General features: G+C 72.3%; 53 protein-coding genes (2 of these 53 only partly in view). 24 read left to right on the plus strand and 29 right to left on the minus strand.

Annotated elements, in window-relative coordinates; all coding sequences use genetic code 11:
* Together JOD46_RS00520 and JOD46_RS00525 are read left to right on the plus strand one after the other, a co-directional pair.
* Positions 1-542, plus strand: partial view of an amylo-alpha-1,6-glucosidase gene (locus tag JOD46_RS00520; protein WP_204390813.1) — the end only. Its footprint begins 1609 nt before the window's first position; only the last 542 of its 2151 coding nucleotides appear in the window; its start codon lies beyond the left edge, outside the window; the stop codon is at positions 540-542.
* Positions 539-1627, plus strand: coding sequence for a glycosyltransferase (locus JOD46_RS00525; protein WP_204390815.1), 1089 nt, complete (start codon positions 539-541; stop codon positions 1625-1627). The genes JOD46_RS00520 and JOD46_RS00525 overlap by 4 nt, the downstream gene beginning before the upstream one ends.
* Before the next feature lie 27 nt (positions 1628-1654).
* Here JOD46_RS00525 and JOD46_RS00530 read toward each other — a convergent pair whose 3' ends face one another.
* Positions 1655-2104 (minus strand): hypothetical protein, encoded by a 450-nt coding sequence (locus tag JOD46_RS00530; RefSeq protein WP_204390817.1) that lies wholly within the window; start codon positions 2102-2104, stop codon positions 1655-1657.
* A 108-nt stretch (positions 2105-2212) separates the two neighbouring features.
* Complete coding sequence (locus JOD46_RS00535; RefSeq protein WP_204396073.1) at positions 2213-3472, minus strand: MFS transporter; 1260 nt, start codon at positions 3470-3472, stop codon at positions 2213-2215.
* A 389-nt stretch (positions 3473-3861) separates the two neighbouring features.
* Between JOD46_RS00535 and JOD46_RS00540 the strand changes: the two genes are divergently transcribed.
* From JOD46_RS00540 to JOD46_RS00565, 6 genes are all read left to right on the plus strand, one after another.
* Positions 3862-5025 (plus strand): sugar phosphate isomerase/epimerase family protein, encoded by a 1164-nt coding sequence (locus JOD46_RS00540; RefSeq protein WP_204390820.1) that lies wholly within the window; start codon positions 3862-3864, stop codon positions 5023-5025.
* Between the two features lie 95 nt (positions 5026-5120).
* Complete coding sequence (locus tag JOD46_RS00545; protein WP_204390821.1) at positions 5121-7883, plus strand: PQQ-dependent sugar dehydrogenase; 2763 nt, start codon at positions 5121-5123, stop codon at positions 7881-7883.
* Positions 7884-8094: 211 nt separating this feature from the next.
* Positions 8095-8481 (plus strand): phage holin family protein, encoded by a 387-nt coding sequence (locus JOD46_RS00550; protein WP_204390823.1) that lies wholly within the window; start codon positions 8095-8097, stop codon positions 8479-8481.
* 114 nt (positions 8482-8595) lie between these two features.
* On the plus strand, positions 8596-8934 hold the full coding sequence (locus JOD46_RS00555) for an ArsR/SmtB family transcription factor (protein WP_204390824.1): 339 nt from the start codon (positions 8596-8598) through the stop codon (positions 8932-8934).
* Entirely contained in the window at positions 8931-9395 is a 465-nt protein-coding gene (locus JOD46_RS00560; protein ID WP_204390825.1) for an SRPBCC family protein, read from the plus strand. Before JOD46_RS00555 ends, JOD46_RS00560 begins: the two co-directional genes overlap by 4 nt.
* Positions 9395-9976, plus strand: coding sequence for a dihydrofolate reductase family protein (locus JOD46_RS00565; protein ID WP_204390826.1), 582 nt, complete (start codon positions 9395-9397; stop codon positions 9974-9976). The genes JOD46_RS00560 and JOD46_RS00565 overlap by 1 nt, the downstream gene beginning before the upstream one ends.
* A 75-nt stretch (positions 9977-10051) precedes the next feature.
* Here the strand turns inward: JOD46_RS00565 and JOD46_RS00570 are convergent, their stop codons facing one another.
* Positions 10052-10201, minus strand: a complete 150-nt coding sequence (locus tag JOD46_RS00570) for a hypothetical protein (RefSeq protein WP_204396867.1) — start codon at positions 10199-10201, stop codon at positions 10052-10054.
* 103 nt (positions 10202-10304) lie between these two features.
* Between JOD46_RS00570 and JOD46_RS00575 the strand changes: the two genes are divergently transcribed.
* The gene (locus JOD46_RS00575) at positions 10305-11396 is read left to right on the plus strand and encodes a threonine aldolase family protein (RefSeq protein ID WP_307834853.1); all 1092 of its coding nucleotides are present in this window, start codon (positions 10305-10307) and stop codon (positions 11394-11396) included.
* 77 nt (positions 11397-11473) lie between these two features.
* Here the strand turns inward: JOD46_RS00575 and JOD46_RS00580 are convergent, their stop codons facing one another.
* Entirely contained in the window at positions 11474-14974 is a 3501-nt protein-coding gene (locus tag JOD46_RS00580) for a cell wall-binding repeat-containing protein (RefSeq protein ID WP_204390828.1), read from the minus strand.
* Positions 14975-15245: 271 nt separating this feature from the next.
* Here JOD46_RS00580 and JOD46_RS00585 point away from each other — a divergent pair, with 271 nt between their 5' ends.
* Positions 15246-15836: a nitroreductase family protein gene (locus tag JOD46_RS00585; RefSeq protein ID WP_204390830.1), complete on the plus strand. Its 591-nt coding sequence runs from the start codon at positions 15246-15248 to the stop codon at positions 15834-15836.
* Between the two features lie 77 nt (positions 15837-15913).
* Here the strand turns inward: JOD46_RS00585 and JOD46_RS00590 are convergent, their stop codons facing one another.
* The gene (locus tag JOD46_RS00590) at positions 15914-16966 is read right to left on the minus strand and encodes a zinc-dependent alcohol dehydrogenase family protein (protein ID WP_204390832.1); all 1053 of its coding nucleotides are present in this window, start codon (positions 16964-16966) and stop codon (positions 15914-15916) included.
* Positions 16967-17019: 53 nt separating this feature from the next.
* Here JOD46_RS00590 and JOD46_RS00595 point away from each other — a divergent pair, with 53 nt between their 5' ends.
* Positions 17020-18348 carry an MFS transporter gene (locus tag JOD46_RS00595; RefSeq protein ID WP_307834854.1) on the plus strand — a complete coding sequence of 443 codons (1329 nt, stop codon included), beginning with the start codon at positions 17020-17022 and terminating at the stop codon, positions 18346-18348.
* On the opposite strand, the gene JOD46_RS00600 is transcribed toward JOD46_RS00595, so the two are convergent.
* Positions 18349-20565 carry an ATP-dependent Clp protease ATP-binding subunit gene (locus tag JOD46_RS00600; RefSeq protein ID WP_372431820.1) on the minus strand — a complete coding sequence of 739 codons (2217 nt, stop codon included), beginning with the start codon at positions 20563-20565 and terminating at the stop codon, positions 18349-18351.
* A gap of 383 nt (positions 20566-20948) precedes the next feature.
* Between JOD46_RS00600 and JOD46_RS00605 the strand changes: the two genes are divergently transcribed.
* Positions 20949-21392 carry a nitroreductase family deazaflavin-dependent oxidoreductase gene (locus tag JOD46_RS00605; protein ID WP_204390834.1) on the plus strand — a complete coding sequence of 148 codons (444 nt, stop codon included), beginning with the start codon at positions 20949-20951 and terminating at the stop codon, positions 21390-21392.
* Positions 21393-21637: 245 nt separating this feature from the next.
* Here the strand turns inward: JOD46_RS00605 and JOD46_RS00610 are convergent, their stop codons facing one another.
* From JOD46_RS00610 to JOD46_RS00635, 6 genes are all read right to left on the minus strand, one after another.
* Positions 21638-22846 (minus strand): FAD-dependent oxidoreductase, encoded by a 1209-nt coding sequence (locus tag JOD46_RS00610; RefSeq protein WP_204390835.1) that lies wholly within the window; start codon positions 22844-22846, stop codon positions 21638-21640.
* A complete protein-coding gene (locus tag JOD46_RS00615) occupies positions 22839-23597 on the minus strand; it encodes a methyltransferase domain-containing protein (RefSeq protein WP_204390836.1) in 759 nt (252 codons plus the stop codon). The genes JOD46_RS00610 and JOD46_RS00615 overlap by 8 nt, the downstream gene beginning before the upstream one ends.
* 3 nt (positions 23598-23600) lie before the next feature.
* Positions 23601-24749: a type III polyketide synthase gene (locus tag JOD46_RS00620; RefSeq protein WP_204390837.1), complete on the minus strand. Its 1149-nt coding sequence runs from the start codon at positions 24747-24749 to the stop codon at positions 23601-23603.
* Between the two features lie 83 nt (positions 24750-24832).
* Positions 24833-25906 (minus strand): AI-2E family transporter, encoded by a 1074-nt coding sequence (locus JOD46_RS00625; RefSeq protein ID WP_307834855.1) that lies wholly within the window; start codon positions 25904-25906, stop codon positions 24833-24835.
* A gap of 27 nt (positions 25907-25933) precedes the next feature.
* Positions 25934-26260 (minus strand): SHOCT domain-containing protein, encoded by a 327-nt coding sequence (locus JOD46_RS00630; protein ID WP_239562491.1) that lies wholly within the window; start codon positions 26258-26260, stop codon positions 25934-25936.
* A gap of 50 nt (positions 26261-26310) precedes the next feature.
* Positions 26311-26742 carry a DUF6325 family protein gene (locus JOD46_RS00635; protein ID WP_204390841.1) on the minus strand — a complete coding sequence of 144 codons (432 nt, stop codon included), beginning with the start codon at positions 26740-26742 and terminating at the stop codon, positions 26311-26313.
* 171 nt (positions 26743-26913) lie between these two features.
* On the opposite strand from JOD46_RS00635, the gene JOD46_RS00640 reads away from it, so the two are divergent.
* Entirely contained in the window at positions 26914-27309 is a 396-nt protein-coding gene (locus JOD46_RS00640) for an SHOCT domain-containing protein (protein ID WP_204390843.1), read from the plus strand.
* Between the two features lie 81 nt (positions 27310-27390).
* Here JOD46_RS00640 and JOD46_RS00645 read toward each other — a convergent pair whose 3' ends face one another.
* From JOD46_RS00645 to JOD46_RS18390, 6 genes are all read right to left on the minus strand, one after another.
* Complete coding sequence (locus JOD46_RS00645; RefSeq protein ID WP_204390845.1) at positions 27391-28515, minus strand: DUF998 domain-containing protein; 1125 nt, start codon at positions 28513-28515, stop codon at positions 27391-27393.
* A 123-nt stretch (positions 28516-28638) separates the two neighbouring features.
* The gene (locus tag JOD46_RS00650; RefSeq protein ID WP_204390847.1) at positions 28639-29136 is read right to left on the minus strand and encodes a DUF2017 family protein; all 498 of its coding nucleotides are present in this window, start codon (positions 29134-29136) and stop codon (positions 28639-28641) included.
* Positions 29133-29432, minus strand: a complete 300-nt coding sequence (clpS, locus tag JOD46_RS00655; RefSeq protein ID WP_204390849.1) for an ATP-dependent Clp protease adapter ClpS — start codon at positions 29430-29432, stop codon at positions 29133-29135. The genes JOD46_RS00650 and clpS overlap by 4 nt, the downstream gene beginning before the upstream one ends.
* A gap of 53 nt (positions 29433-29485) precedes the next feature.
* Positions 29486-32140 carry an adenylate/guanylate cyclase domain-containing protein gene (locus tag JOD46_RS00660; protein WP_204390850.1) on the minus strand — a complete coding sequence of 885 codons (2655 nt, stop codon included), beginning with the start codon at positions 32138-32140 and terminating at the stop codon, positions 29486-29488.
* Positions 32141-32148: 8 nt separating this feature from the next.
* A complete protein-coding gene (locus JOD46_RS00665) occupies positions 32149-33291 on the minus strand; it encodes a class I SAM-dependent methyltransferase (protein ID WP_307834856.1) in 1143 nt (380 codons plus the stop codon).
* Positions 33288-33677: a hypothetical protein gene (locus JOD46_RS18390; protein ID WP_239562493.1), complete on the minus strand. Its 390-nt coding sequence runs from the start codon at positions 33675-33677 to the stop codon at positions 33288-33290. The genes JOD46_RS00665 and JOD46_RS18390 overlap by 4 nt, the downstream gene beginning before the upstream one ends.
* Positions 33678-33770: 93 nt before the next feature.
* Here JOD46_RS18390 and JOD46_RS00670 point away from each other — a divergent pair, with 93 nt between their 5' ends.
* From JOD46_RS00670 to JOD46_RS00685, 4 genes are all read left to right on the plus strand, one after another.
* Positions 33771-34490, plus strand: coding sequence for a hypothetical protein (locus JOD46_RS00670; RefSeq protein WP_204390854.1), 720 nt, complete (start codon positions 33771-33773; stop codon positions 34488-34490).
* Positions 34491-34526: 36 nt separating this feature from the next.
* Positions 34527-35420 carry a metalloregulator ArsR/SmtB family transcription factor gene (locus JOD46_RS00675; protein ID WP_204390863.1) on the plus strand — a complete coding sequence of 298 codons (894 nt, stop codon included), beginning with the start codon at positions 34527-34529 and terminating at the stop codon, positions 35418-35420.
* Between the two features lie 112 nt (positions 35421-35532).
* On the plus strand, positions 35533-35949 hold the full coding sequence (locus tag JOD46_RS00680; protein ID WP_204390866.1) for an arsenate reductase ArsC: 417 nt from the start codon (positions 35533-35535) through the stop codon (positions 35947-35949).
* Positions 35946-36608, plus strand: coding sequence for an arsenate reductase ArsC (locus JOD46_RS00685; protein WP_204390868.1), 663 nt, complete (start codon positions 35946-35948; stop codon positions 36606-36608). The genes JOD46_RS00680 and JOD46_RS00685 overlap by 4 nt, the downstream gene beginning before the upstream one ends.
* A 48-nt stretch (positions 36609-36656) precedes the next feature.
* Here JOD46_RS00685 and arsA read toward each other — a convergent pair whose 3' ends face one another.
* The gene (arsA, locus tag JOD46_RS00690) at positions 36657-38420 is read right to left on the minus strand and encodes an arsenical pump-driving ATPase (protein ID WP_204390870.1); all 1764 of its coding nucleotides are present in this window, start codon (positions 38418-38420) and stop codon (positions 36657-36659) included.
* 106 nt (positions 38421-38526) lie between these two features.
* On the minus strand, positions 38527-39897 hold the full coding sequence (locus tag JOD46_RS00695; RefSeq protein WP_204390872.1) for an NAD(P)-binding domain-containing protein: 1371 nt from the start codon (positions 39895-39897) through the stop codon (positions 38527-38529).
* Between the two features lie 101 nt (positions 39898-39998).
* Between JOD46_RS00695 and JOD46_RS00700 the strand changes: the two genes are divergently transcribed.
* Together JOD46_RS00700 and JOD46_RS00705 are read left to right on the plus strand one after the other, a co-directional pair.
* Complete coding sequence (locus tag JOD46_RS00700) at positions 39999-40364, plus strand: ArsR/SmtB family transcription factor (RefSeq protein WP_204390874.1); 366 nt, start codon at positions 39999-40001, stop codon at positions 40362-40364.
* Positions 40365-40375: 11 nt separating this feature from the next.
* Positions 40376-41029: a cation efflux transmembrane domain-containing protein gene (locus JOD46_RS00705; RefSeq protein WP_204390876.1), complete on the plus strand. Its 654-nt coding sequence runs from the start codon at positions 40376-40378 to the stop codon at positions 41027-41029.
* 83 nt (positions 41030-41112) lie between these two features.
* Here JOD46_RS00705 and JOD46_RS00710 read toward each other — a convergent pair whose 3' ends face one another.
* Together JOD46_RS00710 and JOD46_RS00715 are read right to left on the minus strand one after the other, a co-directional pair.
* Positions 41113-42207: an alpha/beta hydrolase gene (locus JOD46_RS00710; RefSeq protein ID WP_239562495.1), complete on the minus strand. Its 1095-nt coding sequence runs from the start codon at positions 42205-42207 to the stop codon at positions 41113-41115.
* Positions 42204-44630 carry a GMC oxidoreductase gene (locus JOD46_RS00715; protein ID WP_239562497.1) on the minus strand — a complete coding sequence of 809 codons (2427 nt, stop codon included), beginning with the start codon at positions 44628-44630 and terminating at the stop codon, positions 42204-42206. The genes JOD46_RS00710 and JOD46_RS00715 overlap by 4 nt, the downstream gene beginning before the upstream one ends.
* Positions 44631-44853: 223 nt before the next feature.
* Between JOD46_RS00715 and JOD46_RS00720 the strand changes: the two genes are divergently transcribed.
* A complete protein-coding gene (locus tag JOD46_RS00720) occupies positions 44854-45171 on the plus strand; it encodes a hypothetical protein (RefSeq protein WP_204390878.1) in 318 nt (105 codons plus the stop codon).
* A gap of 49 nt (positions 45172-45220) precedes the next feature.
* Here the strand turns inward: JOD46_RS00720 and JOD46_RS00725 are convergent, their stop codons facing one another.
* From JOD46_RS00725 to dnaK, 4 genes are all read right to left on the minus strand, one after another.
* Entirely contained in the window at positions 45221-45643 is a 423-nt protein-coding gene (locus tag JOD46_RS00725; protein ID WP_204390880.1) for a heat shock protein transcriptional repressor HspR, read from the minus strand.
* Complete coding sequence (locus JOD46_RS00730; protein ID WP_204390882.1) at positions 45643-46635, minus strand: DnaJ C-terminal domain-containing protein; 993 nt, start codon at positions 46633-46635, stop codon at positions 45643-45645. The genes JOD46_RS00725 and JOD46_RS00730 overlap by 1 nt, the downstream gene beginning before the upstream one ends.
* Positions 46636-46762: 127 nt before the next feature.
* Complete coding sequence (locus JOD46_RS00735) at positions 46763-47410, minus strand: nucleotide exchange factor GrpE (RefSeq protein WP_204390884.1); 648 nt, start codon at positions 47408-47410, stop codon at positions 46763-46765.
* Positions 47411-47412: 2 nt separating this feature from the next.
* On the minus strand, positions 47413-49290 hold the full coding sequence (gene dnaK, locus JOD46_RS00740; protein ID WP_204390886.1) for a molecular chaperone DnaK: 1878 nt from the start codon (positions 49288-49290) through the stop codon (positions 47413-47415).
* A gap of 418 nt (positions 49291-49708) precedes the next feature.
* Between dnaK and JOD46_RS00745 the strand changes: the two genes are divergently transcribed.
* Positions 49709-51247 (plus strand): M1 family metallopeptidase, encoded by a 1539-nt coding sequence (locus JOD46_RS00745; protein ID WP_239562499.1) that lies wholly within the window; start codon positions 49709-49711, stop codon positions 51245-51247.
* A 59-nt stretch (positions 51248-51306) separates the two neighbouring features.
* Here the strand turns inward: JOD46_RS00745 and JOD46_RS00750 are convergent, their stop codons facing one another.
* Both JOD46_RS00750 and JOD46_RS00755 read right to left on the minus strand, forming a co-directional pair.
* On the minus strand, positions 51307-51711 hold the full coding sequence (locus tag JOD46_RS00750; RefSeq protein WP_204390888.1) for a MarR family winged helix-turn-helix transcriptional regulator: 405 nt from the start codon (positions 51709-51711) through the stop codon (positions 51307-51309).
* A complete protein-coding gene (locus tag JOD46_RS00755; RefSeq protein ID WP_204390889.1) occupies positions 51708-52010 on the minus strand; it encodes a thioredoxin family protein in 303 nt (100 codons plus the stop codon). Before JOD46_RS00755 ends, JOD46_RS00750 begins: the two co-directional genes overlap by 4 nt.
* Positions 52011-52102: 92 nt before the next feature.
* Here JOD46_RS00755 and rlmN point away from each other — a divergent pair, with 92 nt between their 5' ends.
* Together rlmN and JOD46_RS00765 are read left to right on the plus strand one after the other, a co-directional pair.
* On the plus strand, positions 52103-53437 hold the full coding sequence (gene rlmN / locus JOD46_RS00760) for a dual-specificity RNA methyltransferase RlmN (protein ID WP_204390890.1): 1335 nt from the start codon (positions 52103-52105) through the stop codon (positions 53435-53437).
* A gap of 59 nt (positions 53438-53496) precedes the next feature.
* Complete coding sequence (locus JOD46_RS00765; RefSeq protein ID WP_204390891.1) at positions 53497-54063, plus strand: hypothetical protein; 567 nt, start codon at positions 53497-53499, stop codon at positions 54061-54063.
* 69 nt (positions 54064-54132) lie between these two features.
* On the opposite strand, the gene JOD46_RS00770 is transcribed toward JOD46_RS00765, so the two are convergent.
* Complete coding sequence (locus tag JOD46_RS00770) at positions 54133-54729, minus strand: TOPRIM nucleotidyl transferase/hydrolase domain-containing protein (protein WP_204390894.1); 597 nt, start codon at positions 54727-54729, stop codon at positions 54133-54135.
* Positions 54730-54973: 244 nt separating this feature from the next.
* On the opposite strand from JOD46_RS00770, the gene JOD46_RS00775 reads away from it, so the two are divergent.
* On the plus strand, positions 54974-55574 hold the 5' portion of the coding sequence (locus tag JOD46_RS00775) for a serine protein kinase RIO (RefSeq protein WP_204396091.1). It continues 287 nt past the right edge of the window; only the first 601 of its 888 coding nucleotides appear in the window; the start codon lies at positions 54974-54976; its stop codon lies off the right edge, out of view.

The following is a 55574-nucleotide window of genomic DNA, read 5'->3' on the forward strand; positions in this document are numbered from 1 at the left end:
GATGGGGCGTTCGCACGCTCGGCTCCGACATGGGCGCGTACAACCCCGCGAGCTACCACAACGGCTCGGTGTGGCCCCACGACAACGCCGTCATCGCCGCGGGCCTCATGCGCTACGGCTTCGTGGAGGAGGCGAACCGGATCGTCGCGGGCCTCTTCGACGCCGCGAGCCACTCCGGCGGCCGCCTGCCCGAGCTCTTCTGCGGGTTCGACCGCGAGCACTACCCGGAGCCCGTCTCCTACCCGGCGTCGTGCTCGCCCCAGGCCTGGGCGGCCGCGACGCCGCTCTCGCTCCTGCGCACGACCCTGCGATTCGACCCGTCGGTGCCCACCGGCGAGGTCTGGGTCGCGCCGACCTCCGTGGCGGACTTCGGCGACATCCACCTCCGCAACGTTCCGTTCGCCGGCAAGCGCATCTCGGTCGACACCTCGCGGAACGGCACCTCCGTGCGGGGCCTCCCGCCGGGGATCACCCTGCGGCACGAGCCCAGCCCGCTCGCCGTCGTTCCCGTCACCGTTCCCACCCGAAGGGACACCCCATGAAGATCGGCATCATCGCTCCTCCCTGGCTCCCCATCCCGCCGAGCGGGTACGGCGGGATCGAGTCCTTCATCGACACCCTGGCGTGCGCGCTCCAGGGCCTCGGCCACGACGTGCGGCTCGCCGCCTCCTCCGACAGCACCTGTCCGGTCCCCCGTGTGCCCGGATTCGAGCCGTCCGACCCGGCGAAGATGGGCGTGACCTCGCACGAGCTGCAGCACCTCCTCCGGGCGTTCCGTGCGCTCGAGGACGTCGACGTGATCGTCGACAACACCCTCGCGGGGCCGATCCTCGCGCGATTCGCCACCCGCGTGCCGGTGGTCACGGTCGCGCACGGCCCGCTGATCCCGCTCGAGCAGGAGCTGTACCTCGGCGGGTCGCCGCAGGTGGCGTTCGTCGCGATCTCGCACAACCAGGCCTCGCTCGCCGGAGACGTGCCGATCGCGCGCGTGATCCACCACGGCATCCGCGCGGAGGACGTGCCCGTCGGCCCGGGCGGCGACACGGTCGCGTTCGTCGGACGGATGAGTCCCACCAAGGGCCTGCCGGAGGCGATCCGGGCCGCGGCGATCGCCGGCATCCCCCTGCGCATCGCCGCGAAGATGCAGGAGGCCGCCGAGCAGGAGTACTTCACGGACGTGGTGCGCCCCGCGCTCGGATCCGGTGCCGAGTACCTCGGCGAGCTCACGGCCGAGGAGAAGTACCGGCTCATGGGCGAATCGCTGGCCCTGCTGAACCCGATCCAGTGGGACGAGCCGTTCGGGCTCGTGATGATCGAGGCGCTCGCGGCGGGCACGCCCGTCGTCGCCACCCCGCGCGGATCGGTGCGGGAGATCGTCGAGGAGGGCCGGACCGGCTTCATCCGCGACGAACCTGCGGAGCTCGCGGCCGCGCTCACCGCATCGGCGACGCTCGATCGGCGCGCCTGCCGCGCGTCGGTCGAGGAGCGATTCACGGCGCAGCGGATGGCGGAGGACTACGTCGCCCTGTTCGCCGACCTGATCCGGGAGCGCCGGCGACCACCGCGGGTGGGCGCGTCCCGGCCGGCCGCCGTGACGGCGCCCACCCACCCGCACGGAGCGCCGTGAGCCCGACGCGCGGGCGCCGGTGCGGGCTCAGCGGCTCCCGGCCGTGGTCGGCTCGACGAGGCCGTCCTCGGCGACGCTGAGGTCGTTCCCGGTCGTCGTCGCTCGGGGTCCGGCTGCGATCGTCTCCTCGTCGATACCGTCCGCGGCGGGATCCTCCACGAGCACGGGATCGGCGAGGGTGGGCGCCGCGGCGCGCGGCGTGATCGCACGGATCGCACTGACGACCGCGATCGTCGCGAGCGAGAGCACCGCGGCGACGATCCCCGCGCCCAGCAGTGCGGTGGCGATCGAGAGCCGCGCCTGCCCGCCGTACACGTCGGTCGCGGTCGCCGTCGTGCTGTTCAGCGCGGTGACGAGGGCGTCTCGCTCGGTCACGGACATCACGATGCCGAGCACGAGCACGCCGAGCGAGGCGATGAGCGCCACCGCCGGAATGAGCAGCGCGGCGAGGGGGATGGAGCGGCGGGACATGGGCACGGACGAACCTCGTTTCGGACGGGCGACACGGGGGCCGCTTCGGGTTCCGACGCTAGGGGACGATCCCATGCGTGGCCTATGTGCGAGCGATGAGGTGCCCGGGTGGGATCAGTCGGCGACCGGCGGCAGCGCGGCATCCGTCGACGGCTCGTCGCCCGCGACCGGGCCGGGGGTGACCTCGCGCGCGGTGTCGGCCGGGTCGTGCTGGGCCCTGCTGAGCAGCACGAACGGCACCGCGAAGGCCTGGATGACACCGCTCCACAGCATCGAGAACCCGTAGCCGCCGAGGTCGGCCGTGCGGCCGAGGACGGGCTGGATGGCGGCGCCGCCCGCGCTCCCGAGCAGCGAGTCGAACGACAGCACGGTCGCTCGCTGCTTCGACGGGATCATGTCGTTGAGGTAGGAGCGGTGCACGGGGTCGTCGATCGACGAGGTGACGCCCCAGACGGCGATGAGCACCACCGCGACCCAGAAGTTCGCGGTCAGCGAGAGCGCGACGAGCACGAGCGCGCTCGACACGGCCGCGAGCAGGATCACCGACGTGCGCTTGCGGAAGCGACGGCGCACCCATGGCGCGAGCAGCCCGCCCACGATGCCCGCGCCTGAGAGCAGTGCCGCGGCCAGGCCCGCGACCGAGTACGCGCCCTCGTCGCCCCAGAGTTCGAGCAGGTAGGGCTGCAACGCGTAGAAGGCGTAGAAGCCGACGCCGGTCGTGAACGGGGTGGTCAGCATGAGCCAGCGCACGGGCCGGTTGCCCAGGCCGTATCGCACCGAGGCGCGCAGCACCCCGCGGGTGGCGGCGATCGGACCGAGGCCGCGCTCAGGCGTGAAGCCGAGGTCGCGCATGAGCACGGCGGCGACCACGAACATGACGGCGAGGATCCCCGCTCGGACCAGGAACGGGACGCCGAGGTTCGTCAGCTGCGCGATCACGCCGCCGAGCACCGACCCGCCGAGCATGGCGACGTTCCCGACGACGACCGCCCGCCCGAACGCCGCCTCGAGGCTGCCCCGGTAGCCGGTCGCCTGCAGCGCGTCGACGAGCCAGGCGTCGACCGCGCCCGAGAAGAACGTGAAGCCCAGGCCCAGCAGGACCGACACGAGCGCCCACGCCCAGAACGGCGACTGCCAGACCCAGAGCAGCCAGTACATCACGGTCGTCGCCGCGAGCGTGACCGTGCCGAGCAGGTACGAGGCGCGACGGCCCACGGTGTCGGCGACCACGCCGGTGGGGATCTCGAAGAGGAACATCCCGACGCTGAAGAAGGCGTTCGCGGCGAAGGCCTCGAGGTTCGTCAGGCCCGCGTCGAGGAGGAAGAGCGTGTTGATGCCCCAGATGAACGAGGCGGCCAGCGTGTTGCCGAGCATGAGCGTGTAGTACGTGCCCTGAACGCGCCGGGCCGCGCGCCCCTCGCTCTCCGCGACCGGGGCGCTCACGTGCGATCCCGCCGAGCGCTCATCGGCTCCATCATGCACCTCCCCGCCGTCATCGTGAAGCGCCGTCGCGTGCTCGGGTGGTTCCTCCCATCGTTGCGGGCTTTTGTCGTGGAAAGTGAAAAGTCGCGCATATCACGATTGCTTTTGCTTGACCTCAGGTAGACAAATGCCGTAGCGTCCGAGAAAGTTCGTGGACGCCAACTCACGAGCAACGGTGCGAAGAGTGGCTCAGGTCGACCTCCGCATCGGGCGCGCACCCCGCGCCCCGGGCGCCACGCGCCCGTCCCCACCAGGAAAACGGTTCAGTGCAAGGGAGCATCATGGATGAACTGACGGAACAGGCCGAGCACGACGCCCGCGTCCTCGGGCGCAGCCTCGGCCTCACGCGTCGCCAGCTGCTGGCGGCGACGACGGGCATGGCCGCGGCCGCCGCGGTCGGCCTCGCGGGCGGCCACACCCACGCGCACGCGGCGCCGGCCGCGGCGGGCCCGGGCGCCAACGGCGTGCTCGTCCCGCCCGGCAAGCGGGGCATCATCCTGTACACGGTCCGCGACGCCATCAGCCGCGACCCGAACACCACCGACCTGCCCTCGGGCTTCAAGGAGGTGCTCGAGGAGCTGGCGCGCATCGGGTTCAAGCAGATCGAGTTCGCCGGCTACAACCAGCACGCCAACGCCGAGGGCGGCAACCTCAACAGCGTCGCGGGCGCGCAGCTGCTGCGCACCTGGCTCGACGACAACGGACTCGAGGCCGAGGGCAACCACGGCTCCATCCCGTCGACGATCACCGACGCGACGCTCGCGCAGTTCGACTACGCGTGCGAGATCGCGAACATCCTCGGCTTCGGCCACATCGGCACGGGCAGCGACCCGACCAGCAGCGCGTACCTCGCCGACTGGCAGGCCGCGGCCGACCGGTGGAACGTCCTCGGCGAGCGCGCCGCCACGCACGGACTCAAGCTGTACACGCACAACCACGACGCGGCGTACAGCTTCCTGCTCGACAGCGGGCCGCTCGACGCGACCGGCCGCCCCACGCGTTCGAGCGGCGTCCGTCGCCTCGAATGGTTCCTGCAGAACACGAGCCCGGACCACGTGTACCTGGAGATGGACATCTACTGGGCCCACGTCGCCCAGTACCGCTTCCAGAGCTTCACGGCGCCCGACGGCACCGTGGTGCAGGACCTCTTCGACCCGGCCGGGCTCGTGGCGGCGCAGACCACGCGGTTCCCGCTGTTCCACGCGAAGGACGGCGCCTCGCGGCCCGACCTCGCCGCCGGATACTCGATCGTGCCGTTCGGCGCCGGTGACATCGACTACACCACCTTCTTCCAGCGCGTCGGGGCGAAGGGGTACCACAACGCGATGTACGAGCAGGACAACGCCGCCCAGGTCAACTCCGACCGCCTCACCGCGCCGTCGCCCTCGCTGTCCCTCGAGAACTCGGCGTACTCGTACGCCAACGTGGCCGCCCTCCGCGGCTGACGCGATACCTCCGGGCCGCGCGGCGCCTACCTCCCGCGCGGCCCGGAACCACATGGATCCCGCCGAACCTCCTTCCATCCGACTGGAGCACATCCATGCACATCGCACGTTCACGCCTCGCGGCGCTGGTGATCGGGGCCGCGGTCGCGGCCACCGCCGCCATCGCGGGGCCCGCTGCCGCCCATGACGGGCACGACCACGGTGACGAGGTCTCCGCCACGACCTGGGCCAACTACGAGCGCGTGACGCTCGCGGCGTCGGCCGGCGTCGGCGAGCCGATCGACCTCGCCGTCCTGCCCGACTCGCGCGTCCTGCACACCACGCGCGGCGGCCAGCTGCGCCTGACCGACCCCGCGCAGGGCACGACGACCGTGGTCAACACCATCGACGTCTACGCCAACTCCGAGGACGGCCTGCAGACCGTCACGCTCGACCCCGACTTCGAGGAGAACGGCTGGGTCTACCTCTACTACGCACCCCGGGTGATGGAGGCTCCGTATCCGGCCACGACGCCCACCGGCTCGGCGCCGAACACGCTCCCCGCCGGCGCGGACGCGTCGTACTGGGACCAGTGGAAGGGCTACAACCAGCTCAGCCGCTTCAAGTGGGATGCCGAGGCGAGCGCGCTCGACCTGTCGACGCAGCAGGACATCATCAAGGTCGAGGTGCAGCGCGGCCAGTGCTGCCACGTCGCGGGCGACGTCGCCTTCGACGACGACGGCAACCTGCTGCTCGCCACCGGTGACAACACCCCGGCCGGCACGCCCGGCGCCAACGGCTATGCGCCCAACAACGACCGCCCCGGGTACAACCCCGGCTTCGACGCGCGACGCGGCGCCGGCAACACGAACGACCTGCGCGGAAAGATCCTGCGGATCGACGTGCAGGAGGACGGCAGCTACACCATCCCGGAGGGCAACCTCTTCGAGCCGGGCACCGCGAAGACGCGGCCCGAGATCTTCGTGATGGGCGTGCGCAACCCGTTCCGCATCGACTTCGACCCGGTGACGGGTGCGGTCACCTGGGGCGACTACGGCCCCGACGCGGGCACTGCGAGCGACCTGCGCGGCCCGATGGGCTACGTGGAGTGGCAGTCGACGACCACGCCGCTGAACGGTGGCTGGCCCTACTGCCACGGCCCGAACGCGAACTACAACGACTGGGACTTCGAGACGGCGACCCAGGGCCCGTGGTTCGACTGCGACGGCACCCTCCTGAACACGAGCGCCTACAACACCGGCCTCGACCAGCTGCCCACGGCCACCGCGCCGCAGCTCTGGTACGGCGACCGCCCCGAGCACCAGCCGTGGCCGGAGTTCGGCTCGGGCGGCCAGGCCCCCATGGGCGGGCCCACCTACCGCTTCGACGAGGAGAACGAATCGCTGACGAAGTTCCCGTCGTACTGGGACGGCAAGACGTTCATGGGCGAGTTCTCGCGCGACCGCGCGTTCGTCTTCTCCCAGGACGACCCCGACGGCGAGGTCACGAAGATCGAGGACTTCCTCCCGAACAGCGCCCTCGGCGGTGCGACCCTGGGCGCGTGGGACAACGTCATGGACCTCGAGTTCGGCCCCGACGGCGCGCTTTACGTCCTGAACTACGGCGACGGCTTCTTCCGCCCGAACCCCGACGCGGGCCTGTACCGCATCGACTACGTCGAGGGCACGAAGGGCCCGCGTGCGGTGGTCGAGGCCTCCGTCACGTCGGGCGACGGACCGCTCGCCGTCGAGTTCGACGCCTCCGGCTCGTCGCACCCCGACGACCTCGCGCTGAGCTTCGCATGGGACTTCGAGAACACGGGCACCTTCACCGAGGGTGAGGCGACCGCGTCGTACACGTACGAGGAGGACGGCCAGTACCAGGCCCGCGTCCGCGTCACCGACGCCGGCGGCCGGGTGAGCCTGGCCTCGGTCACGATCACGGTCGGCAACACCGCGCCCGTCGTCGAGATCGTCTCGCCGGTCGACGGCTCGTTCGTCGACTGGGGCGACGAGGTCGCCTTCGAGGTGAAGGTCACCGACCCCGACGAGACCATCGACTGCAGCCGCGTGCTGTGGAGCTACGGCCTCGGCCACGACAACACCCACACCCACCCGCTGTTCACGGGCTCGGGCTGCACCGCCACGATCGAGACCTCGCTCGAGGCGGGCCACGGCGAGACCGAGAACATCTACGGCCAGATCGGCGCGTCGTACACCGACGCGGGCACCGACACGGCCCCGGCCCTCACCGGTGACGACGTCGTGCTGCTCAACCCGCGCGCCCTGCAGGCCGAGCACAGCGACGCCCGCAGCGGCGACGTGACGGTCGTCGACGACGAGACGGCGGCGGGCTTCCGTCACCTGGCCGGCCTCGACGCGGGCGAGTGGATCGCCTACGACCCGGTCGAGCTGGGCGGCATCACCGGCGTCGAGCTCCTCGCCAAGGGCGCCGGCACCGTGACGCTGCACTGGGCCGACGCCGACGGCGACCAGGTGGCCGAGTTCGCGGTGGACTCCGCGAGCGACTGGCAGGCGGTCTCGGTGCCGCTGACGGTGATCCCCGAGGGCACCGGACGGATCGTGGTCACTTCGACCGGCGGCGTGCTGCTCGACCAGTTCGAGTTCACGACCTCGACGAGCGACGTGCGCGCGCTGCTGAACGCCCTCGCGGCGGACAAGCGGATCACGAAGGGCGCCGCGGCCTCCTTCGGCGACACGCTCGACGAGATCGAGGCCGCCCTCGAGGCCGGCGACACCGCCACCGCCACCGCCGGGCTCGAGTTCATCGTCACGCAGGTCCCGAACCGGATCCGCACCGACGCGGACGCTGCGGCGCTGGTGATCCGCGCGGTCGAGGCGGTGATCGCGAACCTGTAGCAGAACCCGCGGCTCCGGTTCCGGAGCCGTGACCAGCCGGTGCGGTCGGTTCACGACCTTGGCGGGATCCGCCGGCCGCACCAAGAACGAGTCGGGCCGTGCTCTCGGGAGCACGGCCCGACTCCGTTCGCGCGATGCCCCCCCCCCCGATCGGAGGGGTTCCTCCGCGCGGCGTGCGCCCGCGCCATCCCGCCGCCGCTAGCGTTCGAGCATGGTGCGCTTCCTCGTGAACATCGCGGTCTCCCTGGTCATGGCCGCGGTCGGCCTGCTGCTGTGCGCATGGCTGCTGCCCGCGTTCCACCTCGACACGAGCGGCTTCCTCATCGCGGTGCTCGTCTTCACGGTCGCGCAGGCGGTGCTCTCGCCGTTCGTCTTCAACGTTGCGCGGCAGTACGCCTCCGCGATCCTCGGCGGCATCGGGCTCGTCTCGACGTTCGTCGCGCTGCTCATCGCCTCGTTCTTCCCCGGCGGCATCCGCATCGACGACATCCTCACCTGGGTGCTCGCGACGCTGCTCATGTGGATCGTGACGGCGCTCGGCACGTGGCTGATCCCGCTGCTGATCTTCCGCAAGCGCCGCGAGAGCCGCACCGCCTGACAGCCTGCCCCGGCCGATCGGATGCGTCGGGGCCACTCGCCGACGACCTACCCGGTTGACGGCGGCCCGCGCACGCCTTATGGTAAGCAAATCATTAATTAAGGAGTTGCTTACGTGAAGGCCGCGGACGACGAGTTGAGCCGGGTGTTCCACGCCCTGGCCGACCCGACGCGCCGCGCGATCCTCTCGCGCCTGAACGCCGGACCGGCCACCGTCGGCGCGCTCGCCGCGCCCTTCGCCATGAGCCGCCCCGCGATCTCGCAGCACCTCAACGTGCTCGAGCGTGCGGGACTCATCGAACGCACCGCGACGGCGCAGTGGCGCACGTGCTCGCTGCGGACCGAGCCGCTCGACGAGGCATCCGCCTGGGTCGAGCGCCACCGCGGCGAGTGGAACGAGCGATTCGACCTGCTCGACGAGCAGCTCCGCCGGATGAAGGGGGAGATCCCATGACCGAGCGAGCGGATGACGCGCAGTTCACGATCACGCGCATCTTCGACGCGCCGCGCGAGCTGGTCTGGCGCGCATGGACCGCATCGGCGGACGCCGCCGAGTGGTGGCACCCGCGCGGCATCGAGATCAAGGGCGGCACCGTCGACGTCGATGTCCGACCCGGAGGGCGCTACGCCTACACCATGGTGAACCCCGCCGACGGCGCCGAATACCCGACCACCGGCGTCTACCGCGAAGTGGATCCACCGAAGCGGCTCGTGTTCACCTGGGCGTCGCCCGGCGAGCCGGATGACACGGCGCCCCTGATCACGGTCGAACTGCGCGAGCTCGACGGCGACCGCACCGAGATGTTGTTCCACCTGCGCGGCGTCGCCGGCCGGCCCGGCGACGAGGACGTCTACGACGGATGGGACTCCGCGTTCGACCTGCTCGTGGAGCAGCTCACGGCTCGGGCGCGCTGATGGGCCGGCTCATCGTCGAGCAGATCGTCTCGGCCGACGGCTACGCGGCCGACGCGGACGGCGGCATCGGGTTCTTCGCGACGGCGCCGGTCGGTGCTGTCGAAGCCGGGGGTCCCGGCCCCGTCGATCGCGAGCAGCTGGCGTGGCTCGCGGGCGTCGACGCCATCCTGCTCGGGAAGAACACCTACCGCATGTTCGCCGACTACTGGCCCAGCGCCGATCCCGCGGTGGAGCCCGTGGCCGAGCCCATCGCGCGACTGCCGAAGCACGTCGTGTCGAACACGCTCGAGCGGGCACCGTGGGGCGACGACGAGGCCGACGTGCTGCGAGGAGATGCGGCGGCATCCGTCGCTCGACTGACCGATCGCTTCGACGCGACCGTCCTGTGGGGCAGCCTCACGCTCGCGGATGCGCTGTTCGAGGCCGGGCTGGTCGACGAACTGCGGCTGCGCGTCGTTCCCGTGCTGATCGGCACCGGCCGCTCGTTCACGCCGACCGCCCTCGGACCGCGCCCGCTCGCCCTCGACCACACGGTGGCGCACCCGTCGGGGCACGTGAGCCTGCACTACCGCCTCCGTTGACCCGGCGCCGACGCCGACGCCGACGCAGACGCGATCGAAGCGACCGGCCGGTTCGCGACCCCGCGTCCCGGACGATCAGTCCGCGGGCTGCTCCACCACCGCGACCGGTCGCCGGTCGGCGGGATCGCCTGCCGGCGTCGTGCACGCGACCAGGGCGAACACCGCCCCCACGCAGAGGGCGAACCCGGCCAGGTAGGGAATGAGCGAGGTCGACGAATCGTGCACCCGTTCACGCTTCCCGAATCGCGCGCCCCGGTCAACCCGTTGCGCGAGCCTTCACGAACCGTTCACACGCGGCCCGCAGCCGAGCGTCTGGGAGAATCGTCCGGTGACCCACGAGTTCCAGCCCCTCCACGACGCCGCCATCCGCGGCTTCGCCTCAGACAACTACTCCGGCGTGCACCCCGAGGTGCTCGCCGCGATCGCGGCGGCCAACGGCGGCCACCAGGTCGCGTACGGCGACGACGCCTACACCGAGCACCTGCACGAGGTCTTCGCCCGGCACTTCGGCGACCCCGTCGAGGTGTACCCGGTGTTCAACGGCACTGGCGCGAACGTCACGGCGCTGCAGTCGATGCTGCCGCGCTGGGGCGCCGTGATCGCGGCGTCGACGGCCCACATCAACGTCGACGAGGGCGGCGCCCCCGAGCGCGTCGGCGGCATCAAGCTGCTGACCGTCCCCGCCGATGACGGCAAGCTCACCCCCGAGCTCGTCGACCGCGAGGCGTGGGGCTGGGGCGACGAGCACCGGGCCCAGCCGCTGGTCGTGTCGATCACGCAGACCACCGAGCTCGGCACCGCCTACTCGGTCGAGGAGATCCGCGCGCTCGCCGACCACGCGCACGAGCGCGGGATGCGGCTGCACATGGACGGCGCGCGCATCTCGAACGCCGCGGCGTCCCTCGGGCTGCCCCTGCACGCGTTCACGCGCGACGCCGGGGTCGACGTGCTGAGCTTCGGGGGCACCAAGAACGGCGCGCTGCTCGGCGAGGCGATCGTGGTGCTCGACCCCGAGGCATCCGCGGGCCTGAAGTACCTGCGCAAGCTCAACATGCAGCTCTCCTCGAAGATGCGGTTCGTGTCGGCGCAGCTCATCGCCCTGCTCGACGGCGATCTCTACCTGCGCAACGCCTCGCACTCGAACGCGATGGCGCGCCGCCTGCGCGACGCCCTCGACGCCGGCATCGCCGCGGGCGAGCTGCCCGGCCTCTCGTTCACGCAGGCGACGCAGTCGAACGGCGTCTTCGCGGTGCTGCCCGCGGGCGTCGCCGACCGCCTGCGCGACCGCGGCTTCAAGTTCTACGACTGGGATGCCGCGCGGGGCGAGGTGCGCTGGATGTGCTCGTTCGACACGACCGAGGCCGACATCGACGCGTTCGTCGCCGGAATCCGCGAGGAGCTCGCGCGCGCGGCGGCGTGACCGCGGTCGCGGCGAATGCCGCGGGGACCACCGGCATCGGCGGCTCCCGCGGCATCCCGTCGTCGATCTGACGCCGCCTACCCGGAGACGAACGCCTCCAGCTCTGCGAGGACGCCGCCGTCGACCGCGTCAGTGGTGCCGAGCACGACGATCCGCTTCGGGGCCAGCCGGTCGAGCTCAGCGCGGACCTCCGCGGGAATCGACGATTCCCTCACCGACAGGACCGGGGCGTGCGACCTGCCCGCCAGGGCCGCGCCGGCGATCGCCGACGCGTCATCGGCCGCGTTCACCACGAACGCGACGCCCACACCGGGCGACCACCCCGTCGCCGAGATCGCGGCGGAGGTCCCGAACCGGCGATCGCCTGCCACCCTCGTCACGGGGCCGTCCGTGTAGTCGCCGAGCTGCGACATGATCGCCTCGCCGACCTGGTCCGTGGCACCGAGCACGACGATCCGTTCGGGGTCCAGTCGTCGCAGCTCGGCGACGATCTCCGCCGGGATCGACGAGTCCTCCACCGCGAGCAGCGGCCCGCCCGCCGATGCCGCGAGTGCGGCGCCCGGGAAGGCGGATGCCTCGTCGGACTCGTTCACCACGAACGCGACCTCGGCGCCCGACGGCCAGCCCGAGGCCGAGACGGCGGCGGACATCCCGAACACGCCCTCGCCCGCGACCCGGGTCACCGAGCCTGCGGTGTACTCGTCGAGCTGCTCGATCACCTCGTCGCCGACCGTGCGCGCCTCCCCCAGCACGACGATCCGCGCGGGGTCCAGTCGGTCGAGTTCCGCACGGACGTCCGCGGGGATCGACGACGCCTTGACCGGAAGCACGGGTCCATCCGACGCGCCGGCCAGCGCAGCGCCGGCGATGGCGGACGCCTCATCGGAGCCGTTCACCACGAACGCCACGTCGACGCCCGGCGCCCATCCCGCGGCCGACACCGCCACCGATCGTCCGGCGCGGCCCTCGCCGCTGACGCGCGTCACCGGGTCGACGGGCGGGGCCGGCTCGGTGACCAGCACCGGATCGCTCGACCTCGTCGTGGGGACGTACCCATCCTTCACGCCCGTGACCTCCACCGCGATCGCGGTGCCCGCGTCGGCCCAGGTGAGCGCGAGGGTCGGCTGGGTGGCTCCGTCGATGGGGCTCCCGTCGCGCATCCACTGGAAGGACAGGGCGTCGGGCGTGGGCGCCCACTCACCGGTCACGGCGGCGAGCGCCGACCCGACGACGGGGTCGCCCGAGATCGCCGGTGCCGGCGCGGACGGGAACTCGAGGAGCGGACCGCAGGAGCCGGGATCGCCGAACGCGTGCGTCCATCGGGTCTCGCCGGTCGTGCCCCAGCCGTCCTCGAAGTACGCCGTGACGGTATAGGTGCGGTCGTCGAACGGGAACCACGGCTCGCCGTTGAACGAGTCGCCGAAGCTGCCGTAACCGGCACCAGCCGGGCTCCACTCCCACCAGCCGTGCTCGAAGTCCTGCAGGAGCAGGTGAGCGGAAGCGTCGCACGTCGCGTCCGTGAACACCGGCGCCGGGACCGTGACGGTCTCGAACACGGCGTCCGTCTCGACCACGAAGTCGAGCGCCGCGAAGCCGGGTGCGTACGGCACCGGGTCGTCGATGCCGGCCGGCGACTTCGAGGCGATCGACCCATCGCGCGAGAGGACGATCGAGCGGTCGCCGGAGAACGAGTAGCGCACCTCCGTCAGTTCGGCGTCTCCCGGCGCCCACTGCGCACCCTCGAGCATCACCGACGCGATCCCCGACGTGGCCGGCTCGCCGCTCCACATGAGGGCCGACCGGCGGCCGAGGCCGTCGACGTAGCCGAAGGCGACCCAGTGGACGGGCGCGTCGAACTCCCATGCGATCTGCGGCTGCTCGCCGTCGCGGAGGACGTCGCCCGAGATCCTCGTGACCGAGGAGAGCGACGGCACCGCGGTGAGGTCGATGTCGGACTCCACCGTGAACGACAGGCCCGGCAGGTCGGCCATGGGCAGCACCGCGTCCTGGAGACCCGACGGGGAGCGGGACTCGACGGCACCGGTCGCGTCGAGCGAGATCGAGCTGTTCCCCCAGCGGTATTCGATGCCGTCGAAGACGGCCTCGCCGCCCGCCCAGCGGGTGGTGTCGATCGCGCCGCGCGCGATCCCCTCGGTCGCGGGCGTCCCGTCGCCCTCCCACATCGACCACCAGATCCGGTGCTGCACCCCGATCGGATCACGGAACCGCAGGGCGACCTGCTCCACCGGCCGATCCGACGACCAGGCGACCTGGAGTTCATCGCCGTTCGCCAGCACGTCGGCCGAGATGCGCGACAGGCTCGTCACTGCGGGAGGGATCGAGAGGTCGACATCGGACTCCACCTGGAAGGGGGCGAACGAGATGGCATCGGCCGCGGGTGGGATCTCGACGTCTGCGCCGGACGTCCAGATCACCTCGCCGTTCGCATCGAGCCCCGCCCACGAGCCTCCGCCGCCCCACGAGTACTCGATGCCCTCCAGGACGACCTCGCCGCGCGGCCACTCGGCCGTGTCGACGATGGCACGCATATCGCCCGCGTCGGCCGGACCGAACATCCACCCGTCCAGGACGTGCTGTCCGCCGAGCACGTCCCGGAGGAGCACGCGCACCGAATCGACCGGCGAGTCGAACGCCCACTCGAGCACGATCTCATCGCCGCCGCGCACGAGATCGGGCGAGGTCCGGGTGAGGGAGGTCAGCAGCGGGACGGCCGCGGGGTCGAACGCCGAGTCGACGGTGAATCGCAGGTGTTCGAGTCCACTCCCGGGCAGCGTCGCATCCGCCAGGCCGGCGGGCTGCTTGAACACGACGGCGCCCGTCGCGTCCAGGGACATCGAGCCGCCGCCCCAGCCGTAGTCGAGGCCGTCGAAGACGACCTCTCCTCCGGCCCAGAGCGGCGTCTCGATCTGCGCGGTCGCGGTGCCCGCCGTCGCCGGGCCGGCCCCGTCGAGCCAGGAGGACCACTCGATACGGTGGCTGCGACCGAGCGAGTCGCGAAGACGGAAGGCGACGGAGTCCACGGCCCGGTCGGTCTCCCAGGAGATCGCGAGCAGGTCGCCGTCGATGGCGACCTCGCCGGTCGTGCGGGCCGCGGCGAGCAGCGCGGGCGGGATGGAGAGGTCGACGTCGGACTGCACCTCGAACGGGGCCACGTCGATGGCCTGCCCGGCAGGCGGCACGTCCGCGAGCCCTTCGCTGATCCACAGGACGTCGCCCTGGGCGTCGAGCTCGACCGAGTGGTACGTCTCCCCGGACATCCACGAGTAGCGCACGCTCTCGAAGGCGACCGAGCCGCCGGGCCAGGCCGCGGTGTCGATGGTGCCGCGGGCCTCGCCGGACGTGGCCCCGCCCCATCCGCCGGACAGGTACTGCCGGCCGCCGAGGCCGTCCTGGAGCGTGACCGTCACGGAGTCGACCGGCGCGTCGAACGCCCACGCGATGACGACGTCCTCGCCGTGCGCGACGACGTCGCCGGACGTCCGGCTGAGCGAGACCAGGTTGGGGGCGATCTCGGCTGCCGTCGCGACGGAGGGCTGCCAGATCGAGAGGAGTGTCATGAGGGCGAGGAGGAGGGCGACGAGCGACCGCGGTCGCCGCCCGATGGGCTTCGGGTCCAAGGAGCGGGGTTTCCTGTCTGTGTAGGGTGCTCGAAGCATAGGGGTGGACGTGGGCCCGCGGACGGGCTTCCACACCCCCCGTTCGCGGGATTGCGCCGGGCGCTTTCCGCGGCGTCGTCCCGCCGATCGTTCGGAATACCGCAAGGTTTCATGCGTTGTAATGGAGTGGGCCGATGGCGTCCCTGATCAGAACCCGATCGAAAGGCACGCCATGACCCCCCTCGACCTCACCACGCGCCGCGCCGACACCGACGCCCCGCTCATCACGCCGCTCGTCGAGCGCTGGAGCCCCCGCGCCTACGACCCGGCCGCCGAGCTCTCCGACGACGACGTCCGCACGCTCCTCGAGGCGGCGCGCTGGGCGCCGTCGGCCAACAACCTGCAGCCCTGGCGCTTCATCGTCGCCCGCCGCGGGACCGAGGCGTTCACGACCGTCCACGACGCGCTCCTGGGCTTCAACCAGGCGTGGGCCGACTCGGCCGCGGCGCTCATCGTCAACATCGCCGAGGTCGCCGACGAGTCGGGCGCGCCGCGTCCCTGGGCGAAGTACGACCTCGGCCAGGCCGTCGCGCACCTGACCGTGCAGGCCCAGCACGACGACCTGCACACGCACCAGATGGGCGGGTTCGACGGCGCCCGGCTCGCCGAGGCGTTCGGCCTGCGCGAGGGCCTCGAGATCGTCTCCATCACCGCCGTCGGCAAGGTCGGCGATGCCGACGCGCTGCCCGAGCCGCTGCGCGAGCGCGAGGTCGCCCCTCGCCGCCGCAAGCCGCTCGACGAGCTCGTCATCTCCGCGGCCTGAGCCGCGATCCCGCCCCCACCGCGGCCCGCGGCGTCCATCGGATGCCGCGGGCTTCGTCGTCTCCCGCGCCTGGCCGCCTACGGGCGGAGCAGCACCTTGGTGGCGCGGCGCTCGTCCATCGCGGCGTACGCCTCGGCGGCATCGGAGAGCGGCAGCTCGAGGTCGAAGACCAGACCCGGGCGGATGGCGCCGGAGCGCACGTCGGGCAGCAGCTCCTCGATGTAGCCGCGCACCGGTGCCACGCCGCCGTTCACGCCGACGTTGCGGTTGAACATCTGGCGCACGGGCAGCTCGGGGCCGCCGTTCGGGACGCCGACGTAGCCGACCATCCCGCCCGGCCGCGCCGACCGAAGCGCCTGGTCCATCGACTCCTTCGTGCCGACGCACTCGAGCACGCGGTCGGCGCCGATGCCGCCCGTGAGCTCCTGCACCTTCGCGACGCCGTCGTCACCGCGCTCCTCGACCACGTGCGTCGCACCGAACTCGCGCGCGAGGGCCTGGCGGTCGGCGTGCCGCGACATCGCGATGATGGTGGTCGCGCCGAGCCGCTTGGCGGCGATGATCGCGCAGAGGCCGACCGCGCCATCCCCCACCACGGCGACCGAGTCACCCGGCTGCACGCCCGCCGAGACCGCGGCGTGGTGCCCGGTGCCCATCACGTCGCTGAGCGTGAGCAGCCCGGGGATCTCGTCATCGCCGACCGGGCCGGGCACGACCGCGAGCGTGCCGTCGGCGAGCGGCACGCGCACGCGCTCGCCCTGGCCGCCGTCGGCGAAGCCGCCCTCTCGGTCCTGGCCGCCCCACCAGCTGCCCTGCAGGCACGACGTGCTCACGCCGTTGCGGCAGTTCACGCACGTGCCGTCGCACACGTAGAACGGCGCGATGACGAAGTCGCCCTCCTTCACCGTCGTGACGTCGGCGCCGACCGACTCGACGATGCCGACGAACTCGTGGCCGATGCGATGCGGTTCGTTCGTGGGCGTGATTCCGCGGTACGGCCACAGGTCGGAGCCGCACACGCAGGCGGCGACGACGCGCACGAGCGCATCGGTCCCGCTCGCCGAGAGTTCGGGCTCGGGCACCTCCTCGACGCGGATGTCACGGGCAGCATGGATCACGGTCGCGAGCATGCCTGCGAGCCTACGCCTCCGTGCACGTCGGTGGCCTCGGGCAGAATGCTCTGGTGATCGGTATCGGCAACTTCTGGCGCGCCCTCCCCACCGAGGGGCGGTGGCTGCTCTCCACGGTCGCCGTGCAGACGCTCGGACGCGGGTTGACGCTGCCGTTCACGATCATCTACCTGCACGAGGTTCGCGGGTTCGAGCTCGGGCTCTCGGGCGGGCTGATGAGCCTGATCGCGATCACGGGGCTGCTCGTCACGGGGCCGGGCGGCACGCTCATCGACCGCTACGGGGCGAGGTCGGTGCTGCTCGCGGGGCTCACCGCGATGATCGCCGGGTGCACGCTGCTCGCGTTCGCGACGCATCCCGCCGTCGCGGCCGTCGCACTCGTGCTGATCGGCGTGAACTTCGGGGTCTCCTGGCCCGGCTTCAACGCGCTCGTCGCGTCGGTGGTGAGCGGCGACCTCAGGCAGCAGTACTTCGGCGTGAACTTCGCGCTGGTGAACCTCGGCATCGGCGTGGGCGGCATCATCGGCGGCTTCTTCGTCGACGTGCGCGCGCCCGAGACCTTCACGGCGATCTTCCTGGTGGACGCCGCGACCAGCCTGATCCCGATGGCGCTGCTGCTCGGGCCGCTCCGCCACGTCCGCACGCACGCCGACCCGGCCGCCGGCGGCGAGGCCGCCACCGGCGGGTACCTCGACATCCTCCGCACCCCCGTGATCCTCTGGCTCACGCTGCTCACCTTCATCTCGGTGTTTATCGGCTACGGGCAGATGGAGGCGGGGTTCCCGGCGTACGCGCGGCAGGTCTCCGAGGTGTCCACGCGCGTCGTGGGGCTCTCGTTCGCGGTCAACACGGCCGTGATCGTGCTGCTGCAGTTCCTGGTGCTCAAGCGCATCGCCGGCCACCGCCGCACGCGCGTGATGATGGTGATGGCGGCCGTCTGGGCCGGGTCGTGGCTCATCCTGGGGGCGACGGGCCTGCTGCCCGACAGCGTCGTCGCCGCGATCGGCGTGCTCGCGTTCATGGGCGTGTTCGCCTTCGGCGAGACCCTGCTCCAGCCCACGGTGCCCGCCATGTACAACGACCTCGCCACCGACCGCAATCGCGGCCGGGTCAACGCCATCAACTCGGCGGCCTTCCAGGCCGGCGCGATCACCGGCCCGATCGCGGCCGGGGTGCTCCTCGACCTCGACCTGCAGGCGTGGTACGTCGCGGTCATGGTCGTCGGCTGCGCAGGCATCGCGCTGCTGGCCGCGGTGCTCGAGCGTCGCGTCTCCCCGACGGCCAACGGCGTGCCCCCGGCCGGCGAACCCGCCGAGGGCGCCAGCCCGGCCGAGTCGGCCGCGCCGGCCGAGCCCGACACGGCGCCGGTCGAGGAACGCTGACTACTCGATGATCTCGGCGTCGATGACGTCGTGGTCGCCGCCCTCGGGCGTCTCACCCGGCTCGGGCGCACGCGTGACCTCGAGGTGGTCGCCGCTCGCGTCGAGCCCGACGATGACGGTGTCGCCATCGCGGATGTCGCCCGCGAGCAGCGCCCGCGCGAGCCGGTCGGCCACCTCGGTCTGGATGAGCCGCCGGAGCGGGCGTGCGCCGTAGAGCGGGTCGTATCCCCGCTCCGACAGCCAGGTGCGCGCGTCGGGCGTGACGCCGAGCTCGAGCCGCCGCTCGTGCAGCCGCGCGGTGAGCCGGTCGATCTGCAGGTTCACGATCTCGCCGAGCTCGTCCTTGGTGAGCGCCGCGAACACGACGAGGTCGTCGAGGCGGTTGACGAACTCGGGCTTGAAGGCCTGTCGCACGGCCGCCATCACGGCCTGCTCCTTCTCGTTCCACGTGAGCGACGGGTCGATGAGGTACTGCGAGCCGAGGTTGGAGGTGAGCACCAGGATCACGTTCCGGAAGTCGACCGTGCGGCCCTGGCCATCCGTCAGCCGGCCGTCGTCGAGCACCTGCAGCAGCACGTCGAACACCTCGGGGTGCGCCTTCTCGACCTCGTCGAGCAGGATCACCGAGTAGGGGCGCCGGCGCACGGCCTCGGTGAGCTGGCCGCCCTGCTCGTAGCCGATGTAGCCGGGGGGCGCGCCGACGAGCCGCGAGACCGAGTGCTTTTCGCCGTACTCCGACATGTCGATGCGCACCATCGCGTGCTCGTCGTCGAAGAGCACCGACGCGAGCGCCTTGGCGAGCTCGGTCTTGCCCACGCCGGTGGGGCCGAGGAAGAGGAACGAGCCGGTCGGCCGGTCGGGGTCGGACACGCCCGCCCGCGCGCGGCGGACGGCGTCGGCGACCGCGGCGACCGCGGCCTTCTGGCCGATCACGCGCTTGCCGAGCTCCAGTTCGAGCTGCAGCAGCTTCTCGGTCTCGCCCTGCATCAGCCGGCCGACGGGGATGCCGGTCCACTGCGCGATGACCGCGGCGATGTCCTCGTCGGTCACCTGCTCGTTCACCATGCGCGGCTCGTCGGGCGCCTCCTCGGCGCGCTCGGCCTCCTCGAGGTCGCGCTGCAGCTGGGCGATGGTCTCGTACTCGAGGCGCGACGCGGTCGCGTAGTCGGCCTCGCGCATGGCGCGGTCGCGCCGAGTGATCGCGTCGTCGAGCTGCTTCTTCAGGTCGCCGACGCGGTTCAGCGACATCCGCTCGCGCGACCACCGCTCCTCGAGCCGCACGAGTTCGCGCTCCTTCTCGACGAGCCGCTCGCGCAGGCGCTCGAGGCGCTCCTTGGAGGCGTCGTCCTTCTCCTTCTTGAGGGCGAGTTCCTCGAGGCGCATGCGGTCGACCTCGCGCTTGAGCTGGTCGATCTCGACGGGGCTCGAGTCGATCTCCATCTTCAGGCGCGACATGGCCTCGTCGATGAGGTCGATCGCCTTGTCGGGCAGCTGGCGGGCAGTGATGTAGCGGTTCGACATGGATGCCGCGGCCACGAGCGCGGCGTCGGTGATCGTGACGCCGTGGTGGGCCTCGTACCGGCCCTTCAGGCCGCGGAGGATCGCGACGGTGTCCTCGACGGAGGGCTCGCCGACGTACACCTGCTGGAACCGGCGCTCGAGCGCGGCGTCCTTCTCGATGTACTCGCGGTACTCGTCGAGCGTGGTCGCGCCGATGAGCCGCAGCTCGCCGCGCGCGAGCATGGGCTTCAGCATGTTCGATGCCGCGACCGAGCCCTCGCCGCCGCCGGCGCCCATGAGCAGGTGCAGCTCGTCGACGAACGTGATGATGCGACCCTCGGCCTCGTTGATCTCCTTGAGCACGGCCTTGAGGCGCTCCTCGAACTGGCCGCGGTACATCGCGCCGGCGACGAGCGCCGAGATGTCGAGTGCGACGAGCTGCTTGTCCTTCAGCGAGTCGGCGACGTCGCCGGCCACGATGCGCTGCGCGAGCCCCTCGACGACGGCGGTCTTGCCGACGCCCGGCTCGCCGATGAGCACGGGGTTGTTCTTGGTGCGCCGGGTCAGCACCTGGCTGACGCGGCGGATCTCGGCGTCGCGGCCGATCACCGGGTCGAGCTTGCCCTGCTTGGCGATCTCGGTGAGGTTGACGCCGTACTGTTCGAGCGCCGACTTCTGCTCCTCCTGCGAGCTCGGCGCGCCCTGCATGTTGGCCACGGAGTTCCCTTCTTCAAACTTGAGCCTACTACGCTCAACTTCCCCGAAGGGGTCGGTATTCCGGATGTCGCGCGCTCGCGTCGCCGGTCGCGCGGGCCCGGTCCGCTCCCCTGCTCCACACGCTAGACGCACGCCGCCGGGCTGTCGACGGGCGTGAGCCCGCGCCATCCGCTCGCCGACGCCCGTGTGCGGAACGCAGGTGGCGCGTCGGCGAGTCGCGCCCGACAGCGGCGTGTCGCCCCGGACACGCGGATCCCCGCCTGCGTTCGGCAGGCGGGGATCGGCGGATGACGCGGAGCGACATCGAGGCCCGGCGGGAATCCGGGCGGCGCCTTCCGCGTTGGCGCAGAGCAGGACGGATGACCCCGATCGAGGAGGAACGGATGCCACTGCAGGGCGAGTACGCGCCGAGCACAGCGAAGTGGGCGCGCGACCAGGCCGAGACCTACGAGGCGACGGGAGGTCGCGAGGCGAACTCCCTGCGGGGGAAGCCCGTGATCGTGCTGACCACAGTGGGGGCGAAGAGCGGGAAGCTCCGGAAGACGGCGCTCATGCGGGTCGAGCACGGCGGCGAGTACGCGGTCGTCGCGTCGCAGGGCGGCGACCCCGAGCACCCGGCCTGGTACTTCAACATCGTGAAGCAGCCGCATGTCGAGCTGCAGGACGGTGACGTGAAGCGCGACTACCTGGCGCACGAGGCCACCGGCGACGAGAAGACGACGTGGTGGAAGCGCGCGACCGAGGTCTGGCCCGCGTACGACGACTACCAGGCGAAGACGGACCGGCAGATCCCGATCTTCGTGCTGACGCCGATCGACGTCGACTGAGCGCGCGCCGCTGCGGCGGCCCCTAACGGCAGGCAGGTGTGCCGGCGGACCTGCCGCGGCCGATGTTTCCGGATGGCTCATGTCAACGTGGCCTCAAATGAGGCCACGTTGACATGAGCCACGCGAACGACATCCCCGGCGTGGCGCCCCATCCGCGCAGCGAGCCATCCGCGCAGCCACCCATCCGCGCAGCGGCTCATCCCCGCGCGGCACGGGCAGTGTGCCGTCGGCGCTGCGCGAGCCCCTCACAACCAGCGCATCGTGAACGCCCGCGCGAGCACCCCGCGCAGGCCGGGCAGCGCGAGCACCCGCACGGCGCCGTTGCGGGCGCGCAGCCGGAACCCCGAGGCCGGCGCGCCCATGCGCATGTTGAACGCCGCCTGCCGCATCGCCCGGGTCGCGGCGGCGCGACGCGAACGGTCGTAGGCGGCGAACACGTCGATCGGCGCGGCCGCGGCGAGCGCGCCGGCGAGGTCGCGGTCGAGGTGCACGGCGTCGCTCCAGCCGAGGTTCATGCCCTGGCCGCCGATCGGGCTGATCTCGTGCGCGGCGTCGCCGACGAGGGCGACGCGGCCGGCGGCCAGCGGCACGGCGAGGTGCTGCGCGGCCTCGAACGCGGTCGGCGCGCCCGCGGCATCCGTCGGGAAGCCCGCCCCGGTGCGCGAGGAGACGATCGTCGCCATCGCCGACGCATCCGGCTCGGCGGGTGACCGTCGGACCCACGCGACCCAGCGCCGGCGGCCGCCCGGCATCGGGAACGACTCGACCACGCCTGCGGGCTCGAAGTGCAGCAGCGCGCTCTCAGGCGCCCCCGTGTCGTCGCGGGTGTCGCACATCACGTAGGTGCCCCTGCCGCGGCGACGGCTCCAGTCGGCGCCGATGAGCGGGCGGATGGCGCTGCGCACCCCGTCGGCGCCGACCGCGTAGCGCGCGGCGACCTCGACCGGCACACCCGCCTCGATGCCGCCGACCACCACGTGCGTGCCGCGATCGCGCACCGACGTCGCCTCGACGCCGCGGCGGATCCGCACCGACGGCGCGGCGGCGAGCCGGTCCTCCAGCAGCGCCTCGACCTCGCGCTGCGGGAGCGACCGCACGATGCCCGAGCCGGGGAACCGCATCGCCCCGAGCACGCGCCCCTCGCACGTCACGCGGCCGTCGCGGATCGGCACCGCCCTGCGGCGCACCTCCTCGCCGACGCCGACGGCGTCGAGGGCGCGGAGTCCCGGCGGGTGGATCCCGATGGCCCGCGACGAGGCGGTGGTCGGCGGCGCGACCTCGCGGCGCTCGAGCACGACGACGTCGAGCCCGCGGCGGGCGAGCAGGCAGGCGAGGAGCAGCCCCACGGCCCCCGCGCCGACCACCGCGACGTCGTGGATCGGCCCGTCGGGATCGGGTGCGGCCGGCGCGCCCGCGTCGACGTCGCCCCGCGCCCGGGCCGACCCGTCAGTCATCGGGGATCTCGCTGCCCCACACGAGCTCGAGCCGTGAGGGGAACCCGCGCTTGACGCGCCATCCGGGCGGGATCGCGGCGGCCAGCTCGGGGGCGGTGTGCGAACGCCGGATCGACGTGAGTCCGTCGGGTCGGATGAACGAGCCCGCGAGCACGTTCAACGCGAACGGCAGCGTCGCCGCCCAGAACCCGAGGTACGCCCCGACGCTGCGCTCGATGTCGCCATGCACTCCGATGCCGCCGGGGGCGACGAGCCGCTCGGTGTCGGCGAGGAGCGCGCCGAGCTCGGCGGGGGTCAGGTGGTGCAGCACGTGGTTGGACCAGACCACGTCGAACGTCTCGCCCTCGGCGACGAGGTCGGCGGTCGTGGCGACCCGTGCGTGGAACCGCGGCCCCTCGTGGCGCGAGGCGTAGCGGACGGCGCGCTCGTCGGGATCGATCGCGACGATCTCGAGCCGCAGCCCGTCGCGCTCGGCGTGGCGGAGGATCTCGCGCGGCAGGTCGCCGCCGCCCGCGCCCACGTCGAGCAGCCGCGCCGAATGCGTGGTCGCGAGACGCGGCCGCACCCACTCCTCGTAGACCGCGGCGGGGCGCGACACGAGGCGGTTCACGATGCCGAAGCGGTGGTAGGTGCGGTCGAGCACGTCGGGGTCGGCCGCCGGATCGTCCATGAGTTCGGCGGCGTCGGCGTCGCGGCGGTCGAGCGTGGCGAGTGCGTGCAGCAGTCCCGGCTCGGCCGCGGGCCGCGCCATCCGTCAGCCCTTCACCGTCATGAGCGCCGACTCGACCGTGAGGCCGGGCCCGAACGCCATCGCGGCGACCCGGTCGCCCTCCGCCGACGAGTCCTGGTCGAGGATGTGCCGCAGCACGAAGAGCACGGTCGCACTCGACATGTTGCCGAAGTCGCGCAGCGTCGAGCGTGCGGGCACGAGCTGCGACTCGGAGAGCCCGAGTCGCGACTCGACCTTGTCGAGGATGCTCCGCCCGCCCGGGTGGATCGCCCAGTGCGCGACGTGCTCGCCCGCGGCATCCGTCGCGAGCGCCTCGGCCAGGTCGGCGTCGGGCGCGAAGAGCGGCTCGAGCGCGCCCGTGATGTGGTCGTCGATGATCGATGGCACCGCGTTCGAGAGCACCATCTCGAAGCCGTGGTCGCCGATCTTCCACGCCATGTCACCCTCGCCGACGGGCGTGATGCGCGTCTCGAAGCGGTCGAGCGCGAACGCGCGCTCGCCCGGCTCCAGCGGCCGCGCGGTGACGATCCCTGCGCCGGCGCCGTCGGCGAACAGCGACGAGGCGACGATGGTGTCGGGGTCGTTCGAGGAGCGCAGATGCAGCGTGCACAGCTCGACGCTCACGACCAGCACGACCGCGTCGGGGTCGGCCTCGCAGAACTGCCGCGCGGTGCGCAGCGCGGGCATCGACGCGTAGCAGCCCATGAACCCGAGGTGGTAGCGCTGCACCGCCGCACCGAGCCCGAGGTCGCGCACGAGCATGTAGTCGGGGCCGGGCGCGTAGAAGCCCGTGCACGAGACCGTGACGACGTGCGTGATGTCGGATGCCTCGATGCCCGGCGTCGCCTCGATCGCGGCGCGGCCGGCCTCGAGGTAGAGCTTCGTCGCCTCGACGGCGTAGATCTCGTTGCGCGCCTTGGTGCCGGGCAGCTTCAGCTCGCCCGTCGACCGGTCGAAGAACACGGGGTCGTCGCCGCGCTCTTCGAACGTGAGCTCCTCGAGCACGGTGTACCTGCGCTCGATGCCCGACACGTCGAACGAGGTGCCGATGATGCGCTGGGCCAGCCGGTTGAGTCCCGGCTGCGTCTGGAAGACGTCGCGCACGGCGGGCTGCGGCAGCTCGGTGCCGGGAACGGCGGTCGACAGGCCGCGCAGGTGCACCACCGCGCTCATGCCGTGGACCTCGGATCGGAACGTCGGTGCTGCGGCATAGGGCCCCCTCCCGCTTGCAGACTAGCCAGCAGGGTGGCGCGGGTCTAGGGATCGACGCTGGGCGTCTGCTGGGGGATGCTCGCGTCGCCGGACAGCCAGCGCAGGAACCGGGCCCCGGGATCGCGATCGAGCAGCACGTCGCGCACGAGCAGCGTGAGCGGAATGGACAGGATGGCGCCGAGCGGGCCGATCACGAACGTCCAGAACACCACCGAGAAGAAGCTCAGCGTGAGCGAGAGGTCGACGGCGTCGCTGACGAACTTCGGCTGCAGCAGCACCTGGAGCACGACGTTCACGACGCAGTAGATCGCGATCACGGCGAGCATCATCGGCAGGCCCCCGACCACGAACGCGAGCACCGCCGGCGGCACCAGCCCGAGCACGAAGCCGATGTTCGGGATGAAGTTCGTGACGAACGCGAGGATGGCCCAGACCGCGGGCACCGGGATGCCGAGCGCCCACAGCGCGAGCCCGTCGAGGACAGCGACGACCGCGCCGAACGTCGCGTTCACGACGTAGTAGCGGCGCACCGACGAGTTGTAGGCGCGGATGCGCTGGATCGCCGGCCGGACCGACGATCCGAACGCCTGCTCGGCCCGCCCGTAGCGCGCCGCGTCGGCGGCCATGAAGATCACGTACGCGAGCACGAAGAAGGCCGCGGTCAGGAACCCGACGAGCCATCCGCTCACACCCTGCGCGACGTCGAGCAGGAGCGACGGGTCGAGCGCCGAGGAGGCCGCTTCGGCGACCTGGCCGCCGAACCCGATCGACGAGAGCCAGTCGGCGAGGGATGCCCCGGCCGCCCGCAGTTCGTCGACGACATCGGTCACGAGCTGCGCGAACTCGAAGCCGGCGAACACCAGCAGCGCGGCCAGCGAGCCGAGGATGAGGTACGCGACCGCGACCACGACGCTCGTCGCCGCCCACCTCGGCCATCCGTGCCGCTGCAGCGGATGCCGGATGGGGTGCACGATGATCACGAGCACCGCGGCGAGCGCGAGCGGCGCCACGATCTCGCGTGCGAACCACATCGCGCCGAGTGCGAGGAGCGCAGCGATGACCAGCACGGCGCTGCGCGCACTCGGCGAGGGTGCGGCCGGGGGTCCCTGATCGCTCACGGGACCACCCTAGGTCGCGCCCCCGTCTCAGCCGAGCAGCTTGGCCTTCGCCGCGGCGAACTCCGCGTCGTTCAGGATGCCCTGCTCCTTGAGCGCGGCGAGCTTCTGCAGCTCGGCCACCACGTCGACGCCGCCCGCGGGCGCCGCGGCGGGTGCCGCCGGCGGGGGCGGTGGCGCCGCCGCGGCCTGCGCTGCCGCGGCCTGTTGGGCCTGGTACTGCTCCGCCTCCCATTGCTGCTGCGCGGCCGCCTGCTGCTCGGCCTGCTGGTTCGCGTACCGGTTCTGCTGGCGACGCGCGACGTTGCCGCTCACCGCCGTCGCGGTCCCGGCGACGACCGCGGTTCGCGCGGCCATGCCGATCAGTCCCGGCCGTCCTCCCCTACCCAGTGGCATGTCCGTCCTCCCTATTCCGCCGCCGCCGCAGCGGCGAACACCTCGTTGACGACGGTGGCGGGGATGCGCTCCACCTGGAGCACCTCGCCACCGGATGCGGCGAACGCCGAGGCGATCTTCTTCGCCCACAGCAGCTCGATCGCCATGATCGCTCCGGCACTGCCCTCCGGGATGGACTCCGCGAGCTCGTCGATGTCCTCGTCGCCGATGACGCCCGATGCCTCGAGCTCGACCACGGTGAACCCGAACTCGTCGCGGAACTCCTCGAACTCGCGCACGATCACCTCGCCGCCCTCGCGGCGGGCGACGATGAGCAGGTCGAGCAGGCGCACCTCCTCGCCCACCATCAGGTCGCCGAGGGCCGACAGCGTCGCGTCGTCGGGCCTGTCGCCCTGGAAGCTCACGACGTAGATGTCGACCGGCCCGTACTCCAACTCGGCCATGCGTTCCCCCTGCTCCTCGTTCCCGCGGCGCTCGCCGCGCCCAACGAGTCAAGCCGACGGTCCCGGCGCGCCGACGTGCCGAAAGTCCCGGGACGATGCGCGCGCGTCGATAGGGTGACGCTCAGGGGGCGGGACGGTCGCCCCCGTCATCGACTGGAAAGGCGCACCCCCGTGGACTTCTGGGACAACTTCTGGAACTTCGTGTGGATCTTCTTCTGGAGCTTCGCATTCATCGCCTACCTGTTCGCGCTGTTCGCGATCATCGGCGACCTCTTCCGCGACCACCAGCTCAGCGGCTGGTGGAAGGCGGTGTGGATCATCTTCCTGATCTTCCTGCCGTTCCTCACCGCCCTCGTCTACCTCATCGCCCGCGGCGATGGGATGGCGCGGCGCTCGGCCAAGCAGGCGCAGGAGATGCAGGCGCAGACCGACCAGTACATCCGCCAGACCGCGGGCGCGCACAGCCCCTCCGACGAGATCGCCAAGGCCAAGGCGCTGCTCGACGCGGGCACGATCAACGCCCAGGAGTACGAGGCCCTCAAGGCCAAGGCGCTGTCCCACTCCTGATCGACCGACGCGAACGGCCGGGCGCGCGAGCGCCCGGCCGTTCGTCGTGCGGCGGCGGCAGCGCCATCCGCTCGCCCGGCGTCACGCCGTGACGGCGACCACCCGAGCCGGTGCCGCCGGTCCGGTGTTGCGGAGGAACAGGATGATCCAGCTGAAGATGAGCAGGCCGGCGACGAGTTCGACCGCGGTCAGGTTGTAGTAGCCGACGGCGAAGAACACGCCGAGCAGCGCGATGACGCCGACGTAGACCCACCCGAGGATCACGAACACGCGCGGCATCGACGGCAGGAACCGGGGCAGGCCGATGACGATGACGGCGTACACGACCGCCATCCCCGTCGCCACGGTGTTGTGCAGCGCGAAGAACTCGTCGACGGGGAAGACGCCGACGCAGGCCAGCAGGATGCCGATCGCCACGAGCCCGTAGCGCACCACGTCGCGGCCGCGACGGTCGCGCTCGGTGGCGGTCGACAGACCGGCCGTGGCGTATCGCGCGACGATGGTCACGATCGCGCCCGCGATGATGAGCGTGAGGTTGAAGGCCAGTGCCGACAGGTCGTCGGTCATGCCGAGCGCGCTGAGGTTCTTCTGCCACCACTGCGGGTCGCTCGAGCTCAGCATCGCGGTGATCACACCGACCACGAGGAACACCGCCAGCACGATCGAGAGCAGCATGGGCGTCATCCGGACCGCCGAGAGGAAGCACACGTAGGCCGTGAGGGCGAGGGCGACGCCGAAGAGGAGCGCACCGGGGATCGGGTAGACGGGCGCGCCGATGAACCCCTGCTCGAGCACGTCGGCGAGCGCGACCCAGCCGAGCAGCGCGATCACCGCGTGCGCCACCGAGAGCGCGACGACGTCGAACCAGTGCAGGCGGGGCGGCTCGACCCCGCGCGGGCCCACGGCCTCGCGCGCGGCGGCCTCCTCGACGGCGGGGTCGGCCGGCGGCCGACCGAACCGGCGCCGCAGCACGAGCCGGCCGGAGACGAACGCGAGGATCGCGACGATCGCCGCGCCGATCGCGATGGCCGCGCCGAGCGAGCCCGGCCCGGAGATGGGCAGCTCGCGCCCCCAGAACATCAGCAGCCCGATCGGCGTGGCGACGACGAACGCCGCCGCCCCGACGATGAGCGCCGACGCTTCGGTGGACTCGATGGTGCGCGTCGGCTCCCGCAGCACCCCGATGATCGACGTCGGCTGGGACATCCGCTCCTCCGCTCAGCGCCGCCCGTCGCGCCGTCCCCCGGCGCAGGCGCCGGGCCCGCGGCACCAGCCTGCCAGTGCGGAGTGCGGCGCGGCGAGCAGACGGCCCGCGACACGCCCGTCCGTTCAGTGCCCGATCGGGTCGAGCACCTCGAGCATCGAGCCCTGCACGATGCCGGCCCACTCGTATGCCGCGCGCAGGTAGTCGTCGCGCTCCTCGTCGGCCGGTTCGGCCTCGTCGGGGTCGGCGACGCCGACGCGCTCGGCGAGGATCAGGCGGAGGTCGGTCAGGAACGTCAGCCAGCCCCACGCCTGCGCCTGGTCGAGCTCGATCTCGACGAGGCCCTCGCCGCGGTCGGTCGCCGTGGCATCCCGCACCGCCTGCGCCGCCTGGCGCTTGCCGTCGACGAGGCTCTCGCGCGTGTACCGGGCGAACTCGTGCGCCGACTGCTCGTCGTCCTGGTACGCCGAAGGGAAGAGCCGGCCCAGTGCCGGGTCGTCCTCCCCGCCGAGCAGGAGCACCGAGTCGACCTGGTCGGCGAGCTCGGAGAGCAGCATCGCCTCCTCGGTCTCGAGCACGATCCGCACGCCGTCGGCGCCGCCCTCGCGTCCGGCGACGATCACGGCTCGGCCCTCGACACGGTCGCCTGCAGCCCGTACCCGTGCATGGCCTGCACGTGCCGCTCCATCGCCTCGCGATTGCCGGATGCGACGACCGCGCGCCCCTCGTGGTGCACGAGCAGCATGAGCCGCTCGGCCTCCTCGCGTGGGTAGCCGAAGTAGCTGCGGAACACGTAGGTGACGTAGGTCATGAGGTTCACGGGGTCGTCCCACACGATCGTCTGCCACGGCAGGTCGGGGCGCACGGCCTCGTCGGTGACGAGGTCGGCGTCGAGCTGCTCGATCGTGGACGTCACCATCCCAGCCTGACATGCTCGTGGCCCGCTCGCACGTCCCCCATGGGGCGGACGAGTCAGGTGCCGGAGGCCGGCGCGCGGACGCCCTCGAGCGTGTACGCGACGGCCGCGTCGAGATCCATCCCGGTTCCCTCGTCGAACGCCGCCGCGAGCTCGCCCGTCAGCTGCTCCGGGTCCTCGAAGGTGAGGTCGGGCACCTGGTTGATGTGGTGATCGACCAGGTTCGTGCCCGTGGCGTTCCGGAGCGCGCGGTAGGCGCCGGCCAGCCGCGCCGCCCGCAGGTCGTCACCCTCGGCCCGCGCGAGCCCGGACGCGAGCGCGATGAACATCACCAGGGCGGAGACGTCGCGGTGTCGGGCGAACAGGGTGAGCCCGCGTTCCAGGCTCTGCCGCGCGGTATCGACATCGCGGTTGCGCACCGCGTAGTTGGCCACCTCGAAGACTCCCCAGCCGAGGCCGAACTCGTTGCCCGCGCGGGCGTAGTGCTCGATGCTGGCCTTCCACTGCTCGAGGGCCGGCGGCGTGAAGCCCTCGAGCGACGCGATGGCGATGCCGCGGCCCCACGCGATCTGGGCCAGCCCGTTCTCGTCCCCCAGGCGGCTCGAGAGCTCCTGGGCCTCTCGGAACAGGGGCTCGATGTCCTCCAGGCGGTCCTGGGAGCCGGAGCCGGTCCGGGCCCAGACGGCGCGTGCGAGCCCGAGGTCGTAGAGCGCGTTCGAGATGGCCGCCGGGTCGCCCAGCTCGCGGTGGATGGCGAGGGCCTCGCGATACGGCTCGAGGCACCGCCCGATCTCGCCCTCCCACCAGCACACGCCCGCGAGCGCCTCGAGCGCGTCGGCCCGGTGCCGCTTGGCGCCGCCGGGCAGCGCGAGCGCGGCCTCGAGCCGGCGGCGCCCCTCGTGCAGGTGGCCGCGGGACTGCCAGAACCGCCAGGACGCCGCCGCGAGCCGCAGCGCGAGGTTCGCCTCGCCGTGAACCCCCGCCCAGTCGAGTGCGGAGCGGACGTTGTCGTGGTCGGCGTCGAATCGGTCGAGCCAGGCCTTGCGGTCGGCGCCCAGCAGGCGCGGCGCCAGCTGCTCGGCCCAGTCGGCGTACGCCTGGAGGTGCCGTCGATGCACGTCGTCGCCCTCGCCGCTCTCCGCGAGCCGCGCCAACGCGTACTCGCGGATCACGTGCAGGGTGCGGAAGCGCGCCCGGTCGAGCCCGGCCACCTGCCGCAGAAGGCCCTGGTCGACGAGCTCGGCGAGCCCCGTCAGCACGTCGACGCCGGGATCGGCGCAGACCCGCTCGATCTGCGCCAGGTCGGCGCCGCCGGCGAACACGCCGAGGCGGGCGAACAGCCGGCGCACGGGCTCGTCGAGCAGGTCGTGGCTCCACGCGATGGCGCCCTCGATCGTCCGCTGGCGCTCGGGCAGGTCGACGGCACCGGCGCCGGGCGCGGCGAGGTCGAGCCGGGCGAGGATCTCGGGCACGGGGAGCAGTCGCACGCGCGAGGCGACGAGCTCGATCGCGAGCGGCAGTCCGTCGAGCACGCGGACGAGCTCGGCGACGGCAGCGGCGTTCTCCTCGGTGATCGCGAAGTCGGGACGCACCGACACGGCCCGCTCGAGGAAGAGCGCCACGGCGTCGAATCGCGCGAGCGTCTCGGGGTCGGTGGCGTCCGGCACCTGCATGGGCTCGAGCGGCATCTCCCGCTCGGCCGAGATCCGGAGCGGACCGCGCGAGGTGACGATGAACGCCGACCGTGGCGAGGCGCGCACGAGCTCGGCGACGAGCGGGGCCGCCTCGATCACCTGCTCGAAGTTGTCGAGGATCAGCAGCACCTCGCGCTCGGCGAGCTGCTCGAGCAGCGCGTCTCGCGGCGGCCGGTCCCCCGCGGCGGCCCGGCTGCCCAGGCTCCGCTGGATCTGCGACGCGACGAGGTCGGGATCGTGCACCGGGGACAGGTCGACGAAGAAGACCCCGTCGCGGAACCCGCTGCCGGCCTCCGCGCCGAGCTGGAGCGCGAGCCGAGTCTTGCCGGTACCGCCGGCGCCGGTGATCGTGAGCACGCGCGCCGGCCGGACGAGCCGCGCCGCGTGCGCGAGCTCGTCGCGGCGCCCGACGAAGCTCGTGACCTGGAGCGGCAGGTTGTTGGGCACGGCATCGAGGGTGCGCAGGGCGGGGAACTCCGAGTCGAGCCCGTCGATGTCGAGCTGCCGCATCGCCTCGGGCTGCGACAGGTCGCGCAGGCGATGCTCGCCGAGGTCGCGCAGCGCGAGGCCGTCGGGGAGGTCGCGCTCGACGAGCACGGCCGTCGACGCCGAGAGCACGACCTGCCCGCCGCTCGCCGTCGCGGCGATGCGCGCCGCACGGTGCACGTCGAGGCCCACGTAGTCGTCGCCGCCGAGCCGGCCCGTACCGGTGTGCAGACCCATCCGGACCCGCAGCCGGCGGCCCGCCGGCCACTCGTGCGCGGCCAGCGCGCGCTGGGCGTCGGCCGCCGCGGCGACGGCGTCGCGCGCCGAGGCGAACACCGCGAAGAACCCGTCGCCCTCGGTCTTGACGACGATCCCGCGGTGGTCGGCGATCGCCCGTCGCACCACGGCGTCGTGCTCGGCGAGCAGCGCGGGCCAGGCGTCGCCGGCGGCCTCCGCCATCCGGGTCGACCCCTCGACATCCGTGAACAGGAACGTGACGGTGCCCGTCGGCAGGCGGGACCTCGCGGTCATGCCCCCATTCAACCAGCGGCGGTCGACGCGGTCACGGTGAACTTCGGGTTCCGCGCGATCTGCCGCGTGGGCCCGACGGTGCGTTCGAGCAGGGGCCGGTAGCGGAGGTGGGAGTTCCAGACGCACCACAGCTCGCCGCCCGGTGCGAGCACGCGCGCGGCCTCGGCGAAGAGGTGCTCGGCGATGCCGGTGTGCAGGGCGGCGTCGGAGTGGAACGGCGGGTTCAGCACCACGAGCCGTTCGCTGCGGTCGGGCAGGTGCTCGAGGCCGTCGGCCCGCGTCACCTGCACGCGGTCGGCCACGCCGTTCGCCGCGGCGGTCAGGCGGGCGGATGCCGCGGCCGCGGCGCTCCGGTCCGACGCGCGCACGACGAGCCCGGGTCGCCGGCGCGCGAGCCACGCCGCGACGACACCCGATCCGCACGCGAGATCGACGGCGGTCGCGGCATCCCGCGCCGCCTCGTCGAGCACGCCGAGCAGGAACCGCGTGCCGATGTCGACGGTCGTGCCCGCGAACACGCCGCCATACGCGACCACCTCGAGCCCGAGCTCCTCGTCGTACCCCCGTGCCGGTCGAGGAGCGCCCTCCGGGCGCGTCTCGGGACCCCTCCGAACCCCGGACGCCACCAGCACGCGCGACTTCTGCCGCGCGTGCGTCACGTCGACCCGGTCGAACCACCGGCCGAGCACGTCGTTCATCGCGAGCGACATGTGCTTGATGCGTCCGCCCGCGAAGACGCGAACGTCGGGCGCGGCATGCTCGGCCACGAGGTCCGCGACCTCGTCGAGCCGGTCGAGCGCGCGAGGCAGGCGCATGAGCACGACCCGGGCGCCCTCGACGAGGGCAGGGTCGAACGGCATGCTGTGCGGCCGGCGTTCCTCCGGCACTCCGAGCCGGGCCGCGTTCTCGGCGAGCGCCCGTTCGCCCGTGATCGCGTCCTGGTGCACGCGCACCTCGCGAGCGCCGGCGTCGACCGCGCCCAGGGCGAGCGCGCCGTAGGCGTCGTCGACCACGACCACCTCGCGCGGCGAGGTCGCCTCGGCGAGCGCGGACGAGGCCTCGTCGAGGATCAGCCGGTCCGCGGCGTCCGAGGCCGCGAGTCCGGGCGCTTCGAGGTCGGGATGGCGACGCAGCGCGTCGAAGTCGATCACCGCCGGCCGTCTTCGCGGTGGGGCTCGTCGGGCGCCGGCTCCATGATCGGCCGGGTCGTGGGCACGTCGCGCAGGGTCTCGCTGCGGGGGTACGCCGAGGCGGGCGCCGGGCCCGTCTCGCGTGCGGGTCGCGTGGGAGACGGCGGCACGACCCGGCGGACCTGCCGCGATCCGGGGGACCCGCCGGGCGGCGTCAGCTCGCCGATGAACTCCGTCCACTCGGAGCGCTCGAACCGCTGCTCCCGCCCGCCGATCAGGACGGTCCATCCCCCGGCGTCCTCGGCGAGGCGACGACCGCGGCGCACGTCGGCCGCCCAGCCGTGCTCGACCGCGCGCCACCGCACGAGCTGCACGCCGTGGCCCCGAACCAGTCGAACTCGTCCCATGCCCCCATTCTCGCGCGACGCGGCGTGAAGGGCGCGCTCGCGCCCGCGTCAAGCCCATGCGGCGCCCAGACCCGTTTGCTACCCTCGCCCCCGATGCGACACCAGGCGCACCCCCTCGGTGAGCGCCGCGCGGCGATCCGTTCGACCGCACGGCGCTCCGCTCGTGCACCCCGTCGGCGCAGCGTCGCGGCCCTCGCCGCCACCGCGGCCGTCGGGAGCCTGCTCGCGACGATCGCGCTCGCGCCGCTGCCCCGCCCCTCGGTCGCCGTCGCCGACCAGGCCGCGGCGGCGCTCTCGCCGTTCTCCGGCGCGGTGCAGCAGGTCGAGGTGCCCGGTGACATCGCGCCGGCCGGCGTCTCCACCGAGGACTACTCGGCCGCGACCGGGCCCGACACGCTCGTGGCATCCGGCACCAACTACGACTGGGCGAAGCTCGTGCTCGTGTTCGGCGGCTGGCCGCTCACCGACGAGAACGTGACCCTCATGGTGCAGTGGATGCGCGAGGAGAACGGCCCCGACAACTGGTGGAACCGCAACAACCCCATGAACAACGGGTACGGCTCGGGCGGCGGCAGCGGGCTCGGCAGCTACGCGACCCTCGTCGACGCCGCGCGGTACGCCGCCGACAACCTCAAGAAGCGCTCGTTCTACGTCGACATCGTCGCCGGGCTCGAGGCGGGCACCTCGGCGGCGACGACCGCGCAGGCGATCTGGGCGTCGCCCTGGGCGTCGAGCCACTACGGCTACGGCACGTGGTGGTCGACCTCGCCCGTGCCGGTCGTGACGGCGCCGGCGTCGGCGTGGGGTCGTTGATCCGGGCCGCCAGGCGCGCCGCATAGACTGTCATCTATGGGCAAGGGCGGGGCGGATGGCGCAGCCGGCAGCCTCGCGGTGATCGCCGACCCGACGCGGGCGCGCATGCTGGCACTCATCCTCGCGAGCCCCGACGGCCGTGCGACGGTCACCGCGCTGGCCGATGAACTGGGACTCCGGCAACCGACCGTCTCGCACCACGCCAAGGCGCTGCACGACCAGGGCGTGCTCGAGCGGACACCCGATGGGCGCCGGGCATGGTATTCGGTCGCACCCTCCGAGCTCGAGCGCGTGCGGGGAGTGCTCGGCGAGCCCGCCGCCGCGCCGCCCGACGACGTCGTCGTGGACCGCATCGTCGACGACCTCGCCCAGCGCTTCGCGGGCACGTTCGGTCGCGAGACCGTCGAACGGTACGTGCGCGAGAGCCTCGACCTCGTGTCCGGGCACGCCGCGGGTTCCCCGCGACTGGCCTCGCGCACCGCCGGCTTCGCCGCCGACCGCCTCTCGGCGCTCGCCTCGCAGCGAGCCGAGACGGACGCGACCCCCGAGGTGCTCTTCGTGTGCGTGCAGAACGCCGGGCGGTCGCAGATGGCGGCGGCGATCCTGCGCCATCTCGCGGGCGGCCGGGTGCACGTGCGGACGGCCGGGTCGGAGCCGGCGGGCGAGGTGAGTCCCGCCATCCTGAGCGCGCTCGACGAGATCGGCGTGCCGGTCGGCGGGGAGTTCCCGAAGCCACTGACCGACGAGGTCGTGCGCGCCGCCGACGTGGTGATCACGATGGGCTGCGGCGACGCCTGCCCCGTCTACCCGGGGAAGCGGTACCTCGACTGGGAGCTCGACGACCCTGTCGGGCAGCCGACGACGCGGGTGCGCGACATCCGCGATGACATCGACCGGCGTGTGAGGGGACTGCTCGCGGAGCTGACGTGAAGCCCCACGGACGGCGCGCGCGGTGAACGCGGGATGAACTCCGCGACATCCGCTTGGTCAATGCATAGATGCTGATCTATGCTTTGAGGCGTACCAGCCAGAGAGGTCGCCCATGTCCGAGAAGCCCACCGTCCTGTTCGTCTGCGTGCACAACGCCGGCCGCTCCCAGATGGCCGCCGGCTACCTGCGCGAGCTCGGCGGCGACCGCGTCGAGGTGCTCTCCGCCGGGTCCGCGCCGAAGGACGAGATCAACCCCGTCGCCGTCGACGCCATGGCCGAGGAGGGCATCGACATCGCCGGCAACACGCCGAAGGTGCTGACAACCGAGGCCGTGAAGGACTCCGACGTCGTCATCACGATGGGCTGCGGCGATGCCTGCCCGATCTTCCCCGGCAAGCGCTACGAGGACTGGGAGCTCGACGACCCGGCCGGCCAGGGCATCGAGGCGGTCCGCCCCATCCGCGACGAGATCCGCCGCCGTGTCGAGGAGCTGCTCGGCGAGATCCTGCCCGCCGAGCCGCGGGCATGAGCACGCGAGACGGGCAGCTCGCCCTCGACGACCCGCACCAGGTGCTTCACCGCAGCGCCGAGCACCTCGCCGCGCGCTTCGACGGCATCGTCAACGCCGAGACTGTCGAACGGGTCGTCTTCGAGTCCTACGCCGCGCTGTTGCGCACGGCGAGGATCACCGTGCACCTGCCGAGCCTCGCCGCCCGGTTCGCGAACGAACGACTCACCGCGCTCGCCCAGGCGAAGGGGGTCATCCCCAAGGCCGTGCCCGAAGTGCTCTTCGTGTGCGTCCAGAACTCCGGCCGGTCGCAGATGGCGGCCGCGCTCATGCGCGAGCTCGGCGCAGGCCGCGTGCACGTGCGCTCGGCCGGGTCGGAGCCTGGCGGAGACATCCTGCCTGCGGTCGTCTCGGCGATGGCCGAGCAGGGCATCGACCTCGGCGAGGAGTTCCCGAAGCCGCTCACTGACGACGTCGTGCGCGCCGCCGACGCCGTCGTCACCATGGGCTGCGGCGATGCCTGCCCGGTCTACCCGGGCAAGCGCTACCTCGACTGGCACCTCCACGACCCGGCCGAGCTCGACCTCGACGGCGTCCGTCGCGTGCGCGACGAGATCCGCTCGCACGTCGAGCGGTTGCTCGCTGACATCCTGCCGACCGCCTCGGAGGACCGGGCATGAGCGTCGAGATGTCCGCGTCGCCGCGGTGAGCCGAACCCGGCTACGCGGTCAGGCGCGCTGTGGGATCGACTCGGACAGGGCCGCAAGTCGGGCCACCCCTACGGGCTCCTCAGCCAGCAGCGGCACGATCGCGACCCGTTCGGCCTCGCGGCGCACGCGCTCGATCTGATCGAGCTCGTTCCTCGCCCGGCGGCGCAGGAACGGCGATGCGGGCTCGGCGGCGGCGATCGAGCCGTCGACGACCCACGCCCAGGGCTCGATCCCCGCGCGGCGGAGGTCGGCCGCGAGCTCCTCGGCTTCGAGGACGGGGGTGGTCTCGGCGAGCGTGACGAGGATCACCTTGGTCAGCGCCGGGTCCTGCAGTCGCATGAGCGGCGTGACGAACCCGGCGCCGTCGCCCATCTGCCGGGTGACCTCGCGGTGGTACGAACCGGTCGCGTCCAGGAGCAGCAGCGTGTGGCCCGTCGGCGCGGTGTCGATCACGACGAACCTGCGGCGCGATTCCGAGATCGCGCGCGAGAACTCGTGGAAGACGGCGACCTCGTCGTTGCACGGCGACATCAGGTCCTCGGCCAGGGCGGCGCGTTCCTCGTCGTCGAGCCCCTTGCCCTTGGCGGCCATGACGCGCTCCCGGTACGCCCGGATCGCCGCTCCCGGATCGATCCGGGAGACCGTGAGGTTGTCGAGCCCGCCGCCGTCGAGGGTCTGCGCCAGGTGCGCCGCAGGGTCGGTCGTGGTGAGGAGCACCTCGTGCCCGCGCAGCGCCAGCCGGACGGCCACCGCCGCCGCGACCGTGGTCTTGCCCACACCCCCCTTGCCCATGCACATCACGAGCCCGCGCCCGTCGCGTTCGATCTCGTCGATCAACGCCGAGAGCCCGGCGCCGTCGAGCGGAACGTCGCCCGGATCGCGCTCGCCCGCGGGAACCGGCGCCGCCGGCGAGAAGAGCGCGCGCACCTGATCGACCCCGACCACGTTCTCGGGGCGGAGGTCGACCACGTCCCTCGGCAGCGCCGAGACCCGCGGGGGCATCGCCGCGAGCGCCGCGGCCTCGCGGCGTCGTACGGCCGCCGTGAGCGGCTCTGTGCCGGCCGAATCGGGCAGCACGCCGTTGACGACCACGTACCCCTCGGGCATGCCGATCTCGGCCAGCTCGGCGTACGTGCGCTCGAGCTCGTCCAAGGCCGAGCGCTGGGCGCGCGTGACGAGCACGAGCCTGGTGCGGCTCGGGTCGGTGAGTGCCTGCACCGCGTTCGCGTAGGTGGCCTTGTGGCGCTCGAGGCCCGAGAGCGGGCCGAGGCACGAGGCGTCCCCTCCGGCGGTGAGGAACTCGCTCCACGACCCCGGCAGTTGCAGCAGGCGGACGGTGTGACCGGTCGGTGCGGTGTCGAAGATCACGTGGTCGTACCCGCGGGAGGCCGCGCCACCCGTGAGCAGCTCGGTGAACTCGTCGAACGAGGCGATCTCGGTCGTGCACGAGCCGGAGAGGCTCTCGGTCACGCCCTCGATCTCCTCGGCCGGAAGGGTGCCCCGGAGCGGACCGATGATCCGCTCACGGTACGCGTCGGCAGCAGCCTCGGGATCGATCTCCAGCGCGGACAGGCCAGGCACCGACGGGATCGGCGTGATCGCGTTGCCCACCGTGAGGCCGAAGACCTGGCCGATGTTCGACGCCGGATCGGTGCTCACGAGCAGGACTCGCCTGCCGGCATCGGCCAGCCGGACGGCGCTCGCGCAGGCCACGGACGTCTTGCCGACCCCGCCCTTGCCCGTGAAGAACAGGAAGCGCGGGAGGTCGTCGAGGAACTTCATGCGATTCTCCGTGGTCGGATCGGCGGTGCGCGGGGAGGCCTGCTCATCGTCGCGCCGTCGCGACGCGGCGCCGGGTACTTTGGTCACCCGGCGAGGGGCCGACAGCTCAGCCGCAGCAGCTCGACCGGGGCGCTCCGGATGCCGCGCCGGCGTCGGTCGCACACGAGCCCGCGCTCGCGCCATCCGCTGCCAGGCTCGTCGAGCACACGCCAGTGGCGGGCAGTACGAGCTCGACGTTGCGCGCCGCCGCGAGATCGCCCGCGATCCAGGCGGCGATCGAGCGGACCTGCTCGTACCCGGTCGCGAGCAGGAACGTGGGCGCGCGACCGTAGCTCTTCATGCCGGCGAGGAAGAAGCCCGGCTCGGGGTGCTCGAGCTCGGCGAAGCCGTGCGGTTCGACCGTGCCGCACGTGTGCACGTTGGGATCGATGAGCGGCGCGAGGCGCCTCGGCGCCTCGACGATCTCGTCGAGCTCGAGCCGGATCTCGCGCAGCATGCCGAGGTTCGGGCGGAAGCCCGTCGCGTTGACGACGAGGTCGGTCTCGTGCTCGACGAGGTCGTCGCCGCGGAGCCCGTACAGCCTGACGCCGTCGTCGGTACGGCCGAGGCGGACGATCTCGAACCGGTCGACGAGTTCGATCCGGCCCGCGCGCACGAGCGCCTCGACGCGGCGGCCGATGGCCGCCCGGGCCGCCAGCTCGTCGTCGTCCGAGGTGGTGACCCGGACCGCGCTCGCGTTGCGGATGAGCCAGGTGATGCGGGTTCCCGGCTCCTGCTCGGCGAGCTCGGCGAGGGCGAGGAGCGTGTTCGCCGCCGAGTGCCCGGCGCCCACGACCGTCGTGTGCCGGCCGGCGAAGCGCACGCGTTCACGGCCCAGCACGTCGGGCAGCGCGTGGCCCACTCGGTCGGCGACCTCGGTGAGCCCGAGCGGGTCGAGTCCCGACGAGGCGAGGCTGTTCGACTGCTCGTACGTGCCCGAGGCGTCGATCACCGCACGCGCGGTCGTCTCCTTGATGCCGTCGGCGGAGTGGATGCGGAGCAGGAACGGCGTGGATGCGCGGTTGGCGGTGCGCGTCCGGTCCATTCCCCGTCGCGTGATCGCCTCGACCGTCACGCCCGTGCGGAGGCGCGACGCGATCGGCTCGAGTGCCGCGAGCGGCTCGAGGTAGCGTTCGACCAGCTCGGTCCCGGTGGGCAGCACCTCGGGCGACGGCAGCTCCCACCCGGCGGCCTCGAGCAGCCGCTGCGACGCGGGATCGACGAGATGCCTCCACGGAGTGAACAGCCGGGTGTGCCCCCACCGCCGGATGCTGCTCGCGACCTCGTCGCCGGCCTCGTAGACCACGAAGTCGATGCCGCGCTCGACGAGGTTCGCGGCGGCCGCGAGCCCGACCGGGCCGGCGCCGACGATGGCCACGGGCAGGGTGTCGAGCCGGCGCTCCTGCAGGCTGCTCATGGTGAGATCGATCAGGGTCATGTCGGGCTGCTCCTTGCGGTTCGGATGCGCATCGATGAACTTCGATATTCAGTGTCGGCACTGTATCGAAGTTTGTCAATATTCGGGCTAGGATCGTCCGCATGAGCGTGACACTGCTTCCGATGGCCCAGGCCGACGCGACGGCGGTGTGCTGCGCCCCCCTCACCCGCGAGACCATCGAACCCGAGCAGGCCGACGTCCTCGCCCGCAAGCTCAAGGCCCTCGCCGACCCGACGCGGCTGCGGCTCGTGTCGATCGTGGCCGCGTCAGAGGGCGAGGAGGCGTGCGTGTGCGACCTCATCGAGCCAGTCGGCCTCAGCCAGCCGACCGTCTCCCACCACCTGAAGATCCTCATGGAGGCCGGGTTCCTGACCCGCAGCAAGCGCGGCACCTGGGCGTACTACCGGCTCGTCCCCGGCGCGCTCGGCGAGCTCTCGCAGCTGCTCGACGTCACCGGCTCGCGCTGACCGGTACCGAGATGACCGCGACGATCACGGCCGAGCGCCGGGCGGTCCTGCACCGGCGCGTCCGGTGGATCGTGGCCGCCACGATCGGCTACAACGTGCTCGAGGGCATCGTCGCAGTCTCCGCCGGCGCCGCAGCATCCTCGGCGGCCCTCATCGGGTTCGGGCTCGATTCGTTCATCGAAGTCCTCTCTGCCGTCGCGGTCGCCTGGCAGTTCACGAGGAAGGACCCCGAGCGCTGGGAGAAGCCCACCGTGCGGGCGATCGGCATCGCCTTCTTCGCGCTCGCCGCCTACGTGAGCATCGACGCGATCCTCGCGCTCGCCGGCGTGCAGGCGGTCGACCACAGCCCCGTCGGCATCGCGATCGCCGTGGCCAGCCTCGTGGTCATGCCCGCGCTCGCGTGGATCGAGTTCCGCACCGGTCGTGAGCTCGGCTCGCGGAGCGTGCAGGCCGACGCCCGCCAGCTGCTGCTGTGCATGGACCTCTCGGGCACGGTGCTGGTGGGCCTGCTCCTCAACACCCTGTTCGGCTGGATGTGGGCCGACTCGGCCGCAGCGCTGGTGGTCGCCGCACTCGCCGTGCGCGAGGGCATCGAGGCATGGCGCGGCGACGTGGAGTCGCCCTTCGAGCTGCTCGACGACGACGAGACCGAGGAGGTGACCTGATGGACTGCTGCGACCCCACCGTCTGCCCGCCCGAGGCGTGCGACGAGGACTGCTGCCAGTGACCGCGTCGAGCTGCGGTGCGCTCAGCGCCGCAGCTCGTCGACGATGAACGGGTGCACGTCGCGCCACGCGTCCGCGCCGAAGACCACGTCGAGGTGGCCGTAGCCCGGGATCCGGTGCAGCACATGGCGGCCCGGCGCCATCCGCTCGAAGTGATCGAAGCTGCGCTGCTGGCTCTCGGGCAGGAAGCAGCGGTTGTCCTCGCCGGCGATGAACGCGAAGCGCGCGTCGGTGCGCGGCGGCGCGACCAGGCTCGGCAGGATGCCGGGCGCGGTGCCCGCGGGAACGAGGTGCCCGGCCCGCACGCACTCGCGCATCTGGAGGAAGAACGTCATGGGCGCGCCCGCGAACTCGCCGGTGATCCAGTCGTGCGTCGCGCGGTCGATGTTGCGGTGCGCCCACAGCGCAGGGCGCCCGCTGCCGTAGGTGAAGCTCACCATCGCGCACACCGGGTTGCGGCACTCGCCGTGCACGGCCGTCACGCCGGCGCGCAGCATCCGCGAGAACGGGCCCTCGGACTTGTAGCCCCATTTCGGCGAGAGCACCGGCGAGACCCGGCTGATCGTCGGCGCGAGACCCAGGATCTTCACGCGTGAGCCGACCGGCAGCACCGGATGCAGCGACACGGCGTTCGTGACGATCGTCGAGACGTCGGGCAGCAGCCCCGAGATCGCCGACATCGTGAACGACGTCGACCCCTGGCAGTGCACGAACGCCTTCACGGCGTCGGCGCCGGTGCGCTCGCGGATGAGCGCGACCGCGGCCGGGTAGTCGTGCACCGCCGCGTCGTCGAGCGTCCAGGCGACCGGCTCGAGGTCGATCGAGGCGCGCCAGTTGAGCATCCACACGTCGAAGCCGTCGTCGAGGAGCGCGTCGACGAGCGTGCGCCGGATCGGCGGCCGGAAGATCTCGGCGCGCACCCCCGCGCCGTGGACGAGCAGCACCGGACCGCGCGTCGGCGTGATCGACGGGTTCTCGACGTGCAGCATCGTGAGCCAGCGCCCGTCTCCCGCGCGGAACGGGAGGTGCTCGGTGCGATGGTCCTCGCGCGTCGTGCGCGCGGGCACGGGCACGGGCGCCGGACGGGCCGTCGAGCTCGTGGCCGCGCCGCCGCTCATGCCTCCTCCTTCGCGAGCCGTCCGTACGTCGACCACAACCGGCCGAGGAACAGCGAGCCGAATCGCGCCATGGCCTCGGCTCCGCCGGGACCGGTCGTGCGGAACGTCGTGAGCTGCTCGGCGAAATCCAGCGGCGCGATGCGCAGGACGCCGGCGCCCAGCACCGCGGGATCGGTCGGGTCGAGCAGGCCCGTGTCGGAGACCTCCGCCGGCGGCGGCACGTGTCCGTCGAGGACCTGCACGAAGAGCGTCGTCGTGTCCTCCCAGAGGTCGAAGCCGGGATCGTCGCGCACCTCCTTGAACCCCACGAAGGTGACGGGCGTGCCCGCGTCGGTGGTGAGCCAGAGCCGGTACTTCATGAGCCGCTCGTCGTCGCGTGCCGAGCCGACGAAGAGGTTGAACCATCCGCGCTCGACCTGCTGCCGCCCGCCGAGCGCGTCGGACTCGAGGTAGCCCGTCGCGACGCCTTCGTGGGAATCGCCCTCGACGAACGCGTCGATGTCGGGCGCGGTGATCGTGAGCTCGAACATCATGCGCTCGTCGCGCACGCGCGCATCGGCGGCCGCCGATCGGGGGTCGCCCTCGCCGAGGACGAAGAAGCCCTTCATCTGCTCGGTGAAGGCGACCGAGGTGGGGGACGCACCGGGCGCACCCGACGCGCCCGGCGCGGGCCCGATCGGCGGCTCCTCCGGTTCGGGAGTCGTGGCATCCATGTGAGGCTCCTTCCCGGTGGCCGGGCGGCGCCGGCGGCGCTGGCGCGGCCACGACTCGAGCATCCGGTCGGCGGCTCGGTCGGCGAACGCGGCGATCGTGAGCGATGGGTTCGGGCCGACCGGACCCGGCATCGCCGAGCCGTCGACGACCGAGAGCCCCGGGTGCCCCCACACCTCGCCCCACGGGTCGACGACGCCCTCGAACTCGTTGCGCCCCATGGGCGCTCCGCCGAGCGGATGCACCGTGATCACGCGCTTGGCCAGCCACAGCGGGTTGTCGACGAACCGCGCCCCGAGCGAGCGAGCGAACTCCGACATCGTCGTGCGCATGGCCCCGAAGTACTCGAGCGACGTCGCGGTGGTCCAGTCGACGGCCAGCCGGCCGCGGTCGAGGTACATGACCCCGTCGGGCACGTCGCGCCCCATGCCGAGCACCGGCAGCGAACTGGTCGACAGCGAGCTGCGACCGAGCACGTGCGCGAGGTCGGCCGAGATGTTCGACTCGCCGGCCAGGCTCAGGCGCTTGGCGATCATGGTCAGCGCGACGCGCGTCGACCGCGAGACCACGGAGCGCAGCTGCGCGGTCTCGAGCAGCCAGTTCAGGAAGCCGGGGTAGCCGGCCTCCTGGACGTAGTAGCCGCGTCCGGTGCTGCCGTCGCCGTCGACTCGATCGCCCACGCGGATGGCGCTCGTGATGACCGGACCGCGGCTGCCGGCGATGCGGCGAGCGCGCGCGACCTTGTCGATCTGCTCCTTCGCCCCCATGAGGAAGCCGATGAGGTCGCCGTTGCCGCAGAAGCGCGTGCCGAGCGCCGGCGACAGGCCGCGGAGCGAGGCGCGGTTGCGCAGCAGCAGGTAGGTCGACCCGAAGGTGCCCGCCCCGAGCACCACGCGCTGGGCGCGGATCGCGCCCTCGGCCGGCGGCCCCTCGCCCGGACGGTGCACGCGATACCGCACCTCCCATTCGTCGTCGACGGGGCGCACGCCCCTGACCTCGTGCAGCGTGCGCAGGTCGGCGCCGTGGTGGGCGGCCGCGGAGAGGTACGTGTGGTCGAGCGAGTTCTTCGCGCCGTAGTTGCAGCCGATGTCGCACTCGCCGCACTGCGAGCACGTGAAGCGGGCCCGTCCGTGCAGGTTGCCGTAGGGCTTCGGCGCCACGGGCAGGAACGGCCCGACCGCTCCGTCGGCGTCGGCGAACGTCACCGCGAGGGGCGGGCGGAGGGTGTCGTGGCCCGCCGCACGCGCGGCCATCTCGAACGCCTCGGTCTTGGGCGTGTCCCGGTACGGGTAGGGCGTCGCGTCGAGCATCGCCTCGACGCGGTCGTAGTGCGGCTCGAGGTCGTCGCGCGAGATCGGCCAGTTCTCGTAACCCCCGCCCGGGAGGGGCGAGTCGTGCACGAACCACTCCGGATCCTTGCGGAGCAGCACGTTGGCGTAGATGAGCGAGCCGCCGCCGAGCCCCGACGACACGACGCCCTCGAGGCCGCGGAAGCTCCAGGTCTCGAACAGCCCGTAGAGCTCGTCGCCGGGCGACCAGAAGTTCTCGCCGAACTCGGTGGGCGTGCGCGCGAATGCGCCCGGCGGGTAGGAGCGCCCGCGCTCCATGAGCACGACCGAGCGCCCGCCCTCGGCGAGGCGGTGAGCGACGACCGAGCCGCCGAATCCCGACCCGATCACGACGGCGTCGACACGCTCGATCGACTCGACCATCCGCATCCCTCCGGTCACGCATTTGAGCGAGGATGCCTCATGGTCGCACTGCCGGCGGGGCCGCACAATCGGTGGGATCCCTGAAACGACGCGGATCCGCGGCGTCCCCCCACCACTGGGGGTAGGCCCGGCGCACCTCGAGCCGCGGGCCGATCCGACCGGGCGGCCGACCGCCGGGCCGAAAGTCATCGACGCGGGCCCCGGCGCATGCGATCATCGCCCCATGACGCCTGATGTCGAGCCGGTCCCGCCCGGCGCCGGCACCCGTGATGGGGCTGGGCTGCTGTTCATCTTCGGAGTGCTCGTCGCCGCCGTCTGCGGCGGGCTCCGGATGACGGCCGACGGTGCCGCCGGCACCGATCCGACCTTCGACCTGTGGCTCTGGGCCGCGGCGATCGTCACCACGCTGTCCACCGCGGGAGTGATCGCGCTCGTGGGAAGGGAGTACCAGTCACGCCGCCGGTTCGGGGTCGGGATCGCGCTCGTCGCGATGGGCGTCCTGGCGACCGCCGGAGTGTGGCTCGCGATCGCGGCGCTGTAGCGCGACGCGCGGATCGAGCCGGGCGGATTGCGCGGCGATTCCGCGCGCGTCAGCTCCGTTCGAGCGGCCGCCAGACGACGACCGCGTTCTCGCGACGGACGCGCGTGCCCGCGCGCACGGACACGATGTCGCCCTCGGCGCCCGCGGCGAACACGCGGCGGCCGGGGCGGTTGAGCATCTCGTCGGCGAGCGCGCGCTCGAGCTCGCGCACGCGTTGCCGCAGGTCGGTGACCTCGTTCTCGAGCCCGAGCACGCGGCGGATGCCCTCGAGACTCACGCCCTCGCTCGAGAGCTGCTGGATCTCGCGGAGCTGCGCGACATCCCGCATCGAATAGCGGCGCGACTTGCCCGCGGTGCGCTTCGGCGACACCAGGCCCATGCGGTCGTACTGGCGGAGCGTCTGCGGGTGCATGCCGGCGAGCTCGGCCGCGACCGAGATCACGAACAGCGGGCTCTCGCCGTCGACCTGCATCAGGAGCTCCGGCCCTTGGCGAGGAGGTCCTCGCGGGGGTCCTCGTCGGGTAGGTGCGCGGCGAACTCCCGCAGCTTCTCCTCGGCCTCCTTGGAGAGGTGCGAGGGCACGGCGACCTGCACCACCGCGAGCAGGTCGCCGGTGCCCTTGGCGGAGTGCACGCCACGGCCCTTCACGCGCAGCACGCGGCCGCTCGGCGTGCCGGGCGCGACACGCAGCTTCACGGGCTCGCCGCCGAGCGTGGGCACCTGGATGGTCGCGCCGAGCGCAGCCTCGGCGAACGTGACGGGCACGTTGACGCGCAGGTTCAGCCCGTCGCGCTCGAACACCGGGTGCGGGCGCACCTTCACGGTGAGGACGATGTCGCCGGGCTCACCGCCGTCGGGCGAGGGGTGCCCCTTCCCGCGAAGGCGGATCTTCTGCCCGTCGGCGACGCCCGCGGGCACGTTGACGGTGATCTCGCGCCCCTCGGAGGTCTGCAGCGTGATGCGGTCGCCCTTGGTCGCCGTGATGAAGTCGAGCGTCGTCGACGCCGTGACATCCCGGCCCTTCGTCGGACCGCCGAACCCGCGGTAGCCGCCCGACGGCTGGCCGAACCGACCGCCGCCGAACAACCCGCCGAGCAGGTCGTCGTACTCGCCCTGCTGGAAGGTGTACCGCTGGCCCCCGCGGCCGCCCTGGCCACCGAACATGGTGCCGAAGACATCCTCGAAGCCGCCCGCGCCGGCCCCGCCGGGCGCGGTGAAGCGCGCGCCCGACCCCATCGCGCGGACCGCGTCGTACTCCTTGCGCTCCTCGGCGTCGGAGAGCACCGAGTGCGCCTCGCTGATCTCCTTGAACTTCGCCTCGGCCGCGGCATCCCCCGGGTTCTGGTCGGGGTGGTACTTGCGCGCGAGCTTGCGGTAGGCCTTCTTGATGTCGGCGTCGCTCGCGTCCTTCGAGACGCCGAGGATCGCGTAGAAGTCCTTGTCGAACCAATCCTGGCTGGCCATCGGCGCCTCCTTCCTCGAAATCTAGTGGGATCGGTGATCGAGTAGCGCCGCCTGCGGCACGTATCGAGATCGGGTGACCGGATCTCGATACGGCCGCGAGCGGCCTACTCGACCACCGGATGCGTCGCTACGCCGGCGTCTTGACGACGACCTTCGCGGCGCGCAGCAGCGTGCCCCCCAGCGTGTAGCCCGTCTCGACGACGTCGGCGACCGTGTCGACCTCGACCTCGTCGGAGGGCTGCTGGAAGATCGCCTCGTGCCGCTGCGGGTCGAACGCCTCGCCCGTCTCGCCGAACGGCTTCAGGCCCAGCTTCTCGACGGCCGCGCGGAGCTTCGCCGCGATGGTCGCGAACGGGGCGTCGCCCTCGAGGTCGCCGTGCTTCTCGGCCCGGTCGAGGTCGTCGAGCACGGGCAGCAGCACGGCCACGGCCGCGCCGACCGCGCGCTCGCGCTCGACCTCGCGGTTCGCCTCGGTGCGCTTGCGGTAGTTCGCGTACTCGGCCGTGACCCGCTTGAGGTCGGCGAGGTGCTCGTCGCTCGGCTCCTGCACCTCGGCCTGCGCCGCGTTCAGGATGTCCTCGACCGTGAGCTCCTCCTCGCCGACCGCACCGGCGCCCGTCGAGTCGGATGCCGCGGCATCCGTCGACTCGGCCGCGGGAGCGGGCTGCTCGCCCGCCCCCTCGGCCGGCGGCGTGCGAACCTCACCGGTCTCGGGGTCGATGCGCCGCTTGTCGCGGATGACCGGCTCCTCGTGGTTCTGGTTCTCGTCCGTCATCGTTACTTCTTCTCGTCCTCGTCGTCGATGACCTCGGCGTCGACCACGTCCTCGTCGGACGCCTGGGCGCCCTCGGAGCCGGAGGCGTTCGCGTCCTCGCCGGGGTTGGCACCCGCAGCCGCACCGGCCTGCTGCTGGGCGTAGATCGCCTCGCCGAGCTTGCCCTGCGACTGGTTGAGCTTCTCGAACGCCGACTTCACCGCGTCGTCGTCCTCGCCGGCGAGCGCGGTCTTCAGCGCGTCGACGTCGCCCTGCACCTCGTCCTTGACGTCGGCCGGGAGCTTCTCGTCGTTCTCCTTGATCAGCTTCTCGATCGAGTAGACGAGCTGCTCGGCCTGGTTGCGGGTCTCGGCCGACTCGCGGCGCTTCTTGTCCTCGGCCGCGTGCTCCTCGGCGTCGCGCACCATCCGCTCGATGTCGTCCTTCGGGAGGCTCGAGCCGCCCGTGATCGTCATCGACTGCTCCTTGCCGGTGCCCTTGTCCTTGGCGGACACGTGCACGATGCCGTTCGCGTCGATGTCGAAGGTGACCTCGATCTGCGGGATGCCGCGGGGCGCCGGGGCGATGCCGGTCAGCTCGAACGTGCCGAGCGGCTTGTTGTCGCGCGTGAACTCGCGCTCACCCTGGAACACCTGGATCGCGACCGACGGCTGGTTGTCGTCGGCGGTCGTGAAGGTCTCGCTACGCTTCGTCGGGATGGCCGTGTTGCGCTCGATGAGCCTGGTCATGATGCCGCCCTTGGTCTCGATGCCGAGGCTCAGGGGGGTGACGTCGATGAGCAGCACGTCCTTGCGCTCGCCCTTGAGGACGCCCGCCTGGAGCGCCGCGCCGACGGCGACGACCTCATCGGGGTTCACGCCCTTGTTGGGCTCCTTGCCGCCGGTCTCCTTCTTGACGAGCTCGGACACCGCGGGCATGCGGGTCGAGCCGCCGACGAGCACGACGTGGGCGATGTCGCCGACCTTGATGCCGGCCTCGCGGATGACATCCTCGAAGGGCTTCTTGGTGCGGTCGAGCAGGTCGCTGGTCATGTTCTCGAACTGGGCGCGCGTGAGCGTCTCGTCGAGGTTGGCCGGGCCCGACTCGGTGAGCGAGAGGTAGGGCAGCTGGATGCTGGTGCTCATGCTCGAGCTCAGCTCCTTCTTGGCCTGCTCGGCCGCCTCCTTCAGGCGCTGCAGCGCGATGCGGTCCTTCGAGACATCCACGCCGGTGGTGTCCTTGAAGCGCTTGATGAGGTGGTCGACGATGCGCTGGTCCCAGTCGTCGCCGCCGAGGCGGTTGTCGCCGGCGGTCGCGCGCACCTGGATGGTCGAGAAGTCGTCGTCCTTGCCGACCTCGAGGAGGGACACGTCGAACGTGCCGCCGCCGAGGTCGAAGACGAGGATGAGCTCGTCCTCCTTGCCCTTGTCGAGGCCGTACGCGAGCGCGGCCGCGGTGGGCTCGTTGATGATGCGCAGTACGTTGAGGCCGGCGATCTCGCCCGCCTCCTTCGTGGCCTGGCGCTCGGCGTCGTTGAAGTACGCGGGCACGGTGATGACCGCGTCGGTCACCGTGTCGCCGAGGTACTGCTCGGCGTCGCGCTTGAGCTTCTGCAGGATGCGCGCCGAGATCTCCTGCGGCGTGTACGGCTTGCCGTCGATCTCCTTCTTCCAGTCGGTGCCCATGTGGCGCTTGACCGACGAGATGGTGCGGTCGACGTTGGTCACGGCCTGGCGCTTGGCGGTCTCGCCGACGAGCACCTCGCCGTCCTTCGTGAACGCCACCACCGACGGGGTGGTGCGGAAGCCCTCGGCGTTCGCGATGACGACGGGCTCGCCGCCCTCGAGGACGCTGACGACCGAGTTGGTGGTGCCGAGGTCGATACCGACTGCACGTGACATGTGTGACTCTCCTTCTGCCAGGAGGGTTTCGCGGATGTCGCCCCCCGGCGATCGGCCCGGCGGTGCCCGCCCGCAGCCGAAGTTCGTGATGGCCGGAACTTGAGTCCCGGCCGCTCAAGTCTCGCAGCGGCATCCGATCGATGTCAAGTCGCCGTCGTGAAACTTGAGCCTACTCGACTCAACCTGCCCGCTCCCGTCGCTATTCCATCGCGTTCCTCCCGCGCGAACTCCGGCCCGGGCCCTTCCACGTACGTCGCGCGGTGGCAGTCGGCTTGACGCGGGGGCGCCTCGGGGCGGGCGACCTCACCGCCCCGTTCCGCGGGGTGCGTCGGCCCGACGGTACGGTCTCCGGAAGGGGGCCTGTCGAAGCGGGCCACTCGCACCGTAGGGTTCCCCACAACGGTGCGAAGGGGAGAACATGGTCCGGTCGAGCAGGAAGATCATCGGCGGCGCCACCGCCGCGGTGCTGGTGATGGGTGCGTTCGGCGCATCCGCGGCGGCAGCCGCGCCGGGCGGGAAGGAGCCGGACAGCGCAGGTCCGAGGTTCAGCTCGGGCGCCTCGGGCGTCGGCGACGCCTACTTCCCGTACGCGGGCAACGGCGGGTACGACGTGCAGCACTACGACCTCGAGATCCGCTACACCCCGCCGGCGCCATCGCCGGCGCCGCTCGAGGGAGAGCTCGACGGTGTCGCCACGATCGACCTCGTCGCGACGCAGGACCTCGACCGGTTCAACCTCGACCTGCGCGGCATGGAGGTGCGCGCCGTCACCATCGACGGCAAGCCCGCGGTCGGCATCGAGCCGCCCCTGGCCGGGCAGACCGTCGAGGGCGCCGCCTACTGGCACGTCCAGGACGACGAACAGCGCGCGTGGGAGCTGACCATCCAGCCCCGGCCCAAGCTCAAGGCGGGCCAGGCGGTGGAGGTCGTCGTCGAGTACGGCGGCACGACCACGCGCCCGGAAGACATCGAGGGCGCGCTCTACGGCTGGGTGACCACGCGCGACGGCGCCATGGTGGCCAGCGAGCCCGAGGGCTCGATGACCTGGTATCCGGTGAGCGACCACCAGACCGACAAGGCGACGTACTCGTTCGCCATCACCGTGCCCGAGGGCAAGGTCGCGGTCGCGAACGGCCTGCCGGCTGGCGACCCGGTCACCGCCGACGGCTGGACCACCTGGTTCTGGGATGCGCCCGACGCGCAGGCCAGCTACCTCACCACCGCGTCCGTGGGCGACTACGACCTGCGGGACACCACGACGGCAAGCGGGCTCCGAATCATCGATGCCGTCGACGACGGACTGACGCCATCCCGGCTCGCCACCACGAACGCGAGCCTCGCGCTCCAGCCCGAGATGATCTCGTTCCTCGAGAGCCACTTCGGCCCGTACCCGTTCAACTCGTACGGCGCGATCGTCGACGACGACAGCGTCGGCTACGCCCTCGAGACGCAGACCAGGCCCATCTATTCCAGCCAGGCGTCGCAGGGCACGGTGCTCCACGAGCTCTCGCACCAGTGGTTCGGCAACGCCGTGAGCCCCGAGCGCTGGCAGGACATCTGGCTCAACGAGGGCTGGGCGACGTACTCGACCTGGCTCTGGAACGAGCACCGCGGCGGCATCACGGCGCAGCAGGCCTTCGACAACTGGTACGCCCCGGCTCGCACGCAGGCGTACTGGGACTTCCAGATCGGCGACCCGGGCGCCTTGGGCCTGTTCGCGTCGCAGGTCTACAACAAGGGCGCGGCCACGCTGCACGCCCTTCGCGTCGAGGTCGGCGACGAGGCGTTCTTCGAGGCCACGAGGCTCTGGCTCGAGCGCTACGACGACTCGGCCGGGACCGCCGAGGACTTCCAGGCCGTGTTCGAGGAGGTCTCGGGCGAGGACCTCGACGGGTTCTTCCAGACCTGGCTCTACGACCAGGTCAAGCCGCCCGCGACGTGGACGAACGCCGGCTGAGCCGAGGCCGAGGCGAACCGCGCTGACGCGCCGGGCACGCGCCCGGCGCGTCAGTGTCGTCAGTCGCCTTCGGCGAGCAGGCGGCGCAGGATGTCGCCGAGGTGCGCTTGATCGCCGGGTGCGAGCCGCGCGAGCAGCTGCGCCTCGACCCGGTCGCGGGCGGCGACCGCTGAGGGCAGCATCGATCGCCCGGCCGCGGTCGCGCGGACGAGCACCGATCGACGGTCGGTCGGCGACGGGATGCGCTCGACGAGCCCCGCCCGTTCGAGCCGGTCGAGTCGCTTCGTCATACCGGCCCGCGTGACCCCCGCGCGCTCGGCGAGCTCGGAGGGCAGGGCGTCGCCGCCGGCGACGACCTCGAGCACCGCGAGTTCGGCGCGGGTGACGCCGTGCTCCTTGAGCACGAAGTCCACGACGGCGCCGGTCACCTGCGAGGCCCGGTCGAGCAGCGCGAGCAGGCTCACGCTGCGACGGCCTCGGCGAGGATCTCGCGAACCGCGGCCTCGAAGGCCTGGAGCGGCTGCGCGCCGATGACGCGCCCGACGGGGACGTCGCCGCGGAAGACCACCGTCGTGGGCATCGAGCGGATGTCGTACGCGGCGGCGAGTTCCGGGTGCGCGTCGACGTCGACGTGGTCGATGCGCACGGCGGGGTGGCGCTCGCCGAACGAGCGGAGGACCGGCTCGAACGCTCGGCAGGGGCCGCACCAGGCGGCGCCGAACTCGACGAGGCGGATGGCATCGGGAGCGGAAGTGGTGTCCATGGTGATAGTCAACCAGTTCACTACTTTCGGTATTCCCTCACCGCGAACGGGCATCCAGCCGACGCTCGGGCGCTCCCGCGTACCCTTGAGGCATGCCGACCGACGCGCCCGAGACCCCTGCACGCCCCGGGGAGACGGCGGCGACCCCGCGCGAGGGCGCGGAGCCCGGCGGCGCGGTCCGCGAGACGCGGGCCGGCGCCATCCGCTCGACCACGCCGCGCGGCGCCCGCCAGGTGCGCCCCCAGACCGAGGGCTGGCAGCAGCAGAAGGGCGCCGACGGACGGCCCCTGCTCCAGTTCGCGTCGCCCAAGCGCGGCAAGCCGCCGGCCCACCTCGCCGACCTCGCGCCCGACGAGTGGAAGGCGAAGGCCGACGAGCTCGGCGTGCCCGCCTTCCGACTCAAGCAGGTCGCGCGCCACTGGTTCACACGCTGGACCAGCGACCCGGCCGAGATGACCGATCTGCCGGCCGCGGGCCGCGAGGAGCTCGTCGCCGGCCTGCTGCCGCCGCTCCTCACCGAGGTGCGCCGCCTCGAGACCGACCGCGGCGACACGATCAAGTTCCTCTGGAAGCTCCACGACGGCGCGCTCGTAGAGTCGGTGCTCATGCGCTACCCCGGCCGCATCACGCTGTGCGTGTCGAGCCAAGCCGGGTGCGGCATGAACTGCCCGTTCTGCGCGACCGGCCAGGCGGGCCTGACCCGCAACATGTCGGCCGCCGAGATCCTCGCGCAGGTCGTCGAGGCGAACCGGGTCATCGCGGCGGGGGCCCTGCACGGCAAGCGCGCCGACGACGGCACGCCCGAGCGCGTCTCCAACATCGTGTTCATGGGCATGGGCGAGCCGCTCGCGAACTACGCCCGCCTGATGCGCGCCGTGCGCACCATGGCGGCGCCGGCTCCCGAGGGCCTCGGCATGTCGGCGCGCAACATCACGGTCTCGACGGTGGGCCTCGTGCCCGCCATCCGCAAGCTCGCCGACGAGCACGTCCCGGTGACCTTCGCGCTCAGCCTGCATGCCCCCGACGACGGCCTGCGCGACGAGCTCATCCCGGTGAACTCGCGCTGGAAGGTCGACGAGGCGCTCGACGCCGCGCGCGAGTACTTCGAGAAGACCGGTCGCCGGGTCTCGATCGAGTACGCGCTCATCAAGGACATGAACGACCACGGATGGCGCGCCGACCTGCTCGCCGAGAAGCTCAACGAGCGCGGCCGCGGCTGGGTGCACGTCAACCCGATCCCGCTGAACCCGACGCCCGGCTCGATCTGGACCGCGTCCGAGCTCGACGTGCAGCAGGAGTTCGTGCGCCGGCTCACCGACGCGGGCATCCCCACGACCATCCGCGACACGCGCGGCAAGGAGATCGACGGCGCCTGCGGGCAGCTCGTCGCCACCGAGGAGGACGAGGCGGCAGCAGCGCGCGCCTGAACGCCGCGCTCAGGGCACTCCCGGAGTCCGACGCCGACGGCCGCCCCTATGCTGCGGCCATGACCCGACGACTCGCGCCCGCCGGAGCGGGCACCATGATCATCGCCGCCCTGCTGGCCGGCTGCGCGATGACCCCGACGACCTCGCCGACACCGACGCCGACCTCCGCAGCATCCGCGCCGACCGCGTCGCCGCCCGAGCCGACCACCTCCGCCGAGCCGACCGCTGCTCCGGCCGACGTGACGTGCGACGACGTGCTCACCGACGCGGAGTACGCCTCGCTCGAGGCCGACGGGCTCGTTCCGCGGACCGAGAACGTGGTCACGCTCGGACCCGTGATGGCCGACCTCGCCGACGAGGGCGCGCTCGTCTGCAACTGGGCAAAGCCGCAGAGCGACATCGCGATGTGGGTGGTGCGACTGCCCGAATCGGATGCCGCGTGGCAGGCGCGGCGCGACGAGCTCCTCGCCGCGGGCTGGACCGAGGGCGACGAGCCCCTGCCGAGCACGCTGACCGCCCCGGCCGACTACGACTCCAACTACATCCCGGCGATCGGCCACGCCGACGGAGTCACCTACTTCGTGAGCGGCGCCCGCTTCCTCACCTCGATCGCGGCGCTGGGCTGAGCCGGGAGGGCACGCGCCACCGCCTGCCGAGCACGGGAGCGCGGCGCGGCGCGACGGTCGACCCTGCCTTCACGGGGCGGCGGCGCGCAGGAGATCGGCGAGCTGCCGCGGCACGCGCTCGAGCGGCATCCGCTCGACGATCGCGGCGGCGAAACGGACCTTGCGCCCGCTCGCCGTGCCCGCGAATCGGCGCAGCTGGGCCTCGATCGGCCGCCCGCGCTGCGCAGGCTGACCTTGGAACGTGCGGAATCGCGAGAGCTCACCGGCCTCGGCGAGCATCGACTGGACGAGGTCCGCGCCGGCCGCACGGATCAGCTCGTCCTCGAGATCGAGCGCGCACGCGAAGAAGCCGAGCGCCTCCGCCTCGGCGAGGTCGGCGGGTCGACCTCGGCCGGACTCCTCGAGCATGCGGCACACGACCTCGAACTCGCCGACGTCGTACAGTCCGAGCAGGCGCGGCGGGTCCACCACGGGGCCGGCGAACGCGGCATCGAGCTCCGCGAGGTGCGTCCGAAGGTTCGTGACGCCGCCCATGTCGACGACCCGCACGCCGCCGCCGCCGAGGTCGACTCCGAGCCGGGCCGCGAGCGCGAGGATCGCTCGGTGGTCGCTCGGCCCCTCGACGAGCAAGACGACGCGATCCGTGGCGGCTCGGGCGTCGCGCATGACCCGACCCTAGCCCGAACCATGGACAGCGGGGCATGCGAGGCGTATGCTCGTCCGGGCCGCGCCACGCGGCATCCGTCGCCTCGTCGAAGGCGACCCCACCCCGCCCAGCGGGCCGAGACCGGAAGGAGTGAGCGATGAACACCGTCCTTGTCGCGCGTATCGCAGACACCCTTCCCCGCGAGGCCGCCCGCTAGCATCCGCGACCGGTGGCCTCCACGACCTCGGAGACACCACCGTGAACATGCTGTCGTCACTCGACGATTCCGCCGCGCACCGCGCGGCATCCGCTGCGCCGTTCGGCGCGGCATCCACCCACCTCGCCTTCGCCGACGTCGAACCCGGCGAGGACCAGCGCTGGTCGACCTGGCCGGCGACCCAACCCAGCGAACGCGGACCGGAACCCCGGCCCGACTGGCTCGTGACCTCCGCCGCCGCACTCGACACCGAGCTCGGCATCGTGAAGACCGGCAAGGAGGCCGACCTCTGGCTCATCGAGCGCGCCGTGCCCGGTGCGCCCGCCGACGTGCCCGGCAACGCCGCACTGCTCGCCGCCAAGCGGTACCGGGGCGCCGAGCACCGGATGTTCCACCGCTCGGCGATCTACACCGAGGGCCGCGGCACCCGCCGCAGCCGCGACGTGCGCGCCGTGCAGCGCGCGTCGACGTACGGCCGCGAGGTCGCGCGCACCGAATGGGCGTACGCCGAGTTCGCGGCGCTCAGTCGCCTCACCGAGCTCGGCGCGCCCGTGCCGTACCCGGTGCAGGTGAGCGAGACCGAGGTGCTCATGGAGTTCATCGGCGAGGGCCGGACGGCTGCGCCGCGCCTCGCGCAGGTGCGCGCGA

The sequence above is a fragment of the Agromyces aurantiacus genome, assembly GCF_016907355.1.
GTDB lineage: Bacteria > Actinomycetota > Actinomycetes > Actinomycetales > Microbacteriaceae > Agromyces > Agromyces aurantiacus.

Excerpts from the sequence above, each read along its gene's own strand:
- JOD46_RS00525 (WP_204390815.1), top strand. The coding sequence starts at position 539 with ATGAAGATCGGCATCATCGCTCCTCCCTGGCTCCCCATCCCGCCGAGC.
- JOD46_RS00535 (WP_204396073.1), bottom strand. The coding sequence starts at position 3,472 with ATGCTCGGCAACACGCTGGCCGCCTCGTTCATCTGGGGCATCAACACG.
- JOD46_RS00540 (WP_204390820.1), top strand. The coding sequence starts at position 3,862 with ATGGATGAACTGACGGAACAGGCCGAGCACGACGCCCGCGTCCTCGGG.
- JOD46_RS00545 (WP_204390821.1), top strand. The coding sequence starts at position 5,121 with ATGCACATCGCACGTTCACGCCTCGCGGCGCTGGTGATCGGGGCCGCG.
- JOD46_RS00550 (WP_204390823.1), top strand. The coding sequence starts at position 8,095 with ATGGTGCGCTTCCTCGTGAACATCGCGGTCTCCCTGGTCATGGCCGCG.
- JOD46_RS00560 (WP_204390825.1), top strand. The coding sequence starts at position 8,931 with ATGACCGAGCGAGCGGATGACGCGCAGTTCACGATCACGCGCATCTTC.
- JOD46_RS00565 (WP_204390826.1), top strand. The coding sequence starts at position 9,395 with ATGGGCCGGCTCATCGTCGAGCAGATCGTCTCGGCCGACGGCTACGCG.
- JOD46_RS00580 (WP_204390828.1), bottom strand. The coding sequence starts at position 14,974 with ATGACACTCCTCTCGATCTGGCAGCCCTCCGTCGCGACGGCAGCCGAG.
- JOD46_RS00585 (WP_204390830.1), top strand. The coding sequence starts at position 15,246 with ATGACCCCCCTCGACCTCACCACGCGCCGCGCCGACACCGACGCCCCG.
- JOD46_RS00590 (WP_204390832.1), bottom strand. The coding sequence starts at position 16,966 with ATGCTCGCGACCGTGATCCATGCTGCCCGTGACATCCGCGTCGAGGAG.
- JOD46_RS00605 (WP_204390834.1), top strand. The coding sequence starts at position 20,949 with ATGCCACTGCAGGGCGAGTACGCGCCGAGCACAGCGAAGTGGGCGCGC.
- JOD46_RS00610 (WP_204390835.1), bottom strand. The coding sequence starts at position 22,846 with ATGACTGACGGGTCGGCCCGGGCGCGGGGCGACGTCGACGCGGGCGCG.
- JOD46_RS00615 (WP_204390836.1), bottom strand. The coding sequence starts at position 23,597 with ATGGCGCGGCCCGCGGCCGAGCCGGGACTGCTGCACGCACTCGCCACG.
- JOD46_RS00620 (WP_204390837.1), bottom strand. The coding sequence starts at position 24,749 with ATGAGCGCGGTGGTGCACCTGCGCGGCCTGTCGACCGCCGTTCCCGGC.
- JOD46_RS00630 (WP_239562491.1), bottom strand. The coding sequence starts at position 26,260 with ATGGCCGCGCGAACCGCGGTCGTCGCCGGGACCGCGACGGCGGTGAGC.
- JOD46_RS00635 (WP_204390841.1), bottom strand. The coding sequence starts at position 26,742 with ATGGCCGAGTTGGAGTACGGGCCGGTCGACATCTACGTCGTGAGCTTC.
- JOD46_RS00645 (WP_204390845.1), bottom strand. The coding sequence starts at position 28,515 with ATGTCCCAGCCGACGTCGATCATCGGGGTGCTGCGGGAGCCGACGCGC.
- clpS (WP_204390849.1), bottom strand. The coding sequence starts at position 29,432 with ATGGTGACGTCCACGATCGAGCAGCTCGACGCCGACCTCGTCACCGAC.
- JOD46_RS00660 (WP_204390850.1), bottom strand. The coding sequence starts at position 32,140 with ATGACCGCGAGGTCCCGCCTGCCGACGGGCACCGTCACGTTCCTGTTC.
- JOD46_RS18390 (WP_239562493.1), bottom strand. The coding sequence starts at position 33,677 with ATGGGACGAGTTCGACTGGTTCGGGGCCACGGCGTGCAGCTCGTGCGG.
- JOD46_RS00670 (WP_204390854.1), top strand. The coding sequence starts at position 33,771 with ATGCGACACCAGGCGCACCCCCTCGGTGAGCGCCGCGCGGCGATCCGT.
- JOD46_RS00675 (WP_204390863.1), top strand. The coding sequence starts at position 34,527 with ATGGGCAAGGGCGGGGCGGATGGCGCAGCCGGCAGCCTCGCGGTGATC.
- JOD46_RS00680 (WP_204390866.1), top strand. The coding sequence starts at position 35,533 with ATGTCCGAGAAGCCCACCGTCCTGTTCGTCTGCGTGCACAACGCCGGC.
- JOD46_RS00685 (WP_204390868.1), top strand. The coding sequence starts at position 35,946 with ATGAGCACGCGAGACGGGCAGCTCGCCCTCGACGACCCGCACCAGGTG.
- arsA (WP_204390870.1), bottom strand. The coding sequence starts at position 38,420 with ATGAAGTTCCTCGACGACCTCCCGCGCTTCCTGTTCTTCACGGGCAAG.
- JOD46_RS00695 (WP_204390872.1), bottom strand. The coding sequence starts at position 39,897 with ATGACCCTGATCGATCTCACCATGAGCAGCCTGCAGGAGCGCCGGCTC.
- JOD46_RS00700 (WP_204390874.1), top strand. The coding sequence starts at position 39,999 with ATGAGCGTGACACTGCTTCCGATGGCCCAGGCCGACGCGACGGCGGTG.
- JOD46_RS00705 (WP_204390876.1), top strand. The coding sequence starts at position 40,376 with ATGACCGCGACGATCACGGCCGAGCGCCGGGCGGTCCTGCACCGGCGC.
- JOD46_RS00710 (WP_239562495.1), bottom strand. The coding sequence starts at position 42,207 with ATGAGCGGCGGCGCGGCCACGAGCTCGACGGCCCGTCCGGCGCCCGTG.
- JOD46_RS00715 (WP_239562497.1), bottom strand. The coding sequence starts at position 44,630 with ATGGTCGAGTCGATCGAGCGTGTCGACGCCGTCGTGATCGGGTCGGGA.
- JOD46_RS00720 (WP_204390878.1), top strand. The coding sequence starts at position 44,854 with ATGACGCCTGATGTCGAGCCGGTCCCGCCCGGCGCCGGCACCCGTGAT.
- JOD46_RS00725 (WP_204390880.1), bottom strand. The coding sequence starts at position 45,643 with ATGCAGGTCGACGGCGAGAGCCCGCTGTTCGTGATCTCGGTCGCGGCC.
- JOD46_RS00730 (WP_204390882.1), bottom strand. The coding sequence starts at position 46,635 with ATGGCCAGCCAGGATTGGTTCGACAAGGACTTCTACGCGATCCTCGGC.
- JOD46_RS00735 (WP_204390884.1), bottom strand. The coding sequence starts at position 47,410 with ATGACGGACGAGAACCAGAACCACGAGGAGCCGGTCATCCGCGACAAG.
- dnaK (WP_204390886.1), bottom strand. The coding sequence starts at position 49,290 with ATGTCACGTGCAGTCGGTATCGACCTCGGCACCACCAACTCGGTCGTC.
- JOD46_RS00745 (WP_239562499.1), top strand. The coding sequence starts at position 49,709 with ATGGTCCGGTCGAGCAGGAAGATCATCGGCGGCGCCACCGCCGCGGTG.
- JOD46_RS00755 (WP_204390889.1), bottom strand. The coding sequence starts at position 52,010 with ATGGACACCACTTCCGCTCCCGATGCCATCCGCCTCGTCGAGTTCGGC.
- rlmN (WP_204390890.1), top strand. The coding sequence starts at position 52,103 with ATGCCGACCGACGCGCCCGAGACCCCTGCACGCCCCGGGGAGACGGCG.
- JOD46_RS00765 (WP_204390891.1), top strand. The coding sequence starts at position 53,497 with ATGACCCGACGACTCGCGCCCGCCGGAGCGGGCACCATGATCATCGCC.
- JOD46_RS00770 (WP_204390894.1), bottom strand. The coding sequence starts at position 54,729 with ATGCGCGACGCCCGAGCCGCCACGGATCGCGTCGTCTTGCTCGTCGAG.